The organism is Tibeticola sediminis, from assembly GCF_003843835.1.
Lineage (GTDB): Bacteria > Pseudomonadota > Gammaproteobacteria > Burkholderiales > Burkholderiaceae_C > Tibeticola > Tibeticola sediminis.
In genome coordinates this window covers 449017-505697 of record NZ_RKQL01000001.1, presented here as the reverse complement: position 1 = coordinate 505697, position 56681 = coordinate 449017, and the positions used below count along the sequence as shown (strand labels likewise).

General features: G+C 66.6%; 49 protein-coding genes and 1 tRNA gene (1 of these 50 running past the window's edge). 22 read left to right on the top strand and 28 right to left on the bottom strand.

Features of this window, described 5'->3' with window-relative positions; genetic code table 11:
• Positions 1-337 carry the final stretch of an argininosuccinate synthase gene (gene argG, locus EDC62_RS02370; protein WP_124220058.1) on the top strand. It extends 1019 nt beyond the left edge of the window, so the window shows 337 of its 1356 coding nt (coding positions 1020-1356); the start codon falls outside the window, past its left edge; the stop codon is at positions 335-337.
• 288 nt (positions 338-625) lie between these two features.
• Here the strand turns inward: argG and murB are convergent, their stop codons facing one another.
• Positions 626-1666, bottom strand: a complete 1041-nt coding sequence (gene murB / locus EDC62_RS02365; RefSeq protein WP_124220056.1) for a UDP-N-acetylmuramate dehydrogenase — start codon at positions 1664-1666, stop codon at positions 626-628.
• A 41-nt stretch (positions 1667-1707) separates the two neighbouring features.
• Here murB and EDC62_RS02360 point away from each other — a divergent pair, with 41 nt between their 5' ends.
• Positions 1708-2193: a YajQ family cyclic di-GMP-binding protein gene (locus EDC62_RS02360; RefSeq protein ID WP_124220054.1), complete on the top strand. Its 486-nt coding sequence runs from the start codon at positions 1708-1710 to the stop codon at positions 2191-2193.
• Between the two features lie 57 nt (positions 2194-2250).
• Here EDC62_RS02360 and EDC62_RS02355 read toward each other — a convergent pair whose 3' ends face one another.
• From EDC62_RS02355 to EDC62_RS02335, 5 genes are all read right to left on the bottom strand, one after another.
• On the bottom strand, positions 2251-4179 hold the full coding sequence (locus tag EDC62_RS02355) for a GGDEF domain-containing response regulator (RefSeq protein ID WP_124220052.1): 1929 nt from the start codon (positions 4177-4179) through the stop codon (positions 2251-2253).
• Between the two features lie 50 nt (positions 4180-4229).
• Positions 4230-4859 (bottom strand): glycerol-3-phosphate 1-O-acyltransferase PlsY, encoded by a 630-nt coding sequence (gene plsY, locus EDC62_RS02350; protein ID WP_124220050.1) that lies wholly within the window; start codon positions 4857-4859, stop codon positions 4230-4232.
• 63 nt (positions 4860-4922) lie between these two features.
• Complete coding sequence (locus tag EDC62_RS02345) at positions 4923-5417, bottom strand: aminoacyl-tRNA deacylase (RefSeq protein WP_124220048.1); 495 nt, start codon at positions 5415-5417, stop codon at positions 4923-4925.
• A gap of 16 nt (positions 5418-5433) precedes the next feature.
• A complete protein-coding gene (locus tag EDC62_RS02340) occupies positions 5434-6489 on the bottom strand; it encodes an aldo/keto reductase (RefSeq protein ID WP_124220045.1) in 1056 nt (351 codons plus the stop codon).
• 61 nt (positions 6490-6550) lie between these two features.
• A complete protein-coding gene (locus tag EDC62_RS02335; protein WP_124220043.1) occupies positions 6551-8353 on the bottom strand; it encodes an acetate--CoA ligase in 1803 nt (600 codons plus the stop codon).
• A 26-nt stretch (positions 8354-8379) separates the two neighbouring features.
• Between EDC62_RS02335 and EDC62_RS02330 the strand changes: the two genes are divergently transcribed.
• The 5 genes from EDC62_RS02330 to EDC62_RS02310 all read left to right on the top strand — a co-directional run bounded on the left by EDC62_RS02330 (position 8380) and on the right by EDC62_RS02310 (position 14355).
• Positions 8380-9303 (top strand): alpha/beta fold hydrolase, encoded by a 924-nt coding sequence (locus tag EDC62_RS02330; protein ID WP_124220040.1) that lies wholly within the window; start codon positions 8380-8382, stop codon positions 9301-9303.
• A gap of 87 nt (positions 9304-9390) precedes the next feature.
• Positions 9391-10495 (top strand): peptide chain release factor 2 gene (prfB, locus tag EDC62_RS02325; protein WP_124220038.1). Its coding sequence is split into 2 segments (ribosomal slippage): positions 9391-9471 and positions 9473-10495, totalling 1104 coding nucleotides; the frame shifts between segments, so codons are not numbered across the junction.
• 21 nt (positions 10496-10516) lie between these two features.
• Positions 10517-13234 (top strand): aminopeptidase N, encoded by a 2718-nt coding sequence (gene pepN / locus EDC62_RS02320; RefSeq protein ID WP_211330893.1) that lies wholly within the window; start codon positions 10517-10519, stop codon positions 13232-13234.
• 20 nt (positions 13235-13254) lie between these two features.
• On the top strand, positions 13255-14268 hold the full coding sequence (locus tag EDC62_RS02315) for a class 1 fructose-bisphosphatase (protein WP_124220036.1): 1014 nt from the start codon (positions 13255-13257) through the stop codon (positions 14266-14268).
• Between the two features lie 11 nt (positions 14269-14279).
• A tRNA-Thr gene (locus EDC62_RS02310) sits at positions 14280-14355 on the top strand.
• A 77-nt stretch (positions 14356-14432) separates the two neighbouring features.
• Here the strand turns inward: EDC62_RS02310 and EDC62_RS02305 are convergent.
• Together EDC62_RS02305 and EDC62_RS02300 are read right to left on the bottom strand one after the other, a co-directional pair.
• Positions 14433-14864, bottom strand: coding sequence for an FKBP-type peptidyl-prolyl cis-trans isomerase (locus EDC62_RS02305; RefSeq protein ID WP_124220033.1), 432 nt, complete (start codon positions 14862-14864; stop codon positions 14433-14435).
• A gap of 131 nt (positions 14865-14995) precedes the next feature.
• The gene (locus tag EDC62_RS02300) at positions 14996-15697 is read right to left on the bottom strand and encodes a Bax inhibitor-1/YccA family protein (protein ID WP_124220031.1); all 702 of its coding nucleotides are present in this window, start codon (positions 15695-15697) and stop codon (positions 14996-14998) included.
• A 229-nt stretch (positions 15698-15926) separates the two neighbouring features.
• On the opposite strand from EDC62_RS02300, the gene EDC62_RS02295 reads away from it, so the two are divergent.
• A complete protein-coding gene (locus EDC62_RS02295; RefSeq protein WP_124220028.1) occupies positions 15927-16334 on the top strand; it encodes a GlcG/HbpS family heme-binding protein in 408 nt (135 codons plus the stop codon).
• Between the two features lie 36 nt (positions 16335-16370).
• On the opposite strand, the gene hemP is transcribed toward EDC62_RS02295, so the two are convergent.
• The 5 genes from hemP to ppsR form a co-directional block, all read right to left on the bottom strand.
• Positions 16371-16595 carry a hemin uptake protein HemP gene (hemP, locus tag EDC62_RS02290; RefSeq protein WP_124220025.1) on the bottom strand — a complete coding sequence of 75 codons (225 nt, stop codon included), beginning with the start codon at positions 16593-16595 and terminating at the stop codon, positions 16371-16373.
• Positions 16592-17731: an alpha-hydroxy acid oxidase gene (locus EDC62_RS02285; protein ID WP_124220023.1), complete on the bottom strand. Its 1140-nt coding sequence runs from the start codon at positions 17729-17731 to the stop codon at positions 16592-16594. The genes hemP and EDC62_RS02285 overlap by 4 nt, the downstream gene beginning before the upstream one ends.
• A 20-nt stretch (positions 17732-17751) precedes the next feature.
• On the bottom strand, positions 17752-18432 hold the full coding sequence (locus EDC62_RS02280) for a Fe2+-dependent dioxygenase (protein ID WP_124220020.1): 681 nt from the start codon (positions 18430-18432) through the stop codon (positions 17752-17754).
• A 24-nt stretch (positions 18433-18456) separates the two neighbouring features.
• Positions 18457-20637: a TonB-dependent receptor gene (locus EDC62_RS02275; RefSeq protein WP_245968712.1), complete on the bottom strand. Its 2181-nt coding sequence runs from the start codon at positions 20635-20637 to the stop codon at positions 18457-18459.
• Positions 20638-20911: 274 nt separating this feature from the next.
• Positions 20912-21733, bottom strand: a complete 822-nt coding sequence (gene ppsR / locus EDC62_RS02270; protein ID WP_124220015.1) for a posphoenolpyruvate synthetase regulatory kinase/phosphorylase PpsR — start codon at positions 21731-21733, stop codon at positions 20912-20914.
• 211 nt (positions 21734-21944) lie between these two features.
• Here ppsR and ppsA point away from each other — a divergent pair, with 211 nt between their 5' ends.
• The 5 genes from ppsA (at position 21945) to EDC62_RS02245 (ending at position 29158) form a co-directional block, all read left to right on the top strand.
• Positions 21945-24335 (top strand): phosphoenolpyruvate synthase, encoded by a 2391-nt coding sequence (gene ppsA / locus EDC62_RS02265; protein WP_124220012.1) that lies wholly within the window; start codon positions 21945-21947, stop codon positions 24333-24335.
• A 125-nt stretch (positions 24336-24460) separates the two neighbouring features.
• A complete protein-coding gene (locus EDC62_RS02260) occupies positions 24461-24727 on the top strand; it encodes a DUF4212 domain-containing protein (protein WP_124220010.1) in 267 nt (88 codons plus the stop codon).
• A gap of 100 nt (positions 24728-24827) precedes the next feature.
• Positions 24828-26915: a sodium:solute symporter family protein gene (locus EDC62_RS02255; protein WP_124220007.1), complete on the top strand. Its 2088-nt coding sequence runs from the start codon at positions 24828-24830 to the stop codon at positions 26913-26915.
• A gap of 33 nt (positions 26916-26948) precedes the next feature.
• A complete protein-coding gene (gene dcd, locus EDC62_RS02250) occupies positions 26949-27518 on the top strand; it encodes a dCTP deaminase (RefSeq protein WP_124220005.1) in 570 nt (189 codons plus the stop codon).
• A gap of 176 nt (positions 27519-27694) precedes the next feature.
• Complete coding sequence (locus EDC62_RS02245) at positions 27695-29158, top strand: DEAD/DEAH box helicase (RefSeq protein ID WP_124220003.1); 1464 nt, start codon at positions 27695-27697, stop codon at positions 29156-29158.
• Here EDC62_RS02245 and EDC62_RS02240 read toward each other — a convergent pair.
• Complete coding sequence (locus tag EDC62_RS02240) at positions 29142-30032, bottom strand: symmetrical bis(5'-nucleosyl)-tetraphosphatase (protein WP_124220000.1); 891 nt, start codon at positions 30030-30032, stop codon at positions 29142-29144. The genes EDC62_RS02245 and EDC62_RS02240 overlap by 17 nt on opposite strands.
• 24 nt (positions 30033-30056) lie before the next feature.
• Between EDC62_RS02240 and EDC62_RS02235 the strand changes: the two genes are divergently transcribed.
• Positions 30057-31352: a hemolysin family protein gene (locus EDC62_RS02235; protein WP_124219998.1), complete on the top strand. Its 1296-nt coding sequence runs from the start codon at positions 30057-30059 to the stop codon at positions 31350-31352.
• Positions 31353-31474: 122 nt separating this feature from the next.
• Positions 31475-31771, top strand: a complete 297-nt coding sequence (locus EDC62_RS02230) for an H-NS histone family protein (RefSeq protein ID WP_124219995.1) — start codon at positions 31475-31477, stop codon at positions 31769-31771.
• Between the two features lie 23 nt (positions 31772-31794).
• Here EDC62_RS02230 and EDC62_RS02225 read toward each other — a convergent pair whose 3' ends face one another.
• Together EDC62_RS02225 and EDC62_RS02220 are read right to left on the bottom strand one after the other, a co-directional pair.
• The gene (locus tag EDC62_RS02225) at positions 31795-32697 is read right to left on the bottom strand and encodes a DMT family transporter (protein ID WP_245968711.1); all 903 of its coding nucleotides are present in this window, start codon (positions 32695-32697) and stop codon (positions 31795-31797) included.
• Positions 32694-33197, bottom strand: a complete 504-nt coding sequence (locus tag EDC62_RS02220) for a methylated-DNA--[protein]-cysteine S-methyltransferase (RefSeq protein ID WP_124219993.1) — start codon at positions 33195-33197, stop codon at positions 32694-32696. The genes EDC62_RS02225 and EDC62_RS02220 overlap by 4 nt, the downstream gene beginning before the upstream one ends.
• Before the next feature lie 135 nt (positions 33198-33332).
• Between EDC62_RS02220 and EDC62_RS02215 the strand changes: the two genes are divergently transcribed.
• Entirely contained in the window at positions 33333-34730 is a 1398-nt protein-coding gene (locus EDC62_RS02215) for a phosphomannomutase/phosphoglucomutase (protein WP_124219991.1), read from the top strand.
• A gap of 55 nt (positions 34731-34785) precedes the next feature.
• Entirely contained in the window at positions 34786-36135 is a 1350-nt protein-coding gene (locus EDC62_RS02210) for a 3-deoxy-D-manno-octulosonic acid transferase (RefSeq protein WP_124219989.1), read from the top strand.
• Between the two features lie 42 nt (positions 36136-36177).
• Here EDC62_RS02210 and EDC62_RS02205 read toward each other — a convergent pair whose 3' ends face one another.
• The 8 genes from EDC62_RS02205 to EDC62_RS02170 form a co-directional block, all read right to left on the bottom strand.
• Positions 36178-37521: a TolC family outer membrane protein gene (locus EDC62_RS02205; protein ID WP_124219987.1), complete on the bottom strand. Its 1344-nt coding sequence runs from the start codon at positions 37519-37521 to the stop codon at positions 36178-36180.
• Positions 37522-37584: 63 nt separating this feature from the next.
• A complete protein-coding gene (locus EDC62_RS02200; protein ID WP_124219984.1) occupies positions 37585-37926 on the bottom strand; it encodes a rhodanese-like domain-containing protein in 342 nt (113 codons plus the stop codon).
• 23 nt (positions 37927-37949) lie between these two features.
• On the bottom strand, positions 37950-38615 hold the full coding sequence (locus tag EDC62_RS02195) for a protein-L-isoaspartate O-methyltransferase family protein (RefSeq protein ID WP_124219982.1): 666 nt from the start codon (positions 38613-38615) through the stop codon (positions 37950-37952).
• A gap of 37 nt (positions 38616-38652) precedes the next feature.
• Positions 38653-41874 carry an efflux RND transporter permease subunit gene (locus EDC62_RS02190; protein ID WP_124219979.1) on the bottom strand — a complete coding sequence of 1074 codons (3222 nt, stop codon included), beginning with the start codon at positions 41872-41874 and terminating at the stop codon, positions 38653-38655.
• A 6-nt stretch (positions 41875-41880) separates the two neighbouring features.
• Positions 41881-43074 (bottom strand): efflux RND transporter periplasmic adaptor subunit, encoded by a 1194-nt coding sequence (locus EDC62_RS02185; protein WP_124219977.1) that lies wholly within the window; start codon positions 43072-43074, stop codon positions 41881-41883.
• Positions 43071-43790, bottom strand: coding sequence for a TetR/AcrR family transcriptional regulator (locus tag EDC62_RS02180; protein WP_124219975.1), 720 nt, complete (start codon positions 43788-43790; stop codon positions 43071-43073). Before EDC62_RS02180 ends, EDC62_RS02185 begins: the two co-directional genes overlap by 4 nt.
• A 142-nt stretch (positions 43791-43932) precedes the next feature.
• Entirely contained in the window at positions 43933-45129 is a 1197-nt protein-coding gene (locus EDC62_RS02175) for an acyl-CoA dehydrogenase (protein ID WP_124219972.1), read from the bottom strand.
• Positions 45130-45156: 27 nt separating this feature from the next.
• Positions 45157-47625 (bottom strand): GspE/PulE family protein, encoded by a 2469-nt coding sequence (locus EDC62_RS02170; protein ID WP_245968710.1) that lies wholly within the window; start codon positions 47623-47625, stop codon positions 45157-45159.
• 106 nt (positions 47626-47731) lie between these two features.
• Between EDC62_RS02170 and msrA the strand changes: the two genes are divergently transcribed.
• Positions 47732-48292 (top strand): peptide-methionine (S)-S-oxide reductase MsrA, encoded by a 561-nt coding sequence (gene msrA, locus EDC62_RS02165; RefSeq protein WP_124219970.1) that lies wholly within the window; start codon positions 47732-47734, stop codon positions 48290-48292.
• A 13-nt stretch (positions 48293-48305) separates the two neighbouring features.
• Here the strand turns inward: msrA and EDC62_RS02160 are convergent, their stop codons facing one another.
• Complete coding sequence (locus EDC62_RS02160) at positions 48306-49205, bottom strand: EamA family transporter (RefSeq protein ID WP_124219967.1); 900 nt, start codon at positions 49203-49205, stop codon at positions 48306-48308.
• Between the two features lie 126 nt (positions 49206-49331).
• Here EDC62_RS02160 and EDC62_RS02155 point away from each other — a divergent pair, with 126 nt between their 5' ends.
• Genes EDC62_RS02155 through EDC62_RS02145 form a run of 3 tightly spaced genes read left to right on the top strand, consistent with a single transcriptional unit; the run spans position 49332 to position 51882 of the window.
• Complete coding sequence (locus EDC62_RS02155) at positions 49332-50024, top strand: ABC transporter ATP-binding protein (RefSeq protein ID WP_124219964.1); 693 nt, start codon at positions 49332-49334, stop codon at positions 50022-50024.
• Positions 50021-51325 carry an ABC transporter permease gene (locus EDC62_RS02150; RefSeq protein ID WP_124219961.1) on the top strand — a complete coding sequence of 435 codons (1305 nt, stop codon included), beginning with the start codon at positions 50021-50023 and terminating at the stop codon, positions 51323-51325. Before EDC62_RS02155 ends, EDC62_RS02150 begins: the two co-directional genes overlap by 4 nt.
• Positions 51322-51882, top strand: a complete 561-nt coding sequence (locus EDC62_RS02145; protein WP_245968709.1) for a hypothetical protein — start codon at positions 51322-51324, stop codon at positions 51880-51882. Before EDC62_RS02150 ends, EDC62_RS02145 begins: the two co-directional genes overlap by 4 nt.
• Before the next feature lie 79 nt (positions 51883-51961).
• On the opposite strand, the gene EDC62_RS02140 is transcribed toward EDC62_RS02145, so the two are convergent.
• The 3 genes from EDC62_RS02140 to EDC62_RS02130 all read right to left on the bottom strand — a co-directional run bounded on the left by EDC62_RS02140 (position 51962) and on the right by EDC62_RS02130 (position 55482).
• Positions 51962-54781, bottom strand: a complete 2820-nt coding sequence (locus EDC62_RS02140; protein ID WP_124219959.1) for a class I SAM-dependent DNA methyltransferase — start codon at positions 54779-54781, stop codon at positions 51962-51964.
• A gap of 29 nt (positions 54782-54810) precedes the next feature.
• Positions 54811-55140, bottom strand: coding sequence for a CcdB family protein (locus tag EDC62_RS02135; protein ID WP_124219956.1), 330 nt, complete (start codon positions 55138-55140; stop codon positions 54811-54813).
• A gap of 96 nt (positions 55141-55236) precedes the next feature.
• Positions 55237-55482 carry a type II toxin-antitoxin system CcdA family antitoxin gene (locus EDC62_RS02130; protein ID WP_124219954.1) on the bottom strand — a complete coding sequence of 82 codons (246 nt, stop codon included), beginning with the start codon at positions 55480-55482 and terminating at the stop codon, positions 55237-55239.
• Positions 55483-55696: 214 nt separating this feature from the next.
• Between EDC62_RS02130 and EDC62_RS02125 the strand changes: the two genes are divergently transcribed.
• Positions 55697-56662, top strand: coding sequence for an AEC family transporter (locus EDC62_RS02125; RefSeq protein WP_124219951.1), 966 nt, complete (start codon positions 55697-55699; stop codon positions 56660-56662).
• The last annotated feature ends 19 nt before the right edge of the window (positions 56663-56681 follow it).

Below are 56681 nucleotides of genomic sequence, written 5' to 3'. Positions count from 1 at the left end.
GGCGATCATGCTTCGGGAATCGTCGCAACGCTGGGTGGCCCGTGCCATCACCGGCGAAGTGACGCTCGAACTGCGCCGTGGCAACGACTACTCCATCCTCAACACCGAGAGCCCCAACCTCACCTACGCGCCCGAGCGTCTGTCGATGGAGAAGGTGGAAGACGCACCCTTCACGCCGGCGGACCGTATCGGCCAACTCACCATGCGCAACCTCGACATCGTCGACACGCGGGCCAAGCTCGGGATTTATGCGAAGGCGGGTCTGCTGTCTTTGGGCGAGGGCGCGCAGATGCTGCGACTCGAAGGCGACAAGGGCGGCGCGGGTTCAGGCGACTGAACGGCTACCCGAGCGGGCCCGCAGGCTCTCTCCCAGCAAAGCCGGCCTCGTGGACGGCTTTTTGGCAACGCTGAATAAGTTCCCGTGATGGCGCGCGCCCGGCCGCGGGATGGGATGCGAGGCGCAAACCGCAGCCATAGCCGAAGCTATGGCGAGGATTTGCAACGACGCAGGCCGCCCGCAGCCGGGATGCGCGACGCGCGGGGGATTTGTTCAGCGTTGCCTTTTCGCTTTTTCGGGCGTATCCCAGCGTGATTCGGCGCTTCTTTGCTATTAAAAAAGAAGAGTTCAAACGACCACCGGCTCGGGTTCGAGCCGGATGCCAAAGCGCTCGTAGACGCTGGTCTGGATGGCGCGGGCCAGCGTCATCACCTCGCCGCCCGTACACGGGTGTTCGGCATCGCCTCGGTTGACGAGCACCAGCGCCTGCTTTTCGTACACGCCGGCATGCCCCACCGTCTTGCCGCGCCAGCCGCAGGCGTCGATGAGCCAGCCCGCGGCGAGTTTGATGCGGCCGTCGGGGAGCGGGTAGTGCACGACGGCGGGGTCGCGCGCGATGATGTCGGCGCACTGTTCGGGCGTGACCGTCGGGTTTTTGAAAAAGCTGCCGGCGTTGCCGATCACGGCGGGGTCGGGCAACTTGGCGCGGCGGATGGCGCACACCCAGTCGTGAATCTGCTGCGCGTCGGGCGCGGCGATGCCGGTTTCTTCCATCTTGCGCTGCAGATCGAGGTAGCCGAGTTCCGGGCGCCAGGGGCGCGGCAGCGCGAAGCGCACGCGCAGGATCAGCGCACGGCCGGCCAGGCCGAGGTTGCTTGCGTGCTTGAAGACCGAGTCGCGGTAACCGAAGCCGCACTGCGCGGCGTCGAGCGTGAACTCGCGCCCGGTCATCAGGTCGATTGCGTCGAGGGAATGAAAGCGATCTTGCAGTTCGACGCCGTAGGCGCCGATGTTCTGCACCGGCGAGGCGCCGACCGTGCCGGGAATCAGCGCGAGGTTTTCGAGCCCGGGCGTGCCCTGGGCCAGCGTCCAGCGCACGAACTCGGGCCAGGGTTCACCCGCACCGGCTTCCACCAGCCAATGCCGCGGCGTGGCCTCGAGCACGCGCCGGCCTTTGATCTCGACCTTGAGCACCACCGCCTTCACATCGCCCGTGAGCACGATGTTGCTGCCGCCGCCCAGGATGAACTTGGGCGCGGGGCCGAGCGCGGGGTCGGCCAGCACGGCGCGCACATCGTCGGCGCTGCGGATGCGAACGAGGGTGTGCGCGCGCGCCGCGATGCCAAAGGTGTTGAGGGGCTGCAGGTTGACGGAGCGCTCAGGGGTCATGGGAGAATTGTCGCATTCGCATTCCACGCTCTGAGATCGCTATGCCCTCGTTTGATACCGTTTGCGACCCTGACATGGTCGAAGTTCGTAACGCCGTCGACAACACGGCCAAAGAGATCGCCACCCGTTTCGATTTCAAGGGGACGGCCGCGGCGATCGAGCTCAAAGACAAGGAAATCACCCTGTACGGCGACGCCGAGTTTCAACTCGCCCAGGTGGAGGACATCCTGCGCAACAAGATGACCAAGCGCGGCGTCGATGTGCGCTTCCTGGACAAAGGCCCGGTGCAGAAAATCGGTGGCGACAAGGTCAAGCAAGTCATCAAGGTGCGCAGCGGCATCGCCACCGAGGACGCCAAGAAAATGCAGCGCCTCATCAAAGACAGCAAGCTCAAGGTGCAGGCGGCGATTCAGGAAGACAAGCTGCGCGTCTCGGGCGCCAAGCGCGACGACTTGCAAGCGGTCATGGCCCTGCTGCGCAAAGAAATGGCCGACCTGCCGCTGAGCTTCAACAACTTCCGCGACTGAAGCTCAGGGGCAACGCTGAACCCCGCCCCCCGCGCGCCGCAGCGTGGCCCCGCGTCCTCAAGGGGCGTTGTGGGCCGACGGGACGCCGAGCACCTTGCCGGCGGCAGAAACGAAGATTCGGTCTCGGCCGTCGTGCTTGGCGGCGTAGAGCGCTTGGTCGGCGGCGCGAATCAAGGCGTCTGCGTCGGCCATCTGCGGCTCGCGCACGGCGATGCCGATGCTGACACTGATCGGGACGGTCTTCCCGTCGAACTGGGGCGGATGGCTGCGCACGGTTTGCTGCACCCGGCGCGCGGCCAGGATGGCGGCGCGCAGGTCGGCGTCGTGGCAGACCAGCAAAAACTCTTCGCCGCCGAGGCGGCAAACCGTGTCGTGGCGACGCGCCGCCGACAAGAGGGTCTTGGCGACCGACTGCAACACCACGTCTCCGCCCGCATGGCCATAACGGTCATTGATGGATTTGAAGTGGTCGATGTCGATCATCAGCGCCGCCAACGGCTGGCCGGTCCGGGTCGAGGCGCTCCAGGCCTGTTCCAGCGCCTGCAAGCCAGCGCGCCGGTTGGGCAGCCCGGTGAGCAGGTCGGTCATCGCGGCATGCTCGAGCCGTCGGTTCGACAGCGCCAGTTCGGCCATGAACTGCCGCAGCTGCGCCCGATCGTCTCGCCAGGCGGTGCGCAGTTGTTGGTGGTGGCGGGCTGCGCGGATGCGGGCGTGAAGTAAGCGGTCGTGCAGCGGTTGGGGGAGATAGTCGTCGGCACCGGCTTCCAGGGCTTCCTCGACCCGGTCCGGGTCGTCCGACTCGACCATCATGATGACGTAGATGCTGCGGCCCCATTCGGTGGCACGCAGGGCGCGGCAGACCTCGACCCCGTCCATCTCGGGCAACAAGCGCTCGAGCATGAGCACATCCGGCGTTTCCTGCAGCGCCCGGGTGAGCGCCTCGCCGCCGGTTCCCGCCTGGGTCACGTGGCATCCGAGATCATGGCTCAGGGTTGCGACGATGGCTGCCCGCGCGCGGGCATCGCCCATCGCGACCAGCACATGGAGCGGCGCTTGCGCATCGGGCGTGGCGGGCGTGGCCGGTTGAGGCGGGGTTTCGGTCAGGCGTTCGAAGTCGGGTAGCGTTTCGGTCGGGATGCGCAGCAGCTCGCCCCAGCTGTGCCATTGCGCGACTGCACCGTCGAAGAGGGCGCCAAAAGCCTGTGCGTCCAGCCCGATCTGGCCGCCCATGCGCATCAGCTCGCCGACTTTGGCGTGTCGCTCGGCTTCGGGCGCGCAGCCCAAATCGGCCATGCGCCGCGCGAGCACCAAGAGCTGCAGCAACTGATAGGGCCGTGAACCCTCGCGGAAGCCCGAGGCTTCGGGTCGTTCATGAAAGACGACCGGTTCGGCCAAAGCCTTGGGAATGCCGCAGTCTTCGAGGATGACGGCGGTGAATTCGAGATGGTCCGTGTGCAGCGCCTGGCGCTCGGCTTCGAGCAAGGCCTCTGTCGAAAGCTTTTGTTGCAGCACACCCGCGTATTCCTGCGGGTAGATGGTGGCGAGCGCGAGTTCACCGATGCGCGCGAGCAGCCCACAGGCGAAGAGGTCGTCGGGCGTCGTGACGCGCACGACCTTGCACAGTTCCTGGGCCGAGACGCCCAGGAGGAGGCTGTGCGACCAGAAGGCGCCGTAGTCGAAGGCAGGGCAGGGCCCGCAGGCGTGCTGGTCGACCAGTGAAAAACTCATGGCGAGCAGCCGCACCGTGTTCATGCCGAGCCGCATGACCGCGTCTTTGACCGAAGCGACCGCCCGTCCGCCCTGGCCGGCGGCGTTTGCCTTGCGCAGCAGCCGGCTCGAGAGGGCGGGGTCCGTCTGCACGATGCGCGCGACTTCTTCGAGCGTGGCGTCGTCCCGGCTGCAGACTTCCATGATCGCCAGTGCGACGCCCTTGGGGCTGGGCAGTTGCCCAGCGATACGCAGTTGCTCAGCCTTGGTGGTCGTCATGGGTAACGGCGGGTGGTTGGGCCACCATGGAAACGGTTGTTGCCATCGTATCAGCGTCCTTTGCTGCCGATGCGGCTTTCCGTGCCCTGGACCAGCCGGCGGATGTTCTCGCGGTGGCGCCAAAGCAACAGCAGCGTCATGGCCGAGATGGCCAGGCTCGTGGCGGGTTCTGCCGTCCAGACGCGCCCGTCGCCCAAGAGATAGAACAGCGGCGCGAACACGGCGGCCACGATGGAGGCCAGCGACGAATAGCGAAAAAAGCCGGCGATGAGGATCCAGGTCAGCAGCGTCGCCGCGCCCAGCCACGGTTGCAGGGCCAGCAGCACGCCGGCGGCGGTGGCCACGCCCTTGCCGCCTTGGAAGCCGAAGAACACCGGGTACAGATGGCCCAGGAACGCCGCCAGCCCCACCAGCGCCACCGTGCCTGTACCCAGCCCGTAGGGCGCGCCCAGCGAGGCCACGGCCACCACCGGCAGCCAGCCCTTGGCCGCATCGAGCAGCAGCGTGAGCACGGCGGCCTTCTTCGAGCCCGAGCGCAGCACGTTGGTCGCACCGGGGTTGCCGCTGCCAAAGGTGCGGGGGTCGGCCAGGCCCATGGCCCGACTGACGATGACCGCGAAACTCAACGAACCGATGAGGTAAGCGGCCAGGATGGCGACGAAGGAATAAACCGAGCTCAAGAACGACTCCTCAGGCGTGGAACAACGGGTGCAACGGCCGATTATTCAACGACCCGCCTTCCCCTAACCGTCGGCGAGCGCGCACTCGACCGGCTGGGCACCGAGCTGCTCTGTGCAGACCCGGGGGGCTATGCCGACGAGAAAGCCGCGTCGTCCGCCGTTGATGAGGATTTTGGGTAGCGTGAGGATGCTCGCCTCGATGTAGACCGGCATGGCGCGGCGCGTGCCAAAGGGCGAGGTGCCGCCGACGAGGTAGCCGCTGTGGCGCTGGGCCACCTCGGGGGCGCAGGGCTCGACCGATTTCGCGCCGATTTGCCGCGCCAGCGCTTTGGTCGACACCTGCCGGTCGCCGTGCATGAGGATCAGGAGCGGCCGCGCGTCCTGGTCCTGCATCACCAGCGTCTTGACCACCGCGTGCGGGTCCCAGCCGAGCGCGGCCGCGCTGTGCAGCGCGCCGCCCTTGTCCACGTAGTCGTACGGATGCCCGGTGTAGGCGACGCCCTGCGCCTTGAGCCAGGCGGTGGCCGGGGTTTCGCTCACATGGGTCTTCTTGGCCATCGGCTGGGGCTTGGTCTCATTGAGCCGGGTCGCGCAGCGCCCAGCGGATGCGGTCGATCTCGGCGCGCAGTTCGGGGCTGAGCTGGGTGCCCCAGGCATCGAGGTCTTCGTCGAGCTGGGCCAGCGAGGTCACGCCGATGATGGTGCTGGCCACGCGCCAGTTGTCGTAGCAAAAGGCCAGCGCGAGCTGCGTGGGCGTGAGGCCGTGCGCGCGGGCCAGCGCGTTGTAGCGCCGCGCCGCTTCCAGCGCCTCGGGGCGGCCCCAGCGCTGCTTTTTCATGCTGTCGAACTTCGCCATGCGGCCGACCGAAGCGTCGGTGTCGATGCCGCGGTCGTCGTACTTGCCGGTCAGAAGCCCAAAGCCCAGCGGCGAGTACGCCAAGAGCGAGACTTCGAGCCGGTGGCAGGTTTCGTCCAGCCCGTTCTCATAGCTGCGGTTGATGAGGCAATACGGGTTTTGCACGCTCACCACGCGCGGTAGGCCATGTTCTTCGGCCAAGCGCACGAACTCGTGCACGCCGTAGGGGGTTTCGTTCGACAGGCCGACGGCGCGGACCTTGCCCGCGCGCACCAGCGTGGCGAGGGCTTCGAGCTGCTCGCGGATCGGGGTGACGGATTTTTCCTTGCTCGGGTCGTAGGCGAGGATGCCAAACGCCGGCACATGGCGCTCGGGCCAGTGGATCTGGTAGAGGTCGATCACGTCGGTTTGCAGCCGCCGCAAGCTCGCCTCGCACGAGGCGATGATGTCGGCGCCGGTCATGCCGCTGCCTTCGCGGATCCAGGGCATGCCGCGCGATGGGCCCGCCACTTTGCTGGCCAACACCACCCGCTGCCGCATACCGGGGCGCTGGGCGAACCAGCGGCCGATGATGGATTCGGTCGCGCCATAGGTTTCGGCGCGGGCCGGCACGGCGTACATCTCGGCCGTGTCGATGAAGTTGATGCCGCGCTCGACGGCGCGGTCGAGGATGGCGTGGGCATCGGTTTCGGTGACTTGCTCACCGAAGGTCATGGTACCCAGGCAGATGGGGGTGACGTGAAGGTCGCTTTGGCCGAGGCGGACGGTTTGCATGAGGTGGTGCGTGGGGTTGTAGAGGAACGAGTGAAGTTTATGGGGGAGGAGGCGTGCGCGCTCAGCGCGGTGCCCGGGCCGCGCTCTCGGCGGCTGCCCGGGCGCGGGCTTCTTCTTGCAGACGCAGCACGCGGCGCTGCACCTTGCCGGTGGTGGTCATGGGCAGCTGGTCGATGAATTCGATTTCCTTGGGGTACTCGTAGGGTGCGAGCCGGCCGCGTACATGGGCTTGCAGTTCCCGGCACAGTTGGGCATCGAATGCGGCGCTTCCCGGCGTGAATTGGTCACGTCGTGCTCTGAATTCAGGAGTCAACACGACATAGGCCTTGACCAGCGCGCCGCGCTCGGGGTCGGGCTTGGGCACCACGGCGGCGTTGGCGACGGCCGGGTGGCGCAGCAGGCAGTTTTCGATTTCGCCGGGGCCGATGCGGTAGCCCGCGGACTTGAACATGTCGTCGGCGCGGCCCTGGTACCACAAGTAGCCGTCCGCGTCGCGCAGCGCCAGGTCGCCGGTGCGGCACCAACTGTCGGAAGGGTCACCGGTGAATTTGGCGCGGGTGGCCGCCTCGTTCTTCCAATAGCCGAGGAAGAACACCGGGTCGGGGTCGCCATGGCGGTCGCGGCGGTGCACCGCCACCTCGCCGATCACCCCCAGCGGGCATTCGACGCCCGCTTCGTCGATCACCGCCACCCGGTGGCCGGGGTAGGGCCGGCCCATGCTGCCGGGCTTGGCGGGCCACAGCGCCTGGCAGTTGCCGACGATGTAGTTGATTTCCGTCTGGCCGAACATTTCGTTGGGCGCCACACCCAGCGCGTCGCGGCACCAGGCGTAGACGGCCTCGCCCACGGCCTCGCCCGCGCTCATGAGGGCTTGCAGGCGCAGGCGGAAGCGCGCGCGGGGCTCGGGCACGGCCTTCATCATCGCCTTGAGCGCGGTGGGGAACAAAAAGCTGTGGGTGACGCCGTGGGTTTGCAGGAGGTCGAAGGCCAGTTCCGGGCTGAAACGCTCGCGACAGGCGACGATGGGCCGGCCAAAGTAGAGCGTGGGCAGGAGCGCGTCCATCAGGCCGCCGGTCCAGGCCCAGTCGGCGGGGCTCCAGAACACCGCATCGCTCGCGGCGTTGTGCACGCCGTCGAAGCCAAACCAGTTCTGGCTGCAGACGAAGCCGGTCAAGTTGCCAATGAGGGCGCGGTGCGGAATCAGCGCGCCCTTGGGGTCGCCGGTGGTGCCGCTGGTGTAGATCAGCACGGCGGGGTCGTCGGCCGCAGTGTCGGCCAGCGGGAAGGGCGCAGCGGGTCGGGCGAGCCAGTCTTCGAGCCGCGCGTCCACGCCCGGTGTGCCCGGCTCGGCCCCGACTGCCACGACGCGGCGCAGGTTCGGGGTTTGCTCGCGCGCGGCCTGCAGCGCGCCCAGGGCTGCCGCGTCGCACAGGGCGAGTACCGCGTCGCTGTGCTGCAGCCGGAACTGCAGCGCCTCCGGGCCAAAGAGCATCGACAGCGGCACCGCCACCGCACCGAGCTGCAGCACCGACAGATAGGCCACGGCCGTCTCGAAGCGCTGCGGCATCACGATCGCCACCCGGTCGCCGCGGCGCACGCCCGCGCGCACCAGCGCATGCGAGACGCGGTCGGCCGCCGCCTGCAGCGCCGAATATGTGTATTTTTGGCCGTGTCCCAGCGTGGAATGGTCGATGATTGCTATTGAATTGGAAGTGTCCGCACGCTCGGCCCAGCGCCGGCAGCAGACTTGTGCGATGTTGAAGCGCTCGGGCACGAGCCAGCGCAAGTGCTGATGGACGGTTTCGTAGGCGTCGGCGGGGTGTGCCAGCGGTCGTCGGCTGTCCCGGGCTTGACGGGTCGGCATGGGTCGTCTCCTCAATAATCGGCGCAATGTACCGAATCCAGCGAGCCAGTCACAGCGCGTTTGTCCCGATCCGCGGGCTTCGATACCACGTCCGTTCCTGGTCGGATGGCGAGGCCGACCCGGCCTTGCCGCCTCTGGTGCTGGTGCACGGCTGGATGGACGTGGCGGCCTCGTGGCAGTTCATGGTCGACGCCTTCTCGAGCGGTTTCATGCGTGGGCGACGCATCCTCGCGCCCGACTGGCGGGGCTTTGGCCACACCGCGCCGCCACCGGGCACCGACCACTTCGTTTTTGCGGACTACCTGGGCGATCTGGATGCCTTGCTCGACACGCTTGTCGGCGCGCAACCCGTGGACCTGATCGGTCACAGCATGGGCGGCAACGTCGCGATGATTTACGCGGGGGTGCGGCCGGCAAGGATCCGCCGCCTGGTCAACCTCGAGGGTTTCGGCTTGCCCGCGACGCGCCCCGAGCAGGCGGGCGCGCGCTATGCGCAGTGGCTCGACGAACTGCGCGCCTTGCATGCGGGCGAACTGCGCCTCAAGGACTACGACAGCCTGGATGCCGTCGCGCGCCGCCTCATGAAGACCAACCCGCGCCTGTCGCCCGACAAGGCCGCCTGGCTCGCGCAGCATTGGGCCGAGCCGGACGCGGCGGGCCGCTGGCGCATCCTGGGCGACGCCGCGCACAAAATCACCCATCCCATGCTCTACCGTGTCGAGGAGGTGCTGGCGATTTATCGCGCCATCACCGCCCCGGTGCTGGCCGTCGAGGCCGACGGGGATTCGCTCAGCCAGTGGTGGAAGGGGCGCTACAGCTTGGCCGAGTACCACGAGCGCCTGCGGGCCGTGCCTGACTGCCGGGTCGCGGTGGTGGCCGACGCGGGCCACATGCTGCACCACGACCAGCCCGAAGAACTCGCACGGCTGATCGAATCCTTCCTTGCGTGAGAAAATCGCGGGTTTGCGGGTGCGCTCGCACCCCGCAGCGGCGTGGATGCGCCGCCCGTGAACATCGAACACCGAGGAATTCCCAGCATGGATGCAGAACACATCAACCAGATCGGCACGCAACTGGCCGACTTGAGCGCCCGCGTGCAGGCGCTACGGGGGTATCTTTGACTACCCTGTCAAAGCCGAACGCCTGAGAACCGTCAACGCCTACCTCGAAGACCCCACCGTCTGGGACGACCCCAAGCGCGCGCAGGAACTGGCGAAGGAAAAGAAGTCCCTCGAGGGCGTGGTGGTCACGCTCGACCATCTCGAACGTGAGCTTGCCGACAATACCGAGCTCTACGAAATGAGCAAGGAAGAGGGTGACGAGGCGAGCCTCGCCACCATCGAAGCCGAGGTCGAAAAGCTCGCCGCCCAGGTCAAGGACCTGGAGTTCCGCCGCATGTTCAACAACCCGGCCGACCCGCTCAACGCCTTCCTCGACATCCAGGCCGGCGCCGGCGGGACGGAGGCCTGCGACTGGGCCAGCATGCTGCTGCGCCAGTATTTGCGCTACGCCGAGCGCAAGGGCTTCAAGGCCACGGTCGAAGACATCACCGAGGGCGACACCGCCGGCATCAAGAGCGCCACCATCAAGGTCGAGGGCGACTATGCCTTCGGCCTCTTGCGCACCGAGACCGGCGTGCACCGCCTGGTGCGCAAGAGCCCCTTCGATTCCTCCGGCGGCCGGCACACCAGCTTTGCGAGCGTGTTCGTCTACCCCGAAATCGACGACACCATCGAAATCGACATCAACCCCGCCGATGTGCGGGTGGATACTTACCGCGCCAGTGGCGCCGGCGGCCAGCACATCAACAAGACCGACTCGGCGGTGCGCCTCACGCACATCCCCACCGGCATCGTGGTGCAATGCCAGGACGGGCGCAGCCAGCACAGCAACCGCGAAACCGCCTGGAAACGGCTGCGTTCGCGCCTGTACGACTTCGAGATGCGCAAGCGCATGGAGGCGCAGCAAAAGCTCGAAGACACCAAGACCGACGTGGGCTGGGGCCACCAGATCCGCTCCTACGTGCTCGACCAGAGCCGCATCAAGGACTTGCGCACCAACTACGAGACCTCGGCCACGCAGAAAGTGCTCGACGGCGACCTCGACCCCTTCATCGAAGCCTCGCTCAAACAGGGCGTCTGAACCCCACTCCAAAGGAACCCCATGTTGCGTGAAGGACAAACTAGCGTCATCCGGCGCGAAGACTACGCCCCGCCGGCCTACCTCATCGACACCGTCGACCTGTGCTTCGACCTCGACCCGGCCAAGACCCGCGTGCTCAACCGCATGCGCGTGCGCCGCAACCCCGACGTGCCGGCGCAGCCGTTGCGGCTCGACGGCGAGGAACTCAACCTCGCGCGGGTGCTGGTCAACGGCGCGGGCACCTCGTTCAAGCTCGAGGGCAATCAGCTCGTGCTCGAAAGCCTGCCCGAAGGCCCCGAGCCTTTCGAGCTGGAAATCTTCACCACCTGCGCGCCAGCCAAGAACACCCAGCTCTCCGGCCTGTACGTGAGCGAGGGCACCTTCTTTACGCAGTGCGAGGCCGAAGGCTTTCGTCGCATCACCTACTTCCTCGACCGGCCGGATGTGATGGCGAGCTACACCGTCACGCTGCGCGCCGATCGGGCGCAGTATCCGGTGCTGTTGTCCAACGGCAATCTCGTCGAGCAGGGTGAGCTCGAAGGCGGGCGCCACTTCGCGCGCTGGGTCGACCCCCATCGCAAGCCCTGCTATTTGTTCGCGCTGGTGGCGGGCAAGCTCGTCGCACGCGAGCAGCGCATCGTCTCGCGGCTGGGCAAAGAACACTTGCTGCAAATCTATGTCCGGGCCGGCGACCTCGACAAGACCGAGCACGCCATGAACTCGCTCATGGCCGCCATCGCCTGGGACGAGGTGCGCTTTGGCCTCTCGCTCGACCTCGAACGCTTCATGATCGTCGCCACCAGCGACTTCAACATGGGCGCGATGGAGAACAAGGGCCTCAACATCTTCAACACCAAGTACGTGCTGGCCAACCCGGCTACCGCGACCGACACCGATTACGCCCACATCGAAAGCGTGGTCGCGCACGAATACTTCCACAACTGGACCGGCAACCGCGTCACCTGCCGCGACTGGTTCCAGCTCTCGCTCAAGGAGGGCCTCACCGTCTACCGAGACCAGGAGTTCAGCCAGGACATGGCCGGCAGCCCCTCGGCGCGTGCGGTGCGCCGCATCGAAGACGTGCGCGTGCTGCGCACGCTGCAGTTTGCCGAGGACAGCGGCCCGATGGCGCACCCCGTGCGGCCGGACCAATATCTCGAGATCAACAACTTCTACACCGTCACGGTCTACGAAAAAGGCGCTGAGCTCGTGCGCATGATGCACACGCTCGTGGGCACCGAGGGTTTCGCGGCCGGCATGAAGCTCTACTTCGAGCGGCACGACGGCCAGGCCGTCACGGTGGATGACTTCGCTGCGGCGATTGCTGACGCCAATCCAGACTCCGAGCTTGCCCGCCGCTTGCCGCAGTTCATGCGCTGGTACAGCCAGGCCGGCACCCCGCATGTGAGCGCCGAGACGCATTTCGACCCGGCCGCGCGCCGCTGGACGCTCAAGCTGAGCCAAAGCTGCCCGCCCACGCCGGGGCAGCCGCACAAGGAACCCTTCGTTATCCCCGTGCGGCTCGCCTTGTTCGACCGCGACGGGCAGCCCTTGCCACTGCGTGTGTCCGCCGACGCGGGCGCCGCCGCCGAGACGACGGGCGAGGCCGCGCCACTCGAGCGGCTGCTGGTGCTCACCGAGCGCGAACAAACCTTCCACTTCGACGGACTCGACGCGCCGCCGGTGCCTTCGCTGCTGCGGGGATTCAGCGCACCCATCGTGCTCGACTTCGACTACACGGATGAGGAGCTGTTGATTTTGTTGGCGCACGACAGCGACCCGTTCAACCGCTGGGAAGCGGCGCAGCGGCTCGTCACGCGCCGCGCGCTCGACTTCATCCGCAGCGATGCCGAAGCCAAGGACGCCAAGGTGCTCGACCCGGCGACGCTCGAGGCGCTGCGCAGCGTGCTGCGTCATCCGGCGCTGGACGCCGCTTTCAAGGAACTCGTGCTCACCCTGCCGGCCGAAACCTGGCTCGCCGAACAGCTCGACGTGGTCGACCCGCAGCGCGTTCACGCCGTGCGCGAGGCCATGCGTGAGCAGCTCGCGCTCGATCTGCACCACGACTGGGTTTGGGCCTGGGAACAGCACCGCGACAACGGGGCCTATCGGCCCGATGCCCGCTCCGCCGGGCGCCGAGCCCTCGCGGGCATGGCGCTTACCATGCTCTGCGTGGCTGCGCGTGAGACGGGTGATGTCGTCTGGCCGGGCAAGACCTACCAGCGCGTCAAGGACGCGACCAACATGACGGACCGCTTCCATGCGCTATCCGCTTTGGTGACCGCCGGGCATGCGCTGGCCGAACCCGCCTTGCAGCATTTCTACGCCATGTTCCGCCACGAACCGCTCGTCATCGACAAATGGTTCGCGCTGCAGGCGGGTGCACCGGACCGGGGTGGCGATGTGCTGCCGTTGGTGCGCCAGCTCATGCAGCATCCGGACTTCAACCTGCGCAACCCCAACCGCGCGCGCAGCCTCATCTTCAGCTACTGCAACGCCAATCCCGGCGCTTTCCATCGCGCCGATGCTGCGGGCTATGTGTTCTGGAGTGAACGCGTGCTCGAACTCGACGCGATCAACCCGCAGGTCGCCGCACGTCTCGCACGCGCGCTGGAGCGCTGGAAGAAGCTGGCCGAACCCTGGCGCAGCGCGGCGCGCGAAGCCATCGCGCGGGTGGCCGCCAAGCCCGATCTGAGCAACGACGTGCGCGAGGTCGTCACCCGCGCCTTGGCCGACTGACCCATCCCGAGGAGCACCGCATGGCCCCCAAACCCATCAGTCTCACCCGCTACCTGGTCGAACAGCAGCGCGTCGATGGCCATATTCCGGCCCAGTTGCGCCTGTTGATCGAAGTCGTCGCGCGCGCCTGTAAGCGCATCAGCATCGCCGTCAACAAAGGGGCGGTGGGTGGCGTGCTCGGCTCGGCCGGCTCGGAGAATGTGCAGGGCGAGGTGCAGAAAAAGCTCGACCTCATCGCCAACGAGGTGCTGATCGAGGCCAATGAATGGGGCGGCCACCTCGCAGCCATGGCTTCCGAAGAGATGGACACGATCTATGTCGTGCCTAACCGCTACCCCAAGGGCGAGTACCTGCTGCTGTTCGATCCACTCGACGGCTCGAGCAACATCGACGTCAACGTCAGCATCGGCACCATCTTCAGCGTGCTCAAGATGCCCGAGGACGACCGCGGCGTCGACGAGGGCGACTTTCTGCAGCCCGGCCGACAGCAGGTGGCGGCGGGCTACTGCGTCTACGGCCCGCAGACCACGCTGGTGCTGACCGTGGGAGACGGCGTGGCGATGTTCACCCTCGACCGCGAGCAGGGCTCCTTCGTGCTCACCGAGGAAAACGTCCGAATACCTGCGGACACCCGTGAGTTCGCGATCAACATGAGCAACATGCGGCACTGGGACGCGCCCGTGAAGCGCTACATCGATGAGTGCCTCCAGGGTGCGGACGGCCCGCGCGGCAAGGACTTCAACATGCGCTGGGTGGCCTCGATGGTGGCCGACGTGCATCGCATCATGACCCGCGGCGGCATCTTCATGTACCCCTGGGACAAGCGCGAACCGAACAAGCCCGGCAAGCTGCGCTTGATGTACGAGGCCAATCCCATGGCCTGGCTGGTCGAGCAGGCCGGCGGCGCTGCGACCAACGGACATCAGCGCATTCTGGACATCCAGCCCAAGAGCCTGCATGAGCGTGTGGCGGTGTTCATGGGCTCGAAAAACGAGGTCGAGCGGGTCACGAGCTATCACCAGAACCCGCTATAATGCAGGGCTTCGCCGGCATAGCTCAGTTGGTAGAGCAGCGCATTCGTAATGCGAAGGTCGGGGGTTCGACTCCTCTTGCCGGCACCATCTGATTTCAACGAAAAACGCCCCCGACTCGAACGAGTCGGGGGCGTTTTTTTGTAGGGGCGGGCCGGACGCCGGGGTCAGCTTTCGATGCCGAGGAGTTCCACGTCGAAAGTCAGGACCGCATTGGGCGGAATCACGCCGCCGGCGCCGCGCGTCCCGTAGGCGGTTTCGCTCGGGCAGGTGAGGGTGGCCTTGCCGCCCACTTTCATGGTTTGCAGGCCCTGCGTCCAGCAGGGAATGACCCGGTTGAGCGGAAAGCTCGCCGGCTTGCCGCGGCTGTAGGAACTGTCGAACTCCTTGCCGTCGGTGAGGGTGCCGCGGTAGTGCACCCGCACCACGTCGGTAGCCTTGGGGCGGGCGCCGTCGCCGACTTTGGCGTGCACGATCTTCACGCCCGAGGGCAGGGTTTCGGTTGGGGCGGCGGGGGCGGAGGCCAGGGCCAGGCCCGCAGCGGTGCACAGGCCGAGAAACAGGGCGCTGGCGCGCGGCAGGGAGGGGTTGAGAGCCATGTTGTGGACGAATGATGTGAAAAACCCCGGTAGCCCAGCGCGAAACGGTCGATGATTGCTATCAAAAAGTGACCATCTCGGCGGGGCGCCGGGGCAGGGCAGGGGCGCCGGGCGCCCGTGGGTTTACGTGGTCAGTCGCGCTCGCCGCCCATGATGCCGAGCAGCGCGAGCAGGCTCTGGAACACGTTGAAGAGGTCCAGGTAGAGCGCGAGCGTGGCGCTGATGTAATTCGTTTCGCCGCCGTCGATGATCTGCTTGAGGTCGTAGAGCATGAAGGCGCTGAAGATTCCGATCGCCAGCACGGAGAGCGCCATCATGCCGGCGGTGGAGCCGACGAACACGTTGATGATGCCGCCCACCAGGATCGCGAGTGCACCCACCATTAGCCACTTGCCCATGCCCGACAGGTCGCGCTTGATGACGGTCGCGAGGCTCGCCATGACGAAGAACACCCCAGCGGTGCCGCCGAAGGCCGTCATGATGAGTTCGCTGCCGTTCTTGAAACCCAGCACCATGGCGATGAGCCGCGAGAGCATCAGCCCCATGAAGAAGGTGAAGGCGAGCAACACCGGCACGCCGGCGGCCGAGTTCTTGGTGCGCTCGATGGCGAACATGAAGCCAAAGGCGCCACCAAGGAACACCAGCAGGCCGATGCCGCCCGTGAGGTTGGCGGTGATGCCCGTGGCCACGCCGATCCAGGCGCCCAGCACGGTGGGCAGCAGGCTGAGAGCCAGCAGCCAATAGGTGTTGCGCAGCACGCGGTTGCGTTGCGCGAGCGCGCCAGCACCGCCGTAGGCCGTGCCGGCATCGAGGGTCTGCAGACGGTCGTTCATGCGTATCTCCTTGGAAGTGAATGGCCGGTTTGTCCGGCTGCATGGATTCTAGGGGTCGCCCATGACAGGGCGTGCACCTGGGGCGCGTGATTCCGATGAAATCAAAGGATACCGGCCAGCCCCCGGAGGCCACCGATTCAGTTGCAGGCGTTTTGACCGCCGTGCGGGTGGCCCGGCGGCCGGCTTGCGCTAAGCTGCTGCGCTTCGTATTCTGCTTGGACCTCACCGCATGAAATCCACCGTTGTTCTCGAATCCGTCGATGTGAAGGCCGTGGCCGCGGCCGCGGAGGCCGAAGCGCTGGCCCACGGCTGGGCGGTCACGATTGCCATCGTCGACGCGGGCGGGCATTTGCTGCACCTGAACCGCCTCGACGGCGCGCCGCCGATCTCCGCGCACATCGCGCCGGCCAAGGCCCACACAGCGGCGCTCGGTCGCCGCGAAAGCAAGGTCTATGAGGACGTGATCAACGGCGGGCGCACCTCATTTCTCAGTGCGCCGAGCGTCGAGGGATTGCTCGAAGGCGGCGTCCCCATCCTGAAAGACGGTCAGTGCCTGGGCGCGGTCGGCGTCAGCGGCGTGAAGTCCTCGGAAGACGCGCAGATCGCCCGCGCCGGGATCGCGGCACTGGGTTTGTGAACTGGACGTTTCGCTGCCGTGCGCGCAGCGGATACCTCACTTCGTGAGTATCAACTTGCCTTGGCGTGTGGTCTGCAGTCGGTAGACAGCGCCTTGGTGGACGATGTGCACGAGGCCGTGCCCCTGGAGCAAATCACGGCTCTGGATGAGCGGAGGCGCGGTGCTCGTTCGGTCGCGCACCGGCAGGAAACCGCTGCCGGCCGCTGCAGGGTCGGGCGGGTTGGTTGTCGGCTCTGGCAGGCAGGGGGTGAGGGTCTTCATCGGCTGTCGGGGGTGGATGCAGGTTCGAGCAGGTGGGTTCGCGCGAGGTCCTGGGGCGTGCGGGCACCCAGCAGGGCCATCGCGATTTCCAGTTCGTCGCGCAGTAGCCGGATCACGTGCGCCACGCCTTGCGGGCCTGCTGCAGAGAGCCCGAAAACATAGGGGCGCCCGATCAGCACCGCGCGCGCTCCGAGCGCCAGCGCCTTGGCCACATCGGTTCCCCGTCGGATGCCGCCGTCGACGAGAACGGGCCAGTCGGCGCCGACGGCATCGACGACATGCCGGAGGCGTTCGGCGGTCGGCGGCAAGGTGTCGAGCGTGCGGCCGCCGTGGTTACTGACGATCGCACCATCGAGGCCCAGCGAGCGGGCCTGGCGCGCGTCGTCCGCATGCAAGACGCCTTTGAGCAGGATCGGTAGCCGCGTTTGCGCGCGCAGCCAGGCGACGTCGTCCCAATTCGGGGCGCGCAGCAGCAAACGGTCGAACAGCGCGCTCGCCCCAGGCGGCAGCGGCGCGGGTGTGGCCGTGGCCGGCCGCCGGTGCGCGGCCTGCACGCCCGGCGGCAGTGCAAAGCCCGCGCGTCGCTCGCGGTCGCGTGCGCCATGGCAGGGTGCGTCGGCGGTGAGGACCACCGCCTCATAGCCAGCCGCCTCGGCGCGGGCGATCAGTTCCGCATCGGCGCCGCGATCGCCTTGCAGATAAAGCTGGAACCACAAGGGGCCGCGTGCGGCGTCATCGGCGATTGCCTGCGCCACCGTCTCCAGCGGCGTCGTCGAGAGAGTGCTCAGCACCAGGCCCGCGCCCTGGGCGGCTGCAGCGACGGCGCTGGCGAGTTCGGCTTGCGGGTGGAACAAGGCCTGGTAGGCCACGGGGGCAAGCCAGATCGGATGCGCCCATTCGCGTCCGAACAGGTGCACCCGCGTGTGCCCGTGGGCGAGCGGCTGCAGCAGGCGTGGCAAAAGGCCGATGCGCTGCCACGCCAGGACGTTGGCGCGCAGCGTTTGCTCGTCGCCCGCGCCGCCGCTCAGGTAGGCCCAAGCCGCGGCATCGAGCACCGATTCGGCGCAAGCCGCGTAATCGGCAAGATTCACCGCTGTGTGGTGTGGGGCGGCTGGGGATGCGGCAGACGTGTTCATGAACGCACAGGTCCCTTCTTTCATGTGTCGGCCCAAAGGCGCAGCAGGTTGTGATAGCTGCCGGCGAGCGCCGTGGTCTCGGCGCTCTCGCCGTGCCGGGTGCGCAAGGCGGTGAGGGCCATGTCCATTTCAAAGAGCAAGCGCCGGTGATCGTCGCGACGCACCATGCTTTCGACCCAGAAGAAAACGGCCATGCGCTCGCCGCGCGTGACCGGCCGCACCTCATGCACGCTCGAACCCGGATAGAGCACAGCGTGCCCGGCCGGGAGCTTGATGGCGTGCGTGCCAAAGGTGTCCGCGATGCAGAGTTCGCCTCCGTCGTAGTCCGCGGGATCGGAGAGGAAGACGGTGCATGAGAGATCGGTGCGCACCCGCTGGCCGTCGGGCAGCATACGGATGGCACCATCGACATGCGCTCCGTAGGCATTGTGCGCGCCGCTATAGCGGTTCACCCGAGGCGTAAAGATGCGCTTGGGCAAGGCCGCAGAGAAGAACAGCGCTTGCTGTTGCAGTCGTTCGAGCACCAGCGTGCGGATGTGCTCGGCGGCTGCGCAATCATGGGGCAACTGCTGGTTGTTCTTCACCCTGCGAGCCTGAGCACCCGCGCTTTCGCGTCCATCCTGCCAAGGGGCGTTGTGCAGCAGCGCCCGGACCGTGCGCAGGTTGGCGGCGTCGATGAGGTCGGGCAGGGTCAGGATCATGGTCGGTGACGTCGATGAACGCGATCAGAACTTCAGGCTGGCCGTGAGCTGCAGCATGCGAGCGGCGCCCGGCACGTAGTGGCCGCTGTAGAGCTGGTCGGCATACAGCCGGTTGCTGAGGTTGTTCAGGTTGGCCTTGAAGCTCAGCCGCGCATCGTGGACGTACTCGGCCATTGCATCGAGCGTCGCGTAGCCCGGCACTTCCCAGCCCGGGTTGCGGTTGGGCGTCTGCGCACTGCGCAGGTTGAGACTTGCGCCCAGTCGCCACTGCGCTTGGGCGCGGTAGGTGGCCCAGATCGTGCCGGTGTGCTTGGGCGTGAGCGAAGGCCGCCCAGTCTCTCCGCCGGTGACGGGCGTATCGATCTTGGCGACCGGTAGCCACATGTACGAGCCAAAGACCTCCCAGGCCGAGCCGATGCGTCCGGCCACATCCATTTCAAAACCCGCGACATGTCGGCGGCCGGAGAGCGTCGTGAGGTTCACCAGGGGGTCGGTGTTGCGTTCATGCAGTTTGACCGTCTTGAACAGCGCCAGTCGCGTGCTCAAGCGCTTGTCTTCCGACTCGATTCGTGCGCCCACTTCCAGGTTCACCGCCTGCTCGGGCGGGGTGTTCACGTTGGCCGCGCTGAGGGAATAGGCGTCGCCCGAGGTGTTGAAGGAATTGGCCACAGACGCATGGAACGACTGCCGATCACTCGGCTGCCACAGCAAGCCCAGGCGCTTGCTCCAGGCGCCCACCTTCATCCGGTAGGCGGCGGTGGTCGCGCCGCTCACGATGTTGAGGGTGGCGTAATCGCCCTCCAGATGGTCGTAACGCAGGCCGGCGAGCAGTTTCCACTCCGGGTTCAGGCTCACCAGGTCCTGAGCGTAGAGACCCCAGCCGGTCGAGGTGTAGCGGCTCGTCGGGCTCAGCACCCGGGCGGCTTCTTCGATCCAGGCGCCGTCGTTCGGCGCACCCACGGTCGTCACGGGCTTGGTGGGTACGAAGCCACCTTGGGCGGCGTTGCGAGCACCGTAAACCACCTTCTGCTCGCGGGCCAGCTCGATGCCAGCGAGCACTTCATGCTTGAGGCCCAGGACTTGGACCGTTTGGTTGTAGTCACTCTGGAGGTACGTGGTGTCGAGGTCCTGAACCTTGAGCTGGGTCCCGCGGGTCAGTACCGTGTTCGGGCCGAAGCGGTCGAGTGCGACGTTGTGCTGGTCGGGGCACAGAGGGTTTGGCGTGTAGACCTGCGTGCTGGTGTTGGTGCTGCCTCGGCAGAAGCGGATGGTGCTGGCACGTTGGTCGCGGGCATAAGCGCCGCGGCGCAGCTTGGTGTGGAGTTCTGCGCCGTTGTCAAACCAATGCCGTTGATCCAGCGTGAGCTGGGTCGCGTGCCCGTGGTTGCGGTCGCTGGCCATGCCGTAATAAGTGCTCGGATCGAGCGGCATCACGGTCGTGCTGCTTGTCGGGGCGCCGCTGTAGCTGCGGATCCACGGCAGGCCGTAGTTGATCCCGTTTCGGTTGTCCAAGTGGTAGAGACTGGCCGTGAACTCGTCGGCGGTCCCGATGCCCCAGCGATAGCTGACGTGGGCGCCGTTCTTGTCGAGCGAACTTCCCGCGCCGTTGTTGTCCGCCTTGGTGTTCATGAGCTGCAGGCGCAGTGCGGCGCGCTCGTCGGTCTTGAGATTGAAGTCTGCGACCATGCGTCGGTAGCGATAGCTGCCCAGGGTCAGGTCCACTTGGTGCTCGTTCAACAGCCGCGGCTGCTTGGTCACCATGTTGACGGCGCCGCCGGTGGAGCCGCGCCCAAACAGCATCGAGGCGGATCCGCGCAGCAGTTCGACGCGGTCGAAGGCAAAGGTGTCTCGGTCGTAAAAAGCAGGGTCGCGCATCCCATCGACGAACACGTCGCCCGTGCCTTGGAGCGGGAAGCCGCGCAGGCGGATGTCTTCCTCGCCCCCTTCGGCGGCAAGAAAGGTAATTCCGGAGGTGTTCTTCAAGACCTCTTTGAGGGTGGTGAGTTGGCGCTCATCCATGAGCTGCTCCGTGACCACCGTGACTGACTGGGGCAGGTCCCGCAGCGCTTGATCCCCCTTGCCGATACCCGTGCGGGTGGCGCGCAGCCCTTCATCGCGTGCTCCGGTGACGGTAACCGGTGTCAGCGTGGCCTGCACGGGCGCCACGGTTTCGGCAGTGGCGGCCAGGGAGCCGGCAAGCAGCATCGCACCGAGCGGTAGGGCGGCTGAAGATGCTCCTGAAAAGAGAGCAACATCCAGCCGTTTCATGCCGGGATCATGGGAAAAATCGTTCAAACATTCGGGTTTGGACATGGCAGCAGCCTCGGGAGTGGGAGCGGGAGGGGCGGCTGGCTGCATCCGCGGCAGGCTGCGCGCGGGATGTCTGGCTGGCGGAACGGCCGAAGTATAGCGCATCAAATGCGAACGATTCGCATTTGATGGCGTTGAAGCGGCGCTGAGGCTGGGCGAGCCGCGGCGGTCAGCCGACGGCTTCGTTGAGCTTGAGCTCTTGCAAGATGGTGGTCGCGATCTCTTCGATCGATTTGTGCGTCGTCGACAGCCACTTGATACCGGCGCGACGCATCATTGCTTCGGCGGCAGCGACCTCGCGGCGGCAGTTTTCGAGGCTGGCGTACTTGGACCCCGGTCGGCGCTCCTGCCGGATTTCAGCCAGGCGCTCGGGTTGGATGCTCAGTCCGAACAGTTTCTTCTTGTACGCCAGCAGCGCCGGGGGCAGTTGCTGGCGCTCGAAATCCTCGGGTATGAGCGGGTAGTTGGCCGCTTTGATGCCGTATTGCATGGCCAGATACAGGCTGGTTGGGGTTTTGCCGCTGCGGCTCACGCCGACGAGGATCACGTCGGCGGCTGCCAGGTCCTGGTCGGACTGGCCGTCGTCATGCGCCAGGGCGAAGTTGATCGCATCGATGCGACGTTGATAGTCGGCACTCTTGCTCGCGTCGCTGAACCGGCCCACGCGGTGGTGCGACTTCACGCCGAGTTCTTCTTCCAGCGGGTGCACGAAGGTGCCGAACATGTCGAGCAACATGCCTTTGCAGTGCTGCTGAATGACGTGCAGCACGTCCATATTGACCAGCGTCGTGAAGACGATCGGCCGGCGTCCCTCATGCTCGGCGGTGTGGTTGATTTGCCGCACCGCCTGATGGGCCTTGTCCACCGTGTCGACGAAGGGGAGACGAACCGCGCGGAACTGGACGTCGAACTGCGCGAGGATGGCTTTTCCAAAGGTCTCGGCGGTGATGCCGGTTCCGTCGGAAACATAAAAAACGGTGCGTTCAGGCATTTTGGAAGCGTCAAAGTGGATGTCAGCGTCAACTGTAGCGAAGATGCTGGTCCAGCCAGCGCCTAAAATGGCGCATCGGTTTGCCGCTCGCTGCGGCCTTCCCTCAAGAATTCATGCGCTGCTCGGACCCATACGAAGAACTCCAACGTCCGCAGGCCGTCGCCACGGTCAGCGGCAGCGCGGCTCGGTTTTTTTACTTCTGGAGTCTCCCATGTCTGCACTGTTCGAGCCGACCGCCCTGGTCGTACCGTTTGAGAAACTGAGAATGACCGATGTCGAGGCGGTTGGCGGTAAAAACGCCAGCCTCGGCGAGATGATTTCGCAATTGCCTTCGGGCGTGCGTGTTCCCACCGGCTTCGCGACGACTGCCTACGCCTTCCGGCAGTTTCTGGCGCACGGCGGATTGGCTGAGCGCATCAATGCCCGGCTCGCGGCCCTCGATACCGAGGACGTCCGCGCCCTCGCGTCCGCCGGAGCGGAAATCCGGGCTATGGTCGAGGCGCAACCCTTCCCGCCCGAACTCGAGGCGGCCATCCGTGAGGCGTTTGCGCGACTCGAGGCCGACAACCCCGGCGGTTCGTACGCCGTGCGATCTTCCGCAACCGCAGAGGACCTGCCTGATGCCTCGTTCGCAGGTCAGCAAGAAACCTTCCTCAACGTCGAGGGCATCGAGGAGGTCTTGCACAAGACCAAGGAGGTCTTTGCCAGCCTCTACAACGACCGCGCCATCAGCTACCGCGTGCACAAAGGCTTTTCGCATGAGCATGTCGCGCTCTCGGCCGGCGTGCAGCGCATGGTTCGTTCCGACATCGGCGCCTCGGGCGTGATGTTCACCATCGACACCGAGTCGGGTTTCGACGACGTGGTTTTCATCACCGCCAGCTACGGTCTGGGCGAGACGGTCGTGCAAGGCGCCGTCAACCCCGACGAGTTCTATGTGCACAAGCCCATGCTGCGTGCGGGCAAGCGCGCCGTGATCCGGCGGAACCTCGGCAGCAAGCTGATCCAGATGGTGTTCACCACCCCGCAGGAAAAGGCCGAGACGGGCAAACTCGTCAAAACGGTCGACGTGCCCACGGAACTGCGCAACCGCTACTGCCTCAGCGATGCGGAGGTCGAGCAACTCGCGCGTTACGCGCTCGTCATCGAGCAGCACTATGGCCGGCCGATGGACATCGAATGGGGCAAAGACGGCAAGGACGGACAGCTCTACATCCTGCAAGCGCGGCCCGAGACGGTCAAGAGCCAGGCTCAGGGCAAGACCGAGCTGCGCTACAAGCTGAAGAACCGCGGGACCATCCTCGCCGAAGGGCGTGCGATTGGCCAAAAAATCGGCACAGGTCCGGTGCGGGTGGTGCACAACATTTCGGAGATGGACAAGGTCCAGCCCGGCGACGTGCTGGTCACCGACATGACCGATCCGAACTGGGAGCCGGTCATGAAACGGGCTGCCGCCATCGTGACCAACCGGGGCGGGCGCACCTGCCATGCAGCCATCATCGCCCGGGAACTGGGCATTCCTGCCGTCGTCGGCTGCGGTGACGCGACCGAACGGCTCAAGGACGGCATGCTCGTGACGGTGAGCTGCGCCGAGGGCGATACCGGCTACATCTACGACGGCTTGCTCGAGGCCGAAGTGACCGAGGTCAGCCGCGGCGCCATGCCGGAGATCTCCACCAAGATCATGATGAACGTCGGCAACCCCCAGCTGGCCTTCGACTTTGCGCAACTGCCCAACAGCGGCGTGGGCCTCGCGCGCCTCGAGTTCATCATCAACAACAACATCGGCGTGCATCCCAAGGCCATCCTCGACTACCCGCAGGTCGATCCGGACCTCAAAAAGGCGGTCGAGTCGGCGGCCCGCGGCCACGCCAGCCCCCGCGCTTTTTATGTCGACAAGGTGGCCGAGGGGGTTGCGACCATCGCCGCAGCGTTCTGGCCCAAGCCGGTCATCGTGCGGTTGTCGGACTTCAAGAGCAACGAGTACCGCAAGCTCATGGGCGGCAGCCGCTACGAGCCCGAAGAGGAAAACCCGATGCTCGGTTTCCGCGGCGCGGCGCGCTATCTCAGCGCCGACTTTCGCGAGGCGTTTGCGATGGAGTGCGAAGCCCTGCTGCGGGTGCGCAATGACATGGGCCTGACCAACGTGCAGGTCATGGTGCCCTTCGTGCGCACGATCGGGCAGGCAGAGCGTGTCACGGCGCTGCTGGCCGAGTATGGCCTGCGCCGTGGCGAGAACGATCTCAAGCTCATCATGATGTGCGAGGTTCCAAGCAACGCCGTTCTGGCCGAACGCTTCCTCGAGCATTTCGATGGCTTCTCGATCGGCTCGAACGACCTGACCCAACTCACCTTGGGCCTCGACCGGGACTCGGGTCTCGAGCTGCTGGCAGCCGATTTCGACGAGCGCGACCCGGCCGTCATGGCGCTGATCGCGCAGGCGATTCGTGCCTGTCGCGCGGCCGGCAAATACATCGGCATCTGCGGCCAAGGCCCCAGCGACCACCCGGATTTCGCGCTGTGGCTGCGAGATCAGGGAATCAGCTCGATTTCGCTCAACCCGGACTCGGTGATCGACACCTGGAACCAACTGGCGAAATAAGGCAACGCTGAATAAGTTTCCGTGATGGCGCGCGCCCGGCGACCCAGCCGGGCGCTTGGACGCGGTTCCAGTGCTTGGTGAAAACGCGGGTCGACTGCGTCGGAGCAGCGTGCTAGAAACGCCTCATGACGCAGCCGAACCCGCTTCCCTCTGCCTCGGAACAGAGTGCCTGGTCGCAGACGCGGCGCCTGACCTTCATCCTGCTTCTCGTCTGGTGGCTGGCGACCATCGCTTTGGTCTGGGGCGCCCCCGGGCTGCAATTTCGCTTCTTCGGTTGGCCCTTTGGTTTTTGGGCGGCTGCGCAGGGCCTGCCCCTGCTGTATCTGTTCATCGTCGTGATCTATGCCCGGCGCGTGCGTCGGATCGAGCGCGATGCGGTGCACCAAGCTTAGGCCGCTTAGGCCGCTGAGGACCGAGACGGCCAGCGCGCGAAGCGTTCGGTCGCAGCGCCTGCGCTGAGCGTAGCCCCCGCTGCTTGCACGACGACCCGCGATGCCGCTGCGTACTCCGTCTGCCTTCCGGCGCAATCTGCACCGTGTCTATGGCGTGTTCACGCTCGCCTTCCTGGCGTTTGCGGCCGTGCTCGCCTGGTTGGAATATCTGGGCTTTCCGCGGCAACTCATCGGCCTGATTTTTCTGCTGGCCACGCTGCTGGCCTACGCGGGCTTTGGCTTACTCAGCCGGACCACCGACCCGGACCAGTATTACGTGGCGGGCCGGCAGGTGCCCGCGCTGTACAACGGCGCTGCGACGGCGGCCGATTGGATGTCCGCGGCGTCTTTCATGAGTTTGGCCGGAACCTTGTACGCGACCGGCTACGCCGGGCTGGCTTTCGTTCTGGGTTGGAGCGGGGGCTTCGTGCTGGTGGGCTTGCTGCTGGCGCCGTATCTGCGGCGTCTTGGTCAATACACCATCGCCGACTTCCTGGCGGCGCGCTATGGCGGCAATGGCATACGCGTCGTCGCGGTGCTGTCGACCTTGCTCTGTTCGTTCACCTATGTCGTCGCGCAGATCTATGGCGTCGGACTCATCACGGCGCGCCTGACTGGGCTCGCGTTCGAGATCGGCATCTTCCTCGGGCTCGGAGGGATCTTGGTCTGCTCATTTCTGGGCGGCATGCGCGCCGTGACCTGGACGCAGGTGGGGCAGTTCATCGTGTTGATGCTGGCCTATTTGATTCCCGTAGTCTGGCTGTCGGTCCAGCAGACGGGCGTTCCGGTGCCGCAGCTCGTTTATGGCTACCAGCTCGAGCAAGTCAGCCAGCGCGAACGGGCATTGATCGCGGATCCGGCGGAAATCGAAGTTCGGCAGCGCTATGAGGCGCGGGCGGCAGAGCTCGCGGAAAAGCTCCAGCATCCGAGTGAGTCGCTGGCGGCCGAGCGGGTCGCCGCGACGCTGCGCTCGGCCCAGTTGCGCGCCGCGCACGCTTCGGCCGAGGAAATCGTCGCCGCCGATCGGGCTTTGTTCGGCTTGCCCAAGGATACGACGAGCGCGATTCGCATGTGGGAAGCCGAGCGCGCGCTCGCCGAGTCTCGTGCCAAGCCGCTCAACGGCATGCCGCCCCACGCCGATGCCTTCCCGGCGCCGCCGCAGGCGGGAGCCGAAGTTGCCGATACTGCCCGGCGCAATTTCCTGGCGCTGGCGTTCTGTCTGATGGTCGGAACGGCGGGACTGCCGCATTTGCTGATGCGGTTCAACACGACGCCCACGGTGCACGAGGCCCGGCTTTCCGTCGCTTGGGCGTTGCTGTTCATCGTCATTCTTTACATCAGCGCACCGGCACTGGCCGTGCTCGTGAAATTCGAGATCTTCCACCACGTCATTGGGTCCACGTTTGAGCATCTGCCTGCTTGGATCAAGGCCTGGGGTCAGGTGGATCCGCCCTTGGTCACGGTACGCGACATCAACCGGGATGGCGTCTTGCAGTTGGGCGAGCTGTGGATCGACCCCGACATCATCGTGCTGCTGGCACCGGAAATCGGCGGGCTGCCCTACATCGTGTCCGCGCTCGTTGCAGTCGGCGGCCTGGCTGCGGCGCTTTCGACGGCCGATGGCCTGCTGCTCAGCATTGCCAGCGCATTGAGCCACGATGCCTATTTCCGCCTGCTCGACCCGCAGGCTTCGAATGCCCGGCGGGTGACGATCTCCAAAGTCTTGCTGCTCGTTGTCGCTTTGTGTGCGGCCTATTTGGCGGCGCAGAGGCCGGCAGACATCCTGTTCCTGGTCGCTGCGGCGTTTTCATTTGCGGGTGCGGCCTTCTTTCCGGCGCTCGTGCTGGGCGTGTTCTGGAAGCGTGCCACGGCGCAGGCGGCATGGGCGGGCATGATCGTTGGACTTGGGGTGACGATCTTTTACATCGGCTGGACGCACCCCGGCGCACGGGCGCTCTTGGGGCTGAGCGGCACGCCCACGCTCTGGTGGGAGATCGCTCCGAGTGCCGCAGGGATCTTCGGCGTTTTGGCCGGTTTTGCCACCATCGTGGTCTGGAGCCTGCTGACGCCGCCCCCGACGCCCGCGCAGCTCGCGATGGTGGATCGGGTTCGCTCGCCCGATGGCGGGGCGGATTCAACGGCGCCCTAGAATCGAAGCCTCATTTCGCACCGCCGCAACAGCATGACGATCAAAAGTGACCGATGGATCCGGCAGATGGCCGAGACGTACGGAATGATCGAGCCCTTCGAGCCCGGCCAGGTCCGCCAGGCGCCCGATGGGCATCGCATCGTGAGCTACGGCACCAGCAGTTACGGATACGACATCCGCTGTGCCCGCGAATTCAAAGTATTCACCAACATCCACAGCACCGTGGTGGACCCGAAGAACTTCGACGAGAAAAGCTTCGTCGACATCGAGGGCGATGTTTGCATCATTCCACCCAACAGCTTTGCGCTGGCGCGTACGGTCGAATACTTTCGCATCCCGCGCAACGTGTTGACGATCTGCCTGGGCAAGAGCACCTATGCGCGATGCGGCATCATCGTCAACGTGACACCCTTCGAGCCCGAGTGGGAGGGCTATGTCACGCTCGAGTTTTCGAATACCACACCGCTGCCGGCAAAAATCTACGCCGGTGAGGGCTGCGCACAGGTGCTGTTCTTCGAGAGTGACGAGGTCTGCGAGACCAGCTACAAAGATCGAGGCGGCAAGTATCAAGGTCAGCACGGCGTGACCTTGCCCAAGACCTGAGGCAAGGCTGGGGCAGCGCTGAACCAGTCCCTCGCGTGTCGCGCTTCCCGGCTGCGGGGGGGGCGTCGGTGCGGTTTGGCGGATCAGGGATAATCCCGCAGTGCGCAAAACGTGGGCACGAGCCGCGGTCGGCAGGGCTGCGCACGCCCGGACGCCCGCGATCGCCCGAAAGACCTATGACCCAAACCGTCCCCGAACTTCCCCGTTATGCTGATCTGAATCTGGCCGAGCCGCTCAAGCGAGCGGTGGCTGAAATGGGCTATGAGACGCTCACGCCGATTCAAGCCCAAGCGATTCCGGTGGTCTTGGCCGGGCGGGACGTCATGGGTGCGGCGCAGACCGGCACCGGAAAGACGGCGGCCTTCTCGCTGCCCTTGTTGCAGCGCTTGCTCAAGCACGAGAACGCGTCGACTTCTCCTGCGCGCCATCCCGTCCGGGCGCTCGTCCTCTTGCCCACGCGCGAACTGGCCGACCAGGTGGCGCAGCAGATCAAGCAGTACGCCAAGTACACGCAGTTGCGCAGCGCCGTGGTCTTTGGCGGCATGGACATGAAGCCGCAAACGGCAGAGCTGAAAAAAGGCGTCGAAGTGCTCGTGGCAACGCCGGGGCGTTTGCTCGACCACATCGAGGCGAAGAATGTGGTGCTCAACCAAGTCGAGTATGTCGTTCTCGACGAGGCCGACCGCATGCTCGACATCGGCTTTTTGCCCGATTTGCAGCGTATTCTTTCTTATCTGCCCAAGCAGCGAACGACGCTGCTGTTTTCGGCCACCTTCTCCCCGGAGATCAAGCGCCTGGCCAACAGCTACCTGCAAGACCCAGTGTTGATCGAGGTCGCCCGGCCGAACGAGACCGCCTCGACCGTGGAGCAGCATTTTTATGCCGTCTCCGACGAGGACAAGCGCCGCGCGATTCATCAGGTGCTGCAGCAGCGGGGCCTGCGCCAGGCGTTCATCTTCGTCAACAGCAAGCTCGGCTGTGCCCGCCTAGCGCGCAGCCTCGAGCGTGAAGGTCTCAAGACCACGGCGCTGCACGGGGACAAAAGCCAGGACGAGCGCCTCAAGGCGCTCAACGCGTTCAAGGCCGGCGAGGTCGATTTGCTCGTTGCGACCGACGTCGCCGCGCGCGGCCTGGACATCAAGGATGTGCCGGCGGTGTTCAATTTCGATGTGCCGTTCAACGCCGAAGACTACGTGCACCGCATCGGGCGCACCGGCCGGGCCGGGGCCTCGGGCCTTGCCGTGACCTTGGTGTCACCTTCGGATGCGCGATTGATCGCGGACATCGAAAAACTGCTCAAACGCAAGATCGAACTGGAACGTCTCGACCTTGGAGGGGCCCCCGATCGCGAAGCGCGTCGCTCCAGCGCAGACGCGCCCGAGCGTTCCCTGCGCAGCGCGCGCGAGCCGCGGCAGGCAGAACGTTCGGAAGATGGAGGGTTCGAGCGCTCGAGCGCACGTCGTCGCCCCATTGCCCCGCGCGCTCCGGTCGACCCCTTCTTTTCGAAGCCCTACGAGCCGCCGGCGGCAGCGGCCGAGCCTGCTGCTTCTGCCGGGCCTTCGGCGCCCGCAGCAGCGGGGCCGAGTGCGCCCCAGCGGGCCCGCCGGAAGGTGGCGGCGTTGTTCAAGCCGGGCGGTTGAGCGGAGTACGGCCGGCCTCGTTGCCGCCCGGGTCTGCCCGCACGGCCCGAGGGTTCTGGGCTTGTGGGCACCGAACCGTGATCCGCTCGCGGTCCCGTGGGTCTTCGCTCAGCCGGACGGCCGTCAATTGACCCCCCCAGACGCAACCCGAGTCGAGAGCCAAAACGTCCCGCCGGTCGAGCCAGCCCAGCGTCGACCAGTGCCCAAAGGCCACGGTGACGTCGCGCGTGCGCCGCTCGGGGATATCGAACCAGGGCAGGTAGCCGGGTGGGGCGGCGTCCGCCCCCTCTTTGGTCTCGAATTCCATCGTGCCGTCGCGGCTGCAAAAGCGCAGGCGGGTCAAGGCATTGACGACGACGCGCAGGCGCTCAATACCCTGGAGCTCGGGGGACCAGCGACGAGGATCGTTGCCGTACATGTCCCGCAAGAATTCTGGCCGCGCCGGGCTGCGCAAGACCGACTCGATCTCGGCTGCGCAAGCGAGGGTGTCGGTGACGGTCCATTGGGGCAGGACGCCTGCGTGCACCATCAACGTTTCGCGCTCGAAGTGCGCCAGGGACTGCCGCGCGAGCCACTCGATCAACCGGCTCCGGTCGGCCGCTTCGAGGATGTCGCCGATGGTGTCGCCGCGCCGCACGGGCTGCACGCCCGCGGCCACGGCCAGCAGGTGAAGGTCATGATTGCCCAGCAGGCAGGTCGCTGCGCCTTCGAGCCGTTGTAATCGACGCAGCACGCCGAGCGAGTCGGGACCCCGGTTGACCAGGTCGCCGAGTAAAACGATGCGGTCGCGGCTCGGTGAGTAGCCGATTTCGTCGAGCAGTTGGCCCAGCGCGGCGTTGCAGCCCTGAACGTCCCCGATACAGTAGAGTGCCATGGCCTCGATTTTCGCCTGCCTTCGATGAATCTCATCCTGATCGTCTTTTTGATCGTGCTCAACGCGCTGTTCGCCATGTCGGAAATGGCTCTGGCAGCGAGTCGTCGTACCCGATTGGTGGCTTTGGCCGAGACGGGAAACCCCGGGGCTAAGGCTGCATTGGCGTTGCTCGATGAGCCCACTCAGTTCCTCTCGAGCGTTCAGGTCGGCATCACCTCGATTGGGGTTTTGAACGGCATCGTGGGTGAGGCGGCTTTCAGCGCGGAACTGGCGGCGATGCTCGAGGGTTGGGGTTGGGGCGAGCGCGCGGCAGCGCTCACTGCCACGGCAATCGTGGTGACGGGAATTACGTTTGCAACCATCATCTTCGGAGAATTGGTTCCCAAACGCATCGGCCAGCTGTATCCGGAAACCGTGGCCTGCTGGGTGGCCCGACCCATGCGGGGCTTGGCGCGCCTGGGGCGTCCGTTCGTCTGGTTGCTTTCCACGTGCACCCAGGCGGTTTTACGCTTGCTTCGGGTCGATACGGGGCGCATTCAGCGTGTGACGGAGGAGGAGATTGCTGCGAGTCTGGAAGAGGGGGTCGATGCGGGATTGATCGAAGCGCACGAGCACCAAATGGTGCAAAACGTTTTCCATCTCGACGATCGCCCTTTGACCTCGTTGATGGTGCCGCGCGCGGAAATCGACTGGCTCGAGGCCGATGCCTCGGTTCAAGACTGTCTCGAAAAAATCGCGGCGGCGGGCGAAGATGGCGCGCACTCGTGGTACCCGGTTTGTCGGGGCAGTCTCGATGATGTGATCGGCCTGATGAGTGTGGCGCGTTTGTTGCAATTGAAGAAATCCGGTGTCAACGACCCCATCGGTTCCCATGTGCAGCCGGTGACCTTCGTTCCGGAGACCTTGTCCGCGATGGAACTCCTCGAGCAGCTGCGGCAACGCAGTGGTCGCATGGTGCTCGTGGTCGATGAATATGGCGTGGTGCAGGGGTTGCTCACACCGCACGACCTGCTCGAGGCGATTACCGGCGAGCTTCGTCCCTTGGTTCCGGGAGAGGCATGGGCCACGCGGCGCGAGGATGGAAGCTGGCTGCTCGACGGCCTCATTCCCCTGCAAGAGCTGAAGGCGCGGCTCGAGATCGATGAGGAATTCCCCGACGAAGACAAAGGCCGCTACACCACGCTTGCGGGACTCTTGTTGACGCTGGCCGGGCGTTTACCCCGAATGGGGGAGCATTTCGCCTTTGGCGACTGGGACTTTGAAATTGTTGACCTCGACGGCCGACGTATCGATCGGGTATTGGCGCGGCCACGCGCATAGAAACCAGATTCGCTCTTCGAATCGGGTGGTCTTTGCGTACAATTGGGCATCCATTCGGTCCAAAACGTGATTTCGACCGGATGGAGTCATTGATATCGATCCCCCAACTTTGAAAGCGCTCTATGAATGACGTTGATCTGAAACAATTGCTGCAGGCACGCGAAGAGTTGGACCGAAAGATTGCGGAGGCGCGTAAACAGGCCAAGGCCGACGCCATCGCGCGCGTGCGGGCCATCGTGGCGGAATTTGACCTCACGGCCCGGGACGTTTTCCCCGCCGCGACGCGCACGCGCAAAGGCGCGGCCAATCCAGGCGAGCCGAAATATCGTGATCCCGTCAGCGGGAAGGTTTGGACCGGCCGGGGCAAGCCACCCAACTGGATCCAGGGCAAGGACCGCAGCCAATTCCTGATTCGCTGATCCGCAGACCCCCAGTTCGGGGGTCACTCGAGCCTTTGCAGTAGACCGGTGGAGAGCGCGGTGCCCAGCAGCACAACGGCGCCGCAAGCCAGCATCCACGGCGTGATTTGCTCGCCTAGGAACAGATTCCCATAGAGCAGGGCGAACAGGGGGACGATAAAGGTCACTGCGAGGGCACGGGTGGGACCGGCGTGTTGAATCAGTCGAAAGAACAGCACGTAGGCTAGGCCGCTGCAAAGAATGCCCACGGTGACAGCGGCCAGCCAGGGCAGCGGCCCCGGTGTCTGGGCCGGCCAGCTGAGCGCGGCCGGCAGGGCGAGCGCGAGCGCGGCGCCAATCTGGCTGCCCGCAGCCGTCGCCAGCGGCGGGACGCGGGCCAGGTGGCGGCGGGTGTAGCTCGCTGAAATCCCATAGCACAGCGTGGCGCCCAGGCAGGCGGCAATCGCCAGCTGGTTTTTTGTCTCCGACAAATCTCCGTGCCGCATGCCGGCTTTGTCGGCGGCGAGCAGAACGACCCCGGCGAAGCCCAGTGCCAGGCCCAGCACGCGACTCGCCGTCAGCCGGTCCCCGAGCCAAATCCAGGCGATGAGTGCTCCAAACAGCGGCACCGTGGCGTTCAGAATGGCCGACAGTCCGGTCGTGATGAATTGGAGTGCCCAGGCATAGAGCACGAAGGGCAACCCCGAGTTGAGCAGGCCCACGAGGAAGATGGGCCGCCATGCCTGTCTCAAGGCGGCGGCTTGGCCGGGGCGCAGCAGAAACGGGGCAAGGACGGCGCCGGCGATCGTCACCCGTAAAGCCGCCGTGGGCAGCGGGCCAAAGGCCGCCGCTGCGGTTTGCATGAACAGAAACGACGAACCCCAGATGGCGGCGAGCAGCACCAGTTCAGGGACCCATGGGGTCGCGGTCGACTCGGCCGCGTTCACCGGATGCCCTCGAGTGTCAGGAGGGCGCGTTTGCGGTCGAGCCCGCCGGCGTAGCCGGTCAGGGAGCCGTCGCTGCCGAGCACGCGGTGGCACGGAATGACGATGCTCAAGGGGTTTTGTCCAATCGCACGGCCCACAGCCCGCACCGCCTGCGCTCGGCCGATGGCGGTGGCGATTTCGCGGTAGGTTCGTGTGGCGCCGTAGGGAATGCGCCGCAGCACCTCCCAGACCGCCTGCTGGAACGGCGTGCCGCAGCTGAGATCCAGCGCCAGGTCGAATGGCTCGGCCTGCCCCGCAAAGTAAGCGGTCAAAGCCGCTCGGGCCTGGGTCAAAGTAGGGTGCTCGGGGCTCGGGGGGCGGCCGTCGTCGGGCGGTGCGTCGACCTGAGCGGTGGTGAACCAGGCGCCCGCCAGTCCGCGGGGCGAGGCGGCCAAACGCAGCTCACCCAAGGGCGTGTCTATCGTGCAGGTGGCCCAGTCGTGGGGCAGGCGGGTGATCATGCTTGGAACTTTCTGGGAATGCATCGAGGGGCGCAAGGGGCGCCGTGGGCAAACCTACAATCGGCCCAGCCTTTGTCGGGCCGGCCTTCTTGCCGTCGAGGTCGGCTGAACTTACCTCAAGCGAAAGTATTGCCCATGTCGCATCCGCATCTCGATCCTTCGATTTTCAAGGCTTATGACATTCGCGGAATTGTACCGACGACGCTTAACGCGGCCGTGGCGGAATCGATCGGGCGGGCCTTCGGCGAAGCCGCGCAGGCGGCGGGCGAGCGTACGGTGGCGCTGGGGCGCGACGGGCGGCTTTCGGGGCCGATGCTGGCCGAAGCACTGACCCGCGGTCTCATCGCTGCGGGCATCGAGGTGATCGACATCGGCCGCGTGACCACACCGATGCTGTATTTCGCGGCCAGCACGCTGTGCAACAGCGGCATTCAGATCACCGGCAGTCACAACCCCAAGGACTACAACGGCTTCAAGATGGTGCTGGCCGGGCGGGCCATTTATGGCGAGGAGATCCAAGCCCTGCGGCGAGCGATCGAGGCCGGATTTGGAGCGCCGCGTGCCGGTGGCTGCGTGCGTGCGGTCGACATCTTGGATGCCTACCGCGACCGCATCGCCTCCGACATCCATCTCGCGCGGTCGATGAAGGTCGTGGTCGACTGCGGCAACGGCATTGCCGGGGCCTCTGCGCCGGGAATCTTGCGCGCGATCGGCTGCGAGGTGGTCGAGCTCTACACCGAGGTGGACGGCGACTTCCCCAATCATCATCCCGACCCGAGCAAGCCGGAGAATCTGCGCGATCTGATGGCCGCGCTGGCTGCGGGTGATGCGGAGCTGGGCCTGGCTTTCGACGGTGACGGCGACCGGCTCGGCGTGGTCACCCGCACGGGTCACAACATCTATCCGGATCGGCAACTCATGCTGTTTGCGCGCGACGTGCTCTCGCGGGTGCCGGGGGGCACGATTGTTTACGACGTGAAATGCACGCAGAAGCTCGCCCCCGTCATCGAGGCGGCTGGCGGCGTGCCGCTCATGTATCGCACGGGGCACTCGCTCATCAAGGCCAAAATGCGCGAGGTCAACGCCCCGCTGGGTGGCGAAATGAGTGGCCACATCTTCTTCAAGGAGCGTTGGTACGGTTTTGACGACGGCACCTATGCAGCGGCGCGTTTGCTCGAAATTCTGAGCCGCAGCCCCGATGCCAGTGCGGTTCTCGACGCGCTGCCGACGAGCTACTCCACCCCCGAACTCAACGTCCCCTGTGTCGAGGGCGAGCCGCAAGGTTTGACCGCAGCGCTTCAAGCGCGGGCGCTGCAGCGCTTCGCCGGCCAAGCGCGTGTCAACACCATCGACGGCGTTCGGGTCGATTGGAACGATGGCTTCGGGCTGATTCGTGCGTCGAACACCACGCCGGTCTTGGTGCTGCGCTTTGAAGGCGACACGCCAGAAGCGCTCGCCCGCATTCAGGCGGAAATGTTGGACCTGTTGCGCCAGGTCAAGCCGGACGCCCAGATCGGCGCCGCGGCGCATTGACGGTCCATTCGGCAACGGGCGCGACCCCGGCGCTGTGCCACGCGACTCGACGGTTTTGGCCTTGCAACGCGCGTTTTATTCGACCGCCCTCTGGCTCGCGCAGCCCTTGCTGCGCCTGAGACTTGCGCGGCGCGCACGGCTCGAGCCCGGTTATGCCGAGGCGGTGGAGGAGCGCTTCGGCGACTACGGGGCACGCCCGGCGCGGGTGGCTGGGCCGGGCGAGTTGTTGTGGGTCCATGCAGTTTCGCTGGGTGAGACGAGGGCTGCCGGTGTGCTGCTCGAGGCGGTGCGCCGCACATTGCCCGGCGTGCGCATCCTGCTCACGCACGGTACTGCAACGGGGCGCGCGCAAGGGCGCTCGCTCTTGCAGCCAGGCGACCAGCAGGCTTGGCTGCCTTGGGACACGCCGGCAGCGGTGCGCCGCTTCTTCGATCACTTTCAGCCGCGCATGGGCATCCTGATGGAGACCGAAGTCTGGCCGAACCTCGTCCACGAGGCGGCAGCGCGCGGGATTCCGCTGGCGCTGGCGAACGCACGGCTCAATGCGCGCTCGTACGCGCGGGCGCAGGCGCTGGGGCGGTTGGCGCGCGCGGCCTACGGCGGCTTGCGCGCCGTCTGGGCGCAGACTGAGGCGGATGCCGAGCGGCTGCGGCGGCTCGGTGCGCCGGTCGAGGGCGTGTTCGGGAACCTCAAATTCGACGCGGCTCCGGACCCGGGTTTGTTGCAGCGAGGCGCGCTCTGGCGTGCGCGCTGGGGCCGCCCGGTGGTGATGCTCGCGAGCAGCCGCGAGGGTGAGGAAGCAGCGTTTTTAAAGCATTTTCGGCGCCTTGCCGGCGAAAAATGGTCTTCGGATGCTCCTGAAAATGAAGTGACGCCACTGCTCGTGCCGCGCCATCCGCAGCGCTTTGACGCAGTCGAGGCCCTGGCCGAGGGCCTGGGCCTCAAGGTGCAGCGCCGCAGTCACTGGGGCGAAGCCGGTCCGCCGCGTGCCAGCGACCACGCCGGCATCGTTTGTGTGGGCGACAGCCTGGGCGAAATGCCGCTTTACTACGCTTGGGCGGATGTGGCCTTGCTCGGTGGGAGTTTCGAGCCTTTGGGTGGGCAAAACCTGATCGAAGCGGCCGCCAGCGGCTGCCCGCTCATCCTGGGGCCGCACACCTTCAATTTCGCCGAGGCTGCCGAGGAAGCCATAGCCGCCGGAGCGGCGCTGCGCGTGGCCGACATGGCCGAGGGTGTGGCGGCAGGCTTGAGCTTGTTGCAGCAAGCCGACCGGCGTGCGGCGATGAGCGAGCGGGCGCGAGCCTTCGCGCAGCAGCACCGCGGTGCCGCCGAGCGCACCGCCGAGGCCGTGGGTCGGCTGTGGGAAACGGCAGTAGCCCGTGCGCCGCGTCGGGGCGATCGCTGACCCCGGCGCGGTGGATGCACCGCGCGCGGTGTGTGTCCAGCCTTAAGGTGCCAGCAGCGCGTTGACCGGCTGAAGATCCTCGGCCTTGAGCACGCCGCTGGCTTGGCGCAGCTTGAGGTTGCCGACGAGCACGCTGTACCGGGCCTGGGCCAGATCGCGCTGGGTCTGATAGAGCTGGCTCTGCGCGTTGAGCACGTCGATGTTGATGCGCACACCCACCTGATACCCGAGCTGGTTCGCTTCGAGGGCAGTCTTGCTCGACTGTTCGGCCGCCTCGAGCGCGCGCACCTGGGCCATGCCCGACTGCACGCCGAGGAACGCCGCGCGGGTGGCTTGGGCGATGGTGCGCTGCGCCGCTTCGAGGTCGCTTTGCGCCTTGGTCTCGAGGGCAAGCGCTTCTTTGACGCGGTTTTGAATCGCGTAGCCCGCGAACACCGGCACGGCGAAATTGACGCCGATGCTGCCGGCCGTCACGCGGGAGCTGCCCATCGACATCGACGAACCGTTGATGTTGCGCGTGACGCCATAGCTGGCGGTGAGGTCGACCGTGGGCAGGTGGCCGGCTTCGGCTTTCTTGAGTTCGAGGCGGGCCACGTCGAGGCCGATTCGCGCCTGACGCAAGGCCGGGTGGGCATCGAGGGCCTGTTGGACCCAGGCGTCGATGTTCGCCGGCGTGAGGGCGGGCAGGCTCACCGGCTGCCGCAGAGGCTTGGGGTCGATGTTCGGTTTGCCCACGAGCTGATCGAGGGCGAGCTGCTTGACGCGCAGATCGTTCTCGCTGGCGAGCTCCTGGGCGAGCACGAGGTCGTAGCGGGCTTGCGCCTCGCGCGTGTCGGTGATCGTCGCCGTGCCGACCTCGAAGTTGCGTTTGGCGGCGGCGAGCTGCTCGGACACGGCGGCCTTTTGGGCCCGAACCACGTTGAGCGCCTCACGCGCGGAGAGCACATCGAAATAGGCCTGGCTGACTCGGACGATCAGGTCCTGTTCGGCCCGCAGCAACTGCGCTTCGGCCAGCTCGGCCTGTTTCTTGCCCTGCTCGGCGGTGGCCAGGTTGGCGGGGCGGTAGATCGGCTGGCTGGCATTGATGCCCAGCGTCTGCGTGCCATAAGCCCGGTCGGTCGGGACCGGCACGTTCACCTCCATGGCCGTACGCGAGGCGCTGGCGCCCACGCCGACCGTGGGCAGAATCGCCGCACGCGCCTGCTCGGCCCGCGCGAGCGTGGCGTCGCGCTGCGCCAGCGCGGCCTGGTAGCTCGCGTCATAGCCGCGGGCAGCTTCATACACGTCGAGCAGGCTTTGCGCGCGCAGGGGTGCCGCGGCCATGAGGGCGCAGACCGCGACAGCGGCCAGACGAATCGGTGCCGAGGGGAGAGGGAACGAGGTCATGGCGGTCAGTCTTGGTGGTGCAAGTCGGGTTGGGAACGGAGTCGACGGTCCGCGCCGGTCGGTTCAGTAATGCGGCACGTTCGGGTCGCGCTCGCGCGCCCAAGCCTCGATGCCGCCGGAAATGTTGGCGACATGCTCAAAGCCGTGGTGCGCAAGAAAGGCCGCGACCTGCATGCTGCGGCCACCGTGGTGGCACAGGCAGGCAATGGGGCGCTTGGGGTCGAGCTCATGCAGGCGCACCGGAACGACCCGCATGGGCATCTGCTGCAGCTCGAAGCCCTCGGGGCGCACGCTCGCCGTCTGCCACTCCCACGGCTCGCGCACGTCGAGCACCAAAGGCTCGCCATGGGCACGGGCTGCGGCGAGCCAGGTGTCGAGGTTGCGCGGGGAGACTTGTTCGATCATGGAGACCTGAGGCGCGGAGCCGTTCAAAAAACGAAATGCGATGGTTCGGGGAAGTGCAGCAGGCGCGGCGCCACCGTGTCCCAGGGCTGAGTGGTGGTCCACTGGTTCTCGCTGCGCCGGCGGACGACCGTCGCGCGCATGATGGGCTCTTCGCCAACGATGCCGAGCAAGCGTCCGCCGACCTTGAGCTGATCGAGCAGGATCTGCGGCACCTCGGCAACCGAGCCGCTGAGCACGATGAGGTCGAACGGCTGATCGGGCTGCGGACCGAGTGCAGCATCGCCGAGCCGCACGTCCACATTGGTGATGTTGGCGCGTGCCAGGTTGGCGCGCGCCATCTGGACCAGTTCGGGCTCGAGTTCCACGGTGACGACGTGCTGCGCCCGCTTGGCGAGGAGCGCGGCCATATAGCCCGAGCCCGCGCCGATTTCGAGCACGCGCTCGTGTCGGCGCGGCGCGGCTTCCTGCAGCATACGGGCTTCGATCTTGGGCGCGAGCATGACCTGGCCGCGGGCACCGCCTGCGCGCAGAGGAATTTCCATGTCGCTGAAAGCCAGCGACCGGTAGGCGGCAGGCACGAAGTCTTCGCGGCGAACCACCGAAAGCAGCTCCAACACTCCGGGGTCGAGCACTTCCCAGGGCCGGATTTGCTGCTCGATCATGTTGAACCGTGCACGTTCGATGTCCATCAAAAATACTCCTATGGGTATACTAGCCGATTCCGGTTCATTGTACCGGCGCAGGGTTTTGCGCCGCCTTGCTCGCGGGCGCTGCGTCCGGGCCGGTGGGCTGCACCCTGAACACGCGGCGCAGCCATTGCGCCAGGTCGTCCATGTAGCAATAGACCACCGGCACCACCACCAGCGTGAGGATGGAGGAGGTGATGACGCCGCCGATGACCGCCTGGCCCATCGGCGCGCGCTGCTCGCTGCCCTCGGTCAGGGCGAAGGCCAGCGGCACCATGCCGAACACCATGGCCAGGGTCGTCATGAGGATCGGGCGCAGGCGCACCCGGGCGGCGTGCAGCAGCGCATCGGTGCGGTTCATGCCGGGGATCACCGTGCCGTCGGGCTGTACCTGGTCTTCGCGCGAGCGAATGGCGAAGTCCACCAGAAGAATCGCATTCTTGGTGACCAGCCCCATGAGCATCACGATGCCGATGATCGAGAACATCGACAGCGTGGAGCCGAACATCATCAGCGCGAGCACCACGCCAATGAGCGTGAGCGGCAGCGAAGTCATCAGCGCCAGCGGCTGCAGGAAGCTCTTGAACTGGCTCGCCAGGATCATGTAGATGAAGATCACCGCCATCGCCAAGGCCGAGACCGCATAGGCAAAAGACTCGGCCATGTTCTTCGTCGAGCCGCTGAACTGGTAGCTGTACCCCGGTGGGAAGCTGATGCCCGCCAGCGCCGTTTTGATGTCGTTGGACACTTCGCCCGCGGAGCGGCCAAAGTTGTTGGCGGTGATCGCCACCTCGCGCGTGAGATCACGCCGGTTGATCTGGTTGGCGCCGGTGCCGGGGCGCAAGGTGGCGACTTGGTTGAGCCGCACCACACGCGCGCTGCCGTCGGCATTCGTGCCCACCGTGAGCGGCAGCCGCTCCAGGTCGGGCAGCGCGGTGCGCGCCTCGGGCGCGAGGCGCACGTTGACGTCATAGGTCTCGTCGTCGGGGGCGCGCCAGTTGCCCACGGTCTGGCCGGCGATCAGCGTGCGCAGCGCGCTTCCAATCGAACTCACCGACAGTCCGAGGTCTGACGCGGCTTCGCGGCGCACGTCGACCTCGATGGTGGGCTTGTTCGGCTTGAGGCTGGAGTCGAGATCGACCAGGCCCGGGATGTGCTCGATGCGCTGCATCACGAGGTTGCGCAGGCGTTCGAGTTCTTTGAGGTCCGGCCCTTGCAGCGAGAACTCGATCTGCTTGTTGCCGCCCACCGGGTCGAGCAGGCCCACATGCGTGACCGTGATGCCCGCGATGCGTTGCAGCCGCTCGCGCAGCACGGCCGACATCTGGTCCACGTTGCGCGTGCGCTGCTTGCGGTCGACCAGCCGCACATAAATGCTCGCGTACATCTTGCCGGCGGCGACGCCGGAGTTGATCGTGGTCAGCGTGTAGCGCACCTCGGGGAAACTGCGGATCACCGCTTCGACCTGTTTGGCGCGTGCCTCGGTGTTTTCGAGCGAGGAGCCTACCGGCGTATAGAAGTTGACGTAGGTCTCGGAGAAGTCGGCCTTGGGCACGAACTCGGTCCCGAGCAGCGGCACCAGGGCCACGCTGGTGCCGAACACCCCCAGCGCAATCGCCACCGTGGCCAGTTTGTTCGCGAGCGACCAGCGCAGGATGCCCTGGTAGAAATCCGCCAGCGCGTCGGTGGCGCGCTCGAACCAGCCTGTGACGCGGCCGATGGTCTTGTCGTAGAAGGTCGCTGGCGCTTGCCGCCGACCGTGCGCTTCGATGCTCGGGTCGTGCCAGATGGAGGAAAGCATCGGGTCGAGCGTGAAGCTCACGAACATCGAAATCAGCACCGCCGCGACGATGGTGATGCCGAACTCGTGGAAGAACTTGCCGATGATGCCGCCCATGAAGCCGATCGGCATGAACACCGCCACGATGGACAAGGTGGTGGCCAGCACCGCCAGCCCGATTTCCTGCGTGCCTTCGAGCGCCGCCGTGTACGGCCCCTTGCCCATCTGCACATGGCGCACGATGTTTTCGCGCACCACGATGGCGTCATCGATCAACAGACCCACGCACAGCGACAAGGCCATGAGCGTCACCATGTTGATGGTGAAGCCAAACAGGTTCATGAAGAGGAAGGTGCCGATCAGCGAGATCGGCAGCGTCAGCCCGGTGATGACGGTGGAGCGCCAGGAATTGAGGAACAGGAAAACGATCAACACCGTAAGCAGCGCGCCTTCGATCAGCGTGCGCCGCACGTTTTCCACCCCGACCCGTATCGGGCGCGAGGCGTCGTTGACCGGCTCGATGCGCACGCCGGGCGGTAGTTGCGGCAGCAACTCGGCGGTGGTTCGCGTGAGGCCGTCGATCACGGCGATGGTGTTCTCGTCCTGCGCCTTTTGCACCGTCAGCAGCAAGGTGCGCTCGCCGTTGTAGAGCGCGAGCGTGTCGAGTTCCTGCGCGCCGTCTTGGACGCGCGCCACCTGGTCCAGCCGTACCGGCACGCCGTTCTTGCGCGCGACGATCAGGGCACCAAAGTCCTCGGGGCGTTGCACGCGCGCGTCGATTTGCACCACGTTCTCCTGCGTGGGCGAACGAACCGCGCCCAGCGGCAGTTGCTGGTTTTCGCCGCGCACGGCGCTGGCGACCTGCTCGGGCGTCACGCCCCAGGCTTCGAGTGCCTTGGGGTCGAGATAAAGGTTGATCTCGCGTTTGGTGCCGCCCACGATGTTCACGGCGCCGACGCCACGCACGTTTTCCAGGCGTTTCTTGAGCACCTGGTCGGCCCAGTTGGTGAGTTCGATCGCGTTCATCGCCTGGCCCCGGCTCGCATCGGGCAGCACGGCGAGCGACCAGATGGCGCGGCTCGAGGGGTCGAAGCGCTGCACGCGCGGCTCTTTGACCTCGGTGCGCAGGCTCGGGCGGATGGCTGCGACCTTTTCGCGCACGTCGTCGGCCGCTTTGCGCCCGTTGATGTGCAGCTGGAATTCGATGATGACGACCGACAGGCCATCGTAGCTGCGCGAGGTGAGCGCATTGATGCCAGCGATCGAGTTCACGCCCTCCTCGATCTTCTTCGTCACCTCACTCTCGACGATCTCGGGCGAAGCGCCCGGGTACTCGGTGGTGACGACGACCACTGGGAAATCGATGTTCGGGAACTGGTCGATCTGCAGGCGTTGGTAGGAGAACACCCCGAGCACGACGATGGCGAGCATCACCATCGTGGCGAAGACGGGGTTACGCAGGCTGACGCGCGTGAACCACATGATGCTTCAGCGCGAGGCGTGGGAAGCCGAGGCGGCCGGCTGCGCGGTTGCGCTGGCGCCCGGGTTGGCCGCAGGGGCCGCAGGCGGTGCCGCGAGGCGCAGTTCCGTGCCGGCGCGCAGCGCGCCGACGCTGCCCGCGAGTACCAGCGCGCCGTCGGCGATGCCTTCGACGGCAGCGTAGCGCTCGCCGCCGGCCAGGCCACGATCGAGCACCCGCACCGTGTGGTGCGCGACGCGCGCGCCCTCGACGGTTTGCACATAGGGTTCGGGCTTGTCGGTGCGCACCGCGTCGAGCGGCACGGCCAGCGCCGTGCGCGTGCCCAGCGCCAGCGTTCCTTGCGCAAACAAGCCCTGGCGCAGGCCCGACGCCGTCGGCAGACCCAGATACGCCAGCACGCCGCGCGTGCCGGCCTGCGTGGCCGGGTTGAGCCGCAGCACGGTGGCCGCAAGCGGCTCGGTGAGCCCATCGACCTGCACGGTCGCGGACATGCCCACACGCACGCGCGATGCGTCGTCGGCCGACAGCGGCACTTCCAGCTCCATCCGGCGCGGGTCGACGATTTCGACGATGCGCGCATCGATGCCGACGCGCTCGCCGTTTTGCGCCAGCCGCTGCGACACCACGCCTGCGATCGGGGCGGTCACCACCGTATCGGCCAGCGCCTTGCCCGTCACCTCGGCCGCGGCCTGCGCCGCGCGCAGGTTGGCCTGGGCGGCTTCCAGGTTGGCCTGCGAGGTTTCGAGCGCGGTTTTGGAGATGAAGCCCTGATCCACCAGCGCGCGATTGTTGTCGTACTGCCGCTGCGCGATCGCCACCTGCGCGCGCGCGGCGTCGGCCTGCTGGCGGGCTTGCAGGTCGCGGGCGCGGTATTCGGTCGGGTCGATGCGCGCGAGCACGGCCCCGGCAGCGACGGCGTCGCCTTCGCGCACGCCGAGCCCCTGCAGTTCCCCCGCCACACGCGCTTTCACCACCGCGGCATTCGCGGCCTTGACCGTCCCCGTGATAGGCAGGCCGAGCGTGAGTTCACGCACCCGCGCGGGCTGCACGTCACCGGCGGCGAGTTCGATCACCGGCGCGGCTTTCGGCGCGGCGTTCAGGGCTTGCTGTGCCGCGCGCCGGTTGGCCACGAGGCGCAGCACACCGGCGGCCAGCAGCGCGAGCACGAGCAGGGCAATGATCCATTTCCAGCGTTTGTTCATGGGGTCTTGGGTTCGGGTGGGGCGGGCGAATCTGGGGTGCCGGGTGCGGCGTCGGCGCGCAGGCCGCGCAGCAGCAGTTCGGCGTGTTGCGCGATGTAGGCTTCGGGCTCGATGCGCGCGAGGGCGTCGCAGCAAGGGCCGAGCGAATGCTTCCAGAGCACGAGGAACAGCAGCGGCGCGAGGATCAGGTGCACCGTTGTGTCGATCGGCACGGGGCGAAATTCGCCGCGCGCGATGCCGCGCTCGAGCACGCGGCGCAGCAGCGCGGTGCCCGGTTCGACCACCTCGTCGCGGAAGAACACCGCCAGTTCGGGGAAGTTGCTCGCTTCGCTGATGATGAGCTTCGAGATGCCGGAGGCTTTGGTGGCGCCGTAACGCGCCCACCATTGCTGCAGGAAGTGCAACAGCAGGGCGTCGCTCGGGCCCTCGAAGCTGTCGAGCTCGCCTGCGCTTTCGTGCACCACGCGGGCCAGGTTCTCTCGCACCACGGCTTTGAACAGTTCTTCCTTGCTCGGGAAGTAGAGGAACAGCGTGCCTTTGGACACGCCGGCCCGGGCGGCCACTTCTTCGGCGCGTGTGGCCGCAAAGCCTTTTTCGACGAACAGGTCGAGCGCGGCATCGAGCAACTCACCGGGCCGCGCCTCCTTGCGCCGCTCGCGCCGATGCGCGCTGGCTTCGGCGGACTCGCTGGCGGCGGTGGTGGAGGGGGCAGACATGGAGGCTTTTACTGACTGACTGGTTAGTAAGGAGTCTAACCGGCCGGCATCCAGGCGTCAATCGCAGCCACCGACCTCATTTGAACGCTCTGAATTTGAGAGCGACACCGCCTCATTTCACGCCGGAGAACCGCCGAAAACCTCAGAAAAACGCTTGCAGACCCGTCTGTGCGCGGCCGAGGATGAGGGCGTGGATGTCGTGGGTGCCTTCGTAGGTGTTGACGGTTTCCAGGTTGATCATGTGGCGGATCACGTGGTACTCGTCATGGATGCCGTTGCCGCCGTGCATGTCGCGTGCCATGCGGGCGATGTCGAGCGCCTTGCCGCAGGAATTGCGCTTAATCAGGCTCACCATCTCGGGTGCGGCCTTGCCCTCGTCCATCAGCCGGCCCACGCGCAGGCAGGCTTGCAGGCCGATGGCGATTTCGGTCTGCATATCGGCCAGTTTTTTCTGGATCAGCTGGTTTTGCGCCAGTGGCCGGCCGAACTGCTGGCGCTCCAGCGTGTATTGACGGGCGCGCAGCCAGCAGTCTTCCGCCGCGCCCAGCGCGCCCCAGGCAATGCCGTAGCGCGCCTTGTTGAGGCAGCCAAACGGGCCTTTGAGGCCGGCGACATTGGGCAGCAGGTTCTCGGCGGGAACGAAGACCTCGTCCATCACGATCTCGCCGGTGATGCTGGCGCGCAGGCTCATCTTGCCCTCGATCTTCGGTGCCGAGAGGCCTTTCATGCCTTTTTCGAGGATGAAGCCGCGGATGCTCTCCTGCCCGCCCACCTGGCCGGAGGCGTCTTCGAGTTTGACCCAGACCACGAACACATCGGCAATCGGCGCGTTGGTGATCCACATCTTCTGTCCGCGCAGCACATAGCCGCCGTCGACCGGCTTGGCGCGGCTGAGCATGCTGGCCGGATCGGAGCCGTGGTTGGGCTCGGTCAGGCCGAAACAGCCCACCCACTCGCCGCTGGCGAGCCGCGGCAGGTATTTCTGCCGCTGGGCCTCGCTGCCATAGGCGTGGATCGGGTGCATGACCAGCGAGCTCTGCACGCTCATGGCGCTGCGGTAGCCGCTGTCGACGCGCTCGACCTCGCGCGCAATGAGGCCGTAGCTCACATGGTTGAGGCCCGCGCAGCCGTAGCCCTCAATCGTCGGGCCGAGAAAGCCCATGGTGCCGAATTCGTTCATGATCTCGCGGTCGAAGCGCTCATGCCGCGCGGCCATCAGCACGCGCGGCTGCAGTTTGTCTTGGCAAAAGGTGTGCGCGGCCTCGGCGATGGCGCGCTCGTCGTCGCTCAACTGCGCGGTCAGCAGCAGGGGGTCGGCCCAGGGGAAGGCGGTTTTCATGCGGGGGCTCCTCGAGGTGAAACAGGGTCAAAGATGGCTGGTGTTGGCGCGGACTTCATCGAGGCTCGTCAGACCCTGAAGGACCTTGAGGATGCCGTCTTGCCGCAGGGTGCGGAAGGCGCCCGCGCGCATCGCCGCATGTTGGATCTGCTGCGGGGCGCCGCGCTGCTGGATCAAGCGGCGGATTTCCAGGTTGACGCGCAGCAGCTCATGCAGCCCCACCCGGCCCCGATAGCCGGTGTGGTTGCACGCGGGGCAGCCGGGGCTGCGGTGATGCCGCAGCGGTGATTCGCTGCCGAGTTGTGTCTGCCAGTCCTGCCGTACCGCCTGAGCGGTCGGTCGCAGGTCGTCGGGGAAGCCCAGCAGGTAGTCGTCGACCAGTTCGGTCAGCATCTCGGCACTCAGCGGTTCTGCCACGCGGCAGTCTGGACACAGACGGCGCACCAGGCGCTGCGCGAGCACCGCGAGCAGCGAATCCGAGAAATTGAAGGGGTCCATCCCCATGTCGAGCAGCCGCGTGACCGTCTCGGGCGCGCTGTTCGTGTGTAGCGTCGACAGCACCAGGTGGCCGGTCAGCGACGCCTCGACCGACATGTGCGCGGTTTCGACGTCGCGGATTTCACCGACCATGATCACGTCGGGGTCGGCGCGCAGAAAGGCGCGCAAGGCTTTGGCAAAGGTCCAGTCGATCTTGGGGTTGACCTGAACCTGACGCAGATCCGGATTGGTGATTTCCACCGGGTCTTCGGCGGTCCAGATTTTCCGCTCCGGCGTGTTGATGTGCTGCAGCAAGGAGTGCAAGGTCGTCGTCTTGCCCGAACCCGTCGGGCCGACGCACAGAATCATGCCGTAGGGCCGCTCGACCACTTCGCGCAGCGTGGCCAGATTTGCCGGCGCGAGGCCCAGCTCCTGGAGCGGAACGGGCTTGGCCGACGCCAGAATGCGCAAGACCACGTCCTCGGCGCCGCCGAAGGTGGGAATGGTGGCCACCCGCAGCTCGATGTTTTGCCCCGGCACGAATCGCGCGAAGTTGATCTTGCCGTCCTGAGGCTTGCGCCGCTCGGAGATGTCGAGGTCGCACATGATCTTGATGCGCGCGACGATCGCGGCGCGGTAGGTGTGCGGCAACTCCATGTAGGGTTCGAGCCGCCCATCCTTGCGCAGCCGAATGCGCACCTTGCGCCGGTTCGGGAAGGTCTCGATGTGGATGTCCGAGGCCCCTTGCTGGTGCGCCTCGATGATCAGGGTGTGGATCAGCCGCACGAGCTGGTTGTCGCTCTGCTCGATCAGCGGCTCGTGCTCCTCGTCGGCGGGCGCTTCGAACTGTTCGAGCTGCTCGAGCAGCTCGCCGGCCTTGAACGCGGCGGGGTCGTCGGGCCATTCGACGACGCCGGGGGCGACTTCGGGCGCACCGCCCAGCCGGCGGTAGATCTCGGCGATGTCCCGCTCTTGAATGGGCGCGGCGGCCAGTGCCGCGACGACCTTGGCCTGAGTCGCAAATTCGATTTCATCGAGCACGCCTTGGCGGGTCGGGTCGTCGCTGGCGACGATGAGCGTGCCCGAGCGCCACAACAGCGGCACGATGCGCAGACGTCGGGCCAGCGCAAACGGCACCCGCCGCACCGCTTCGGCATCGATCGGGAACTGCTTCAGATCGACGATGGGGTAGCCCATCTTGCGCGCCAGCGCCATCTGCAGGTCATGGCGCGAGAGCTGACCCGAACGCACCAGGATTTCGCCCAGCGGCACGCTGCGCTCGGTTTTTTGCCGCTCCAGCGCTGCTTCGAGCTGCTCTGGCGTGATCATGCCCAGACCGGTCAAGGCCTCGCCCAGACGCACGAGGGGCATGCGCGCCTGCGCCTCCAGCGCCTCGAGGAGCTGCTCCGGCGTGACGATTTTTTCGCTGACGAGATAGTCGCCGAGCTTTCTTTGCCGCAGGCGGTCCTGCTCCTGCAAGGCTTGCTCGACCTGGGCGGGCGAAACCACCTTCTGTGCCACCAGCACTTCACCCAGAGCCGCCCCGATCTGGGTCTGAGCAATCACCCCCCGCGGGATGAACACGCGGCGCACGCGGTCGTGCTCGTCGATGGGCTCGAACAGGAACAGGCCTTGCGGCGTTTCCGTGTGTCCGATCGTTTCCCCCTCGAACACCGTCTCATCCCTCAGCCGCACGCGGTAGGGCAAACGGGCGCGGTATTCGACCAGTTGCGCCTGGGGCCCGGAGCTCGCAGACGGAGTAGCCGGGCTCAGCGGCGTGAGGATGCGCAGTCGGCGGAACATGGAGAACTGCACCGGCAGGCGCGCACGCGAAGGCGGAACGCGTATCCAGGCCGTCTCGGCCAGCGGATCGAAGCCCACCAGCAGGCAGCGGCGGGTCTGGCCGTTCAAGCCTTCGACCTCACACTCCCATTCCCCCTCGACGCCTTCGGCCTGCGCGTAGCTGGCAAAAGGCGGCAAGGGCCACTCGATCGTGGGGGCAGGCGCGGCGGTGGTCATCGGGGCTTCAGGCGGGCACATGGGCGAGGGTGGAGCAGGGCAGGCGCTGCGCGATTATGATGGCCGAGACCCTGTTCTGCCCAGCCTAGCGTTGATTGAAAACCCCATGAACACACCGCAGCCCCTGACGCCTTCCGAGCCGCAAACCCTGGTGCTCGGCGGCGGCTGTTTTTGGTGCACGGAAGCCGTGTTCAAAGAGGTGCGCGGGGTGCTCGATGTCGAGTCCGGCTACAGCAATGGCCAGGTCGAGCGGCCGAGCTACGAAGAGGTGTGCAGCGGGCGCACCGGTTGCGTCGAGGTGGTGCGCGTCGTCTACGACCCGGCGCAGGTGTCCACGCGCGAGTTGCTCGAGGTGTTCTTTCTCATCCACGACCCCACCACGCTCAACCGACAGGGGCATGACGTGGGCACGCAGTACCGCAGCGGCATCTACTACACCACGCCCGAGCAGCGCGCAGTCGCCGAAGCGCTGATCCGTGAGATGAGCCAAGACCCTCTCTACGCAGCCCCCATCGTCACCGAGGTGCTGCCGCTGGCGAACTATTGGCCGGCCGAGGCGTACCACCAGGACTACTTCGAAAAGCATCCCACGCAAGGCTATTGCCTCGCCGTCGCCGCGCCCAAGCTGGCCAAGTTCCGCCAGACCTTCGCGCGGCTGGCGCGCTGAAGGCAACGCTGAATCAGTCCGCCTGAGCCAGCGTTTCGCGCCTAAGCCAGCGCGCCCGCGCGTGCGGCCACAGGATGATGAGCGCCAGCCCCAGCAGCACCAAGGCGGCCGCGCCGAGTTTCCATGGCGGCAGCGGCTCGCCGAGCCAAAACGCCGAGGCACCCATGCCGAACACCGGCACCAGCAAAGCCAGTGGCGCGACCGACGCCGCCGGGTGTCGCGACAGCAGCCAGTTCCAAGCGCCGTAGCCAAACAGTGTGTTGCCCAGCGCCTGCCAGGCCACCGCAGCCCAGGCGGCGGCCGAGGCGTGCTGCACACCGGTCCACAGTGCTTGCGGACCCTCGAACACGAGCGAGAGCAGCGCCAGCGGCGGCGCGGCAAAGGCGCTGCTCCAGACCATGAAGCCCAGCATGTCCACGCGCCCGGCTGACTTCGCCACCAAGTTGGCGCAGGCCCAGAAAAACGCCGCCAGCAACACCAGCGCGAGGCCCAGCACGCTGAGCGTTGCATCCACATGCCCGGCAATCAGACCGAGTCCGCCCACCGCGCAGAGCAAGCCCACGATCTGGTAGGTCCGCACCCGCTCGCCGTGCAGCAGCATGGATAAACCAATGGTGAAAAACACCTGCACTTGGATCACCAGCGAGGCAAGCCCCGGCGTGATGTGCCCGCGCATGGCCAGAAACAGCAACCCGAACTGCCCCACGCCCAGCAGCACCCCGAACGCAGCGAGCGTGCGCCAGCGCACGGCGGGCCGGCGGATGAACAGCATCCACGGCAGCGCCGAGGCGGCAAAGCGCAGCGCGGCGAAAGCCAGCGGCTCGAAGGCATCGAGCCCGTAGCGGATGACGACGAAGTTCGTGCCCCAAACCGCGACGACGGCGAGGGCGAGCAACAGATGGGTCCAGGGCATGCGCAGGGCGTTCGGCGGGAGGGGTGAGCGCGCAGTGTAGGTGGTCTGGGCGGGCAACGCGCAATCCGTTCCCGAGATGCGCGGCGCGCGAAGGGCTTGTTCAGCGTTGCCTTAGCATCGCCGGTCATGATCGAGACCCAAGACCTTGGCTACCAGTACCCCGGTGGCGCGGTGCTGCGCTTTCCCGATGTGCGGCTGCCCCAGGGCGGCACGCTGTTGCTGCGCGGCCCCTCGGGCAGCGGCAAGTCCACCTGGCTGGCGCTGGCGGCGGGGCTGCGTCGACCCAGCTGCGGTGAAATCATCGTTGCGGGGCAGGCTTTGTCGGGGCTCACGCCGCGCGCGCTCGACGCCTGGCGCGGCGCGCAGGTCGGTGTGCTGCCGCAGCGGCTGCACTTGAGCGCAGCGCTTTGCGTGCGCGAGAACCTGGCGCTGGTCTATTGGGCGGCGGGGCTGCCCAGCGATGAGGCGGCCATCGACGCGGCCCTGGCGGCGCTGGGCCTCTCGGCGCTAGCGGCGCGGCTGCCGCGCGAACTGTCGGTGGGCCAGGCGCAGCGCGTGGCGCTGGCGCGGGCCATGCTGCGCCGACCGCGGGTGCTCTTGGCCGACGAGCCGACCGCGAGCCTCGACGATGCCGCCTGCGCCGAGGCGCTGGGGCAGCTTGCCGCGACCGCGCAACGCTGTGGAGCGACCTTGGTCATTGCCACCCACGACGCCCGCGTGCATGCGGCCTGCCCCGACGCGCGGGTGCTGTCCTTCGCGCCGGTGTCGGGCGATGGGGCATCGGCGGGCTACGAATCCTTCCAGCGGGAGGCGGCATGAGCACGCTGCGACTCGCCTGGCGCAACCTGTGGGCGCAGCCGCTCACCGGAGTGCTCAACCTGCTGCTGCTGACGCTCGGGCTGGTGTCGGTGGGGTTCGTGCTGCTCGCGCGCGGCGCACTCGAACATGCGTTCGAGCGCGACCTCTCGGGCATCGACCTGGTGGTGGGCGCCAAGGGCAGCCCCATGCAGCTCATCCTCTCGGGCGTGTTCCACATCGACCAGCCCACGGGCAATGTGGCGCTCTCGGAGGTCGAGGCGCTCGAGCGCCAGCCGCTGGTGGCCGAGGTGATTCCGCTCTCGCTCGGGGATACAGTGGGCGGCTTTCGCATCGTCGGCACCACGCCGGCTTACCTGGCCCACTACCAGGCCAGTTTCGCGCAGGGCACCGTGTGGTCTGCCCCGATGCAGGCGGTGCTGGGCGCACAGGCGGCGGCGCGGCTGGGGCTGGGCGTGGGACAGCGCTTCGTGGGCGTGCACGGGCTGGGCGGTGGCGGTCACGCCCATGCGGCATCGCCCTACACGGTCACAGGCGTGCTCGCGCCTTGCGGCTGCGTGCTCGACCGCTTGGTGCTGACCGCCACCGAATCGGTGTGGCAGGTGCATGCGCACCCGGCGGCTGCGCCCGCTGCCGCGGACGAACATGATCACGAACATGAACCGCCAAAAGGCGCGGCCCCCGGACGCGACCCCACCCACGATGCCCATGCGGCCGAGCCGCCGCGCGAAGTGACCGTCGCGCTGGTGCGCTACCGCAGCCCGCTGGCCGCGGCCGTGTTGCCGCGGTGGGTCAACAACCAGACCCGCATGCAGGCGGCTTCCCCGGCGGTGGAGGTGTCGCGGCTGCTCGGGCTGATCGGCGTGGGCGCGCGGGTGGTCGAGGTCTTGGGCGCGGTGCTGCTGGCCAGCGCCGGGCTGTCGGTGTTCATCGCGCTGTGGAACGCGGTGCGTGCGCGCCGTGCCGACCTGGCGCTGCTGCGGCTGCTCGGCGCTCCGCCCGGGCGCATCGCCGCGCTGTTGCTCGCCGAGGCGCTGTGGCTGGCCCTGCTGGCCGCGGCGCTGGCGCTGGCCGCCACGCACGGGCTACTGGCCTTGGCGGCCTGGGGCACGGGCGCCGCGGGCGGTGCAGCCGAGCTGGGCGCGCTGCTGCCGCTGCGGGCGCTTGCGACACAATGGCAGAGCGTCGAGGCGGTGGTGCCTCTGCTCGCCGCGGGCGTCGCGCTTCTGGCTGCCGCCCTGCCGCTTGCAGCCGCGTACCGTGTGGACGTGGCCGAGGCGCTCTCTGGAGCCGAAATTTCATGAAAAAACCGTTGCTTGCCAGCGTGATCTGGTCATTGTTTGCTCTGGAAACAGGAGCGCAGGCGGTGCCGCCCAGGGCGGGTGCGGGCGCTTCCGCGGCGGCGGCATCCCAGACGGCGGCGTCCGCACCGACGGGACTTGCGTTTGGCACCGGCCCCGGCGTGCACAGCCCCGACAGCGCGTTTGCGCCTCTGCCTGCGCGCGACGACGTGGTGCCCTGGGAGCTGCTGACGGATGTGAAAACCCGCGCCGACAAAAACCGCCTGCTGCCCGTCTTCAAGCTCGCGCAGTTGCAATTGCACCAAAAGACGCAGCGCATCCAGGGATTCATGATGCCGCTCGAGCCCGGCGAGCGGCAAACGCACTTTCTGCTCAGCGCCGTGCCGCTGAGCTGCCCGTTCTGCGTCCCCGGCGGCCCCGAGAGCATGGTCGAGGTCAAGAGCCGCACGCCGGTCAAGCCCAGTAACGACCCGGTGGTGATGGAAGGGCGCTTCCTCGTGCTCCATGACGACCCCTACGGCCTCTACTACCGGCTGGTCGATGCGGTGCCGGTGAAGTAAGGTCAGGGCAACGCTGAACAAGTCCCTCGCGCGTCGCGCATCCCGGCTGCGGGCGGGTCACACGCGGATACAGGCGCGTCTAAACGATCTTTTTTGAGGGCCGTCTGGCGGGTTTGGCCGGGAGGGTGGGGGCCAGCGCGGTGTCGAGGCGCTGGTACAGGCCGAACAGGAAGGCCACGCGCTCGGCGTCACTGGCGTATCTTTTCTTGCCGCCAGCGGCTGCGGCATAGGCGGCATCCACCGCGGCGTCGAGCCGCTGGTGCGCCTTGAGCAGCTCGGGCGGCATGGTCAGCGGGTCGTAGAGGTCGGCCAGCGTCGCGTCGGGGAACCGGGCGCGGGCCTCGAGCACCGCCTGCGCTTCTTTTTCAATAGCATCCGTCCACCGTTTTACGCTGGCGTCCTCGGCTTTTGGTTCGCAAAACGGCCAGGGGAAGTTGTTGTAGACGATGCCGGCGGAGTAGCGGTAGCGGCTTTCGAGGCGGCCGCACACTGCGCGCATCCAGGCCATGTGCATCGCCGAGGTGAGGATGCCGAAGTGGTAGAGGGTGGCCGCTTGGCTGATGAGCGCGCTGTCGCTGGTGAAGGTATCGGGCGGGATGAACCCAATCGGAATGTAGTTGCGCCGTTCAGATGAAACACGCGGGATCAGCAGGTAGGTCGACGTCGGCATGTTCTCCACATGAAAGCGCGTCGGCGTTTGTGCGAGCTTTCGTGTCGGCGCGCTCTTGCTCGCCAGCCGGAACTGACGCACGGCTTCGACGCGCTTCATCGCCTCGGGCATCCGGCGCAACACGTCCGGCGGGCAGTCCCCCAGCCACAGACACCAGCGTTGGTAACCGTTGATGAACTCATCCGCGCCCAGCCAGCGGTGGAACCACTGCTCGGCCTGCGGCTCGCGTCGCAGGAACTCGGCCTTTTCGTCGTCGGTGAACAGATAGTGCCCGCCATCAATCGGCTTGTTGCCGATGCCGATTTCGGGAACCGGACAGAGCGGTGTGCTGCGGTTTTCCAGCACCACATCCGGCGCATCGACCAGATACGGATTGATGTTGGCCGCCTTCACCGCATGCGGCTCGCCCTTGATGTCGGCGTATTCAAAAATCGTCTTGTCGGGCCGGTCGTCGAGGCCGAAGCCGATGATGACGCAGTGCACCGCGGCTTTGCCGCGCGCTTCGTTGTTCCAGGCGAAGGTGCGGTGCGCGAAGTGGATGTGCACGCCCTGCGCGAGCAGCCAGCCCCAGAGCACGCCGACCTGCTCGCCCTGGGTGATGGAGTTGGTGGAGACGAAGGCGGCCTGGGGCGGGTTGACGCCGGCATCGCGCGCGGCGTGCAGGTAGCGCGTGGCCTTGACGTACCACGCGGCCACATAGTCGAGCAGGCCGGCGTTGGCCACGCCGTGAAAGACGGCGGCGGCGTCGGCGCGCTGGGCGTCGTTCATGAACTTGGCGCCCACAAACGGCGGATTCCCCAGCACATAACTGCAGCGCTCGGGCGGCAGCACCTCGGCCCAGTCGAGGGTGAGCGCGTTGCCGTGCACGATGTGCGGGCGGCTGCGCAGCGGGATGCGGGCGAAGTACTGGCCGAATTCCTCGCTCACGTGCAGGTTCATCTGGTGGTCGGTGAGCCAGAGCGCGACCTGCGCGATCTGGGCGGGGAATTCCTCGATCTCGATGCCGTGGAACTGGTCCACGTCCACGGCGATCAGCGGGCCCACATCCACATGCCCGGTCTGCGAGGCCAGCAGCGCGCTGGCGCGCAGCACCTCGAGTTCGAGCCGGCGCAATTCGCGGTAGGCGATGACGAGGAAGTTGCCGCAGCCGCACGCCGGGTCGAAGAAGGTGAGGCTGCGCAGCTTTTTGTGAAAGTCGAACAGCTTGTTGCGGTTCTTCTTGGCTTTGTCGAATTCGGCCCACAGCGCATCGAGAAACAGCGGCTTGATGAGCTTGGCGATGTTCTCCTCGCTGGTGTAGTGCGCCCCGAGGTTGCGCCGCGCGGTCTTGTCCATGATGGACTGGAACAGCGCACCGAAGATGGCGGGCGAGATGGCGCTCCAGTCGAGCGCGCAGGCGTCCAGCAGCGCCTCGCGCATGGCGGCGTCGAAGTCGGCAATGGGGATGGGTTCGGCGAACAGCTCTCCGTTGACGTAGGGGAATGCGGCGAGCTGTTCGTCCAGCGCGGTGCTGCGTTGGGCTTCAGGGGTGTTGAGCACCTGGAACAGCCGCGCGAGCAGCGGGCCGAGGTCGGAGCCGTCCTCGCGGGTGCGCTCCTCGATGTAGCTGCGCAGCGCCTGCGCGGGCTGGAAGATGCCGGTGTCGTCGGCGAACAGGCAGAACAGCAGGCGCACCAGCAGCACTTCGAGCGCATGGCCTTCGTAGCCCGAGGCTTTGAGCGCATCATGCAGCCGACCCATGCGCTCGGCCGCCTCGATGTTGACGGCGCTCTGCGGTGCCAGCGGCTGCGCCTCGTAGCCGGCGATGAAGCCGAAGTGGCGGATGTGCTTGTGCAATTCGGCCAGGGCGAACTCATGCGTCTGGCCGGTTTCGAGGTCGTGCAGTCGAAAGCGCGCGAAGTCGCTCACCACCACATAGCGCGGCAGGTCGCGTTCCTTGATGCCGGGGAAATAGTCCAGCGCCTGGGTGTAGGCGCGGTCGAGGTCCTTGCCGCGGGATTTCTGCTCCACCAGCAGCAGCCCCGGCCAGAACAGGTCCACATAGCCCTGGCCGCCGCCGAACTTCTTGACCGCGTGCTCGAAGGTGGCCACGCGCTTGTTGCTGATGCCGAAGATTTCGAAGAAGGCAATCCAGAAGGGCTTGGCCTCGCTGGCCTCGTCGCGGGCATCCGCCCATTCGCGGCTGAAGGCCAGCGCGCGGGCCTTGATTTCGTTCCAGGACAGGGGCATGGTGCGGTGGGTGTGGTGTTCTCAAGGGCTCAACCCCAGGCGCGGCTGAGCAACTCGTCGAGGGCGTCGGTGATGGCCTGGCCGTCGCTGCCGAGGCTGCCCACGCGCGCGCCGAGCGCCGAGGTGGGTACGGAGACCATGTCCAGCGGGTGCAGAACCACGCGCTCCCCCTCAATCTCGAACTCCGGGTTCAGCCGCGAGGGCACGATGCCGCTGCCCGCAGGCAGCGCGTTGCGCCGCACCAGCGGCACCACGACGCGGCGGCGGTAGCCATCGAACAGCGCCGACTGCACCACCACCACGAAGGGCACGGTGTCGCGCAGCGCGCCGGGGTTGCGGTGGACGTCGAACTGGGGCACGGCGGCGGGGCGGGCGGATGTGCAGGGTGGGGCGCGGCGCCGCTTTGGCGTGAGCGATCGGGTGGAGGGCGGCGTGAATCCTGAAGTTGCGCGCGCTCAGAGCGTGGTGTGTGCGTCGGCATACGAGCCGGCGGCTTCGGCCAGTGCGTTCCAGGCGCCCACGGCGCGCGCCGCCTGCTCGGCCTGGGCCTTCCGCGCCTGTTGCTGTGCGAGCACGAAGTCCGCGAGCAGCGCCTCGACGGTTTCGGAGAGGTTGCCGGTGTAGCGCCGCGCCTGATCGACCAGACCCTCGTTAAGACTGAGGTTGACGGGCCGCTTGCGGGCCGATGCGAGGGCAGGCATGGCGATCTCCTGAGTGTGGCGAGTCGTGCGCATTCTATGCGCAGGAAGAAGCAGCCCCCGACGGGCCATGCCCGCCTTCGCGCGCGCAGGCGCCAGCGCGCGCGAAGGCGGCGTGTCATCATCGTCGGCTTCGCGGCTTCGCGGCTTCGCGGCTTCGCGGCTTCGCGGCTTCGCGGCTTCGCGGCTTCGCGGCTTTGATCGCAGCTTTTGTTTCATGACCCTCAACCTCAACCACCCCGTGCTTTCCGCCTTGCTGCCGGTGGGGCTGTTGATCGGCATCGGGTTCGTCGCGGGGCGGCTGCGCTTCATCCGGGCGGAGTCGGTGCGCGACCTCTCCAACCTGGTGTTTCTGGTGCTGGCGCAGGCGCTGCTGTTTCGCACCATGAGCGCGGTGCGCGTCGAGCGGCTGGACTTTGGCGCGATGGCGCTCTACCACGCGGTCGCGGCGGTGTTGTTCTTCGCGGTGCTGGCGGCTCGAGGGTTCGACAGCCGCGCGGCGGTGTTGGCGCTGGCGTCGATCTTCAGCAACACGGTGATGATCGGCGTGCCGCTGGTGGGGCTGGCGTATGGCGAGGCGGGGCTGGTGCAGTTGTTTACCTTGATTTCCACGCATGCGCTGGTGCTGCTGACGCTGGCGACCGTGGTGCTGGAATTGCTCTCGGCCCGCGATCGCGCACGCGAGCCCGGCGCGGCGCCGCGGCACCTGGCGCGAACGGTGGCGCGGGCGGTGCGGAACGCGGTGATTCACCCGGTGCCGCTGCCCATCATCGCCGGCCTGCTGTATGCGCAGACCGGCTGGGGCTTGCCGCCGGTGGTGGATCGGCCGCTGCAACTGCTGGGCAATGCGTTTGGGCCGGTGGCGCTGGTGCTGGTGGGCGTGACGCTGGCGCAGACGGCGGTGGGCGCGCAGCTCAAAGGGGCGCTGGCGATTGCCGCAGTCAAGACCTTCGTGCACCCGATGCTGATGGGGCTGGCGGGCTGGGCCGCGGGCCTGCGCGGATTGCCGCTGGCGGTGATGGTGGTGGCCGCCTCGCTGCCGATCGGCGCGAATGTGTTTTTGTTTTCGCAGCGCTACCGGCGCGCCGAGGCACTGGTGACGGCGAGCGTGGCGGTATCGACCGCGCTGGCGCTGGTCAGTGTGTCGCTGGCGATGGCGCTGGTGCCATATCTGCCGCAGTAAGGCCGCCGCCGCTGGCGCT

Coding starts and splice junctions, on each gene's coding strand:
- EDC62_RS02195 (WP_124219982.1), bottom strand. CDS start 38,615: ATGGACATCGAACGTGCACGGTTCAACATGATCGAGCAGCAAATCCGG.
- EDC62_RS02190 (WP_124219979.1), bottom strand. CDS start 41,874: ATGTGGTTCACGCGCGTCAGCCTGCGTAACCCCGTCTTCGCCACGATG.
- EDC62_RS02360 (WP_124220054.1), top strand. CDS start 1,708: ATGCCCTCGTTTGATACCGTTTGCGACCCTGACATGGTCGAAGTTCGT.
- EDC62_RS02140 (WP_124219959.1), bottom strand. CDS start 54,781: ATGCCCCTGTCCTGGAACGAAATCAAGGCCCGCGCGCTGGCCTTCAGC.
- EDC62_RS02200 (WP_124219984.1), bottom strand. CDS start 37,926: ATGATCGAACAAGTCTCCCCGCGCAACCTCGACACCTGGCTCGCCGCA.
- EDC62_RS02205 (WP_124219987.1), bottom strand. CDS start 37,521: ATGACCTCGTTCCCTCTCCCCTCGGCACCGATTCGTCTGGCCGCTGTC.
- EDC62_RS02255 (WP_124220007.1), top strand. CDS start 24,828: ATGCCGCTGCGTACTCCGTCTGCCTTCCGGCGCAATCTGCACCGTGTC.
- EDC62_RS02235 (WP_124219998.1), top strand. CDS start 30,057: ATGAATCTCATCCTGATCGTCTTTTTGATCGTGCTCAACGCGCTGTTC.
- EDC62_RS02150 (WP_124219961.1), top strand. CDS start 50,021: ATGAGCACGCTGCGACTCGCCTGGCGCAACCTGTGGGCGCAGCCGCTC.
- EDC62_RS02260 (WP_124220010.1), top strand. CDS start 24,461: ATGACGCAGCCGAACCCGCTTCCCTCTGCCTCGGAACAGAGTGCCTGG.
- EDC62_RS02175 (WP_124219972.1), bottom strand. CDS start 45,129: ATGAAAACCGCCTTCCCCTGGGCCGACCCCCTGCTGCTGACCGCGCAG.
- EDC62_RS02285 (WP_124220023.1), bottom strand. CDS start 17,731: ATGAACACGTCTGCCGCATCCCCAGCCGCCCCACACCACACAGCGGTG.
- EDC62_RS02295 (WP_124220028.1), top strand. CDS start 15,927: ATGAAATCCACCGTTGTTCTCGAATCCGTCGATGTGAAGGCCGTGGCC.
- dcd (WP_124220005.1), top strand. CDS start 26,949: ATGACGATCAAAAGTGACCGATGGATCCGGCAGATGGCCGAGACGTAC.
- EDC62_RS02330 (WP_124220040.1), top strand. CDS start 8,380: ATGTACCGAATCCAGCGAGCCAGTCACAGCGCGTTTGTCCCGATCCGC.
- hemP (WP_124220025.1), bottom strand. CDS start 16,595: ATGAAGACCCTCACCCCCTGCCTGCCAGAGCCGACAACCAACCCGCCC.
- EDC62_RS02145 (WP_245968709.1), top strand. CDS start 51,322: ATGAAAAAACCGTTGCTTGCCAGCGTGATCTGGTCATTGTTTGCTCTG.
- EDC62_RS02180 (WP_124219975.1), bottom strand. CDS start 43,790: ATGTCTGCCCCCTCCACCACCGCCGCCAGCGAGTCCGCCGAAGCCAGC.
- murB (WP_124220056.1), bottom strand. CDS start 1,666: ATGACCCCTGAGCGCTCCGTCAACCTGCAGCCCCTCAACACCTTTGGC.
- ppsA (WP_124220012.1), top strand. CDS start 21,945: ATGTCTGCACTGTTCGAGCCGACCGCCCTGGTCGTACCGTTTGAGAAA.
- EDC62_RS02355 (WP_124220052.1), bottom strand. CDS start 4,179: ATGACGACCACCAAGGCTGAGCAACTGCGTATCGCTGGGCAACTGCCC.
- EDC62_RS02275 (WP_245968712.1), bottom strand. CDS start 20,637: ATGCTGCTTGCCGGCTCCCTGGCCGCCACTGCCGAAACCGTGGCGCCC.
- EDC62_RS02340 (WP_124220045.1), bottom strand. CDS start 6,489: ATGCAAACCGTCCGCCTCGGCCAAAGCGACCTTCACGTCACCCCCATC.
- EDC62_RS02305 (WP_124220033.1), bottom strand. CDS start 14,864: ATGGCTCTCAACCCCTCCCTGCCGCGCGCCAGCGCCCTGTTTCTCGGC.
- msrA (WP_124219970.1), top strand. CDS start 47,732: ATGAACACACCGCAGCCCCTGACGCCTTCCGAGCCGCAAACCCTGGTG.
- EDC62_RS02215 (WP_124219991.1), top strand. CDS start 33,333: ATGTCGCATCCGCATCTCGATCCTTCGATTTTCAAGGCTTATGACATT.
- EDC62_RS02345 (WP_124220048.1), bottom strand. CDS start 5,417: ATGGCCAAGAAGACCCATGTGAGCGAAACCCCGGCCACCGCCTGGCTC.
- EDC62_RS02185 (WP_124219977.1), bottom strand. CDS start 43,074: ATGAACAAACGCTGGAAATGGATCATTGCCCTGCTCGTGCTCGCGCTG.
- EDC62_RS02155 (WP_124219964.1), top strand. CDS start 49,332: ATGATCGAGACCCAAGACCTTGGCTACCAGTACCCCGGTGGCGCGGTG.
- EDC62_RS02125 (WP_124219951.1), top strand. CDS start 55,697: ATGACCCTCAACCTCAACCACCCCGTGCTTTCCGCCTTGCTGCCGGTG.
- EDC62_RS02160 (WP_124219967.1), bottom strand. CDS start 49,205: ATGCCCTGGACCCATCTGTTGCTCGCCCTCGCCGTCGTCGCGGTTTGG.
- EDC62_RS02335 (WP_124220043.1), bottom strand. CDS start 8,353: ATGCCGACCCGTCAAGCCCGGGACAGCCGACGACCGCTGGCACACCCC.
- EDC62_RS02300 (WP_124220031.1), bottom strand. CDS start 15,697: ATGAACGACCGTCTGCAGACCCTCGATGCCGGCACGGCCTACGGCGGT.
- ppsR (WP_124220015.1), bottom strand. CDS start 21,733: ATGCCTGAACGCACCGTTTTTTATGTTTCCGACGGAACCGGCATCACC.
- EDC62_RS02280 (WP_124220020.1), bottom strand. CDS start 18,432: ATGATCCTGACCCTGCCCGACCTCATCGACGCCGCCAACCTGCGCACG.
- EDC62_RS02220 (WP_124219993.1), bottom strand. CDS start 33,197: ATGATCACCCGCCTGCCCCACGACTGGGCCACCTGCACGATAGACACG.
- EDC62_RS02240 (WP_124220000.1), bottom strand. CDS start 30,032: ATGGCACTCTACTGTATCGGGGACGTTCAGGGCTGCAACGCCGCGCTG.
- EDC62_RS02245 (WP_124220003.1), top strand. CDS start 27,695: ATGACCCAAACCGTCCCCGAACTTCCCCGTTATGCTGATCTGAATCTG.
- EDC62_RS02315 (WP_124220036.1), top strand. CDS start 13,255: ATGGCCCCCAAACCCATCAGTCTCACCCGCTACCTGGTCGAACAGCAG.
- pepN (WP_211330893.1), top strand. CDS start 10,517: ATGTTGCGTGAAGGACAAACTAGCGTCATCCGGCGCGAAGACTACGCC.
- EDC62_RS02230 (WP_124219995.1), top strand. CDS start 31,475: ATGAATGACGTTGATCTGAAACAATTGCTGCAGGCACGCGAAGAGTTG.
- EDC62_RS02130 (WP_124219954.1), bottom strand. CDS start 55,482: ATGCCTGCCCTCGCATCGGCCCGCAAGCGGCCCGTCAACCTCAGTCTT.
- EDC62_RS02170 (WP_245968710.1), bottom strand. CDS start 47,625: ATGACCACCGCCGCGCCTGCCCCCACGATCGAGTGGCCCTTGCCGCCT.